The following is a 57671-nucleotide window of genomic DNA, read 5'->3' on the forward strand; positions in this document are numbered from 1 at the left end:
GTAAATGGCTTGAAAGTGGCATCATGCATCTAAAATCGGGAATTCTTGTGCTAGGCTTATAATTTCTTAGGCACATAGATCACGGAGTAGATCATGGAAGCAATTATTGTATTCCCACTTTTACTTGCGGCACTTGGCATCATCTTTGGTATCTGCTTAAGGTTATCAATTGCAATAGGACAGCTGAAAGCCTATCAATACCTTAAACCACTGACAAAATTTGGTCGCTATACCTGTTACATACTTGCATCTGCTATCTGTACAGCTTTCTATCTCAACGCGCCATTGATTTTTGTTAAGTCCAACAGTTTTGTACTTCCCGACAGCTATCTTGGTTTGTCGCTGGAGATTAGTATCTGTCTGTGCTTGTGCGTGTCCTCATTTCTCGGACTTAAAGTTGCAGACAAAATACTCACCGCACAAGACTACGTTTAGCCCATCCTTTTTTAAAAATAGAACAAATTAAGCACAATATTTTTTAATGGTGATATCCTTGCGCTCATGTATTTGATCCCTTCTAACCTAAGAGGCAACTGATGAGCATTTTATTAGACAAACGCGAACTGAAAAAAGCAGCTAAAGAACTTTCAGTAACAAAGATCAACGAAGTGATTAGCATTTTGAATGAAGTTCTGACAGATAGACAACGCGAAATTGAAACAATTGAGAAACTAAAGACGTTTGCTAAAGAACAAGGTTTTACTTTAGAACAGTTAGGTTACAAACTGTCGAATGACGCAATCATTTCTACTGAAACAGTTGAAACTGAGTCCAAACCTTCTGGTCGTCCGACGAAACCTAAATTCAAAACAATTAATGTAGAAAGTCAGTTTTTCTATGTTGAGGATGGCAAGTTATCTCTGCTTAAAACTCACACTATGAAGAAAGGTTTAATAGATCGCGGTATTGATGTATTCCCGTTTTCAAAAGTGGATAAGAAATTCTCAGCCCAGGTACAGCCGTTACTCGATTCAGCTACTGCACAGGCTACTGAAAGCTTTAATGCTAAAGTTGATGTTTGGAATGAGTGGGCTAAAGTTCACGGTGAAGAAATTCTTTCCAAGAAGTAAATATAGGTATTGTATTAGTGCTAATTGCTCATATCTGATCCGATCTGATGGTCAGTTATGAGCAATTGTAGGAACTTAACGCCTCAAAATACTTGGGCCACACACTCACTAAGCACTTGTTTGCCAGCTGTTTAGTGTCCATTTGAGTTGTTAGGCACGACTGCAAGCACCCATTATACTTAACCAATTAGGGATAAACGTCTTGCTCATTTGCCCCAATCCATAGGCGTTTACCTTCGATTGTTCATCGCTTACTTTCAAAACTTCAACAAATATAAAGTAGCCATCAGTTGTTTTTACAGTTATTTCTGCGATCCCTAAGTCTGAATATATATTTAGATAAGTAGCATTTGAAAAATCAATACTCGGCTTTTCTGCTTTTTCATCCCAACATTTTGCAATAGCTTGATAATTAGAATTGAAAACCAAATTCTCTTCCTTTACTTCTGAAGCATAACGTAAGGCATCTTTAGAATTTCTAGGAACAATTCCATTTAAGCTACAACCACTAAGAAAAATTGAAAATAAAATAAGCATTTTTAACATTTTATACCCGACTCCTAATTGAAGGCAAAACTAATGTCTAACCATCTGTTTTAAGCGGCGCGTAAACCGAGTTGCGGACATTAACGCTGCATGTCGGTGTGAGCACCGCGACCATGAAACCTAACTATACCATCGTAAACACAAAACCCTATGATGGAATGAAAAATGCCAAGCTGTGGGAATCGCTCCTAAATGCTCTGTTAGCTTTGATCCCAAATTCTGTCCACTGTTAAATTAGAGCACTCTTCAGTAGTGGCATTGTATTCAAAAGCTGCTGTTATGCCTAAACTACGGATTATAAATGATAAATTCACATAATCACCGTCGATAGCAAGATTATATAAGGTCTTAATAGCTTCAATTTCATCTACATGCTGTTTGAACTCAACAAGTTCTATTGTTACAACAAGATCTACATGGCGCATTTCATAGTTACAAGTTATATATACGCTTGGTGATGTTAGTTCACTTACGTAATCTACCTCAGGGTCCTCGAGACCTTCAAATATTGATGATTTAATATCAATTATTTCTGTCAGCTTGTCAGAGAAAACTCTAGTCATCAACAATTCACTAAGTGCAGAGTTATTCATAGCGTTTAAATAACTTTCTGTTTCTTGTATTAAGAAGTCTTCCTGATCATCAAGTATTTCTTGTCGATCAACAGCATTAGAAATTTGATCGACGTTATCTTTGACAAAGTCGAAAACATTTAGATAGGGCTTTATTTCCGTATTAATGCCTAGCATGCTAATGTCGTTAAGCAAATCTCTATTAAAGACTAACTCAGAGCCTTTCTTTTCAAAAAAATCATTTTTATTGGCTGTGATAAATGCAACTGGGCTGGTAATTCGGTTATCTTGCAAGTATTTCAAGAAGGACAGCCATATCAATGTGTCCCTATACCCTTTTTCACCATCGGTGAACGGTTTGACAACATTCAAAGCTCTGCTTACAACGTCTGCATGAGACACGTCTTCATATGAAATACCTTCTATAGAATGAACTTTTGTTGATAAGATTTGTTGTATATCGTAATCAGATATCTTCACATCATCGATAGAAACTCCAATATCAGCTCGGTTAACCTTCTTTAAACGATTAAAAAGGCGATTTATTTCGACTTTTGACTCCCCAACTTCTTTATTTCTAAGATTATTTACTTCCTGTACAACCAAATTAGATAGCAACAAATCTAACTGTTCGTTGTTTAAATAGTGAAATAGTAGTTTAAAATGTGCATTCCCAACAAACCAATTATTATAAAATGCATTTGTATCGATAAAAACTTTCATACTTATCTCTCTGAAACCTGATGCGGAACTAAAAAAACTAACAGACGTTATTGAACCAGATACGACTTTTAAAACTAAATTCTTCGGAATCACGAAATCCTGAGCTATTCCTGGCATAAGGGGATCGAATCCTGTGCAATCGACTGTTATGCGTTTGTTACGAACACCCACTCAGTCTTTAACACCATCCAGCCTTGATTTAGCAACTGCTCATAAGCTGAAAATAAATCATTATCTGCCTCTTTGCGTTTTGAGAGATCCATTACTGTCTCATTGGACAGAGCATGACTAGTTTTGCTGCCCTAGCAGAAATTAGGGGCAAAAAAAGTACCGCAATGATTGCGACACGCAGTGAACGTAAAGAAATCCAATCCTTCATTTCTAAAATTTCTTATATGCATAACGCCGCATTTTGCGGAGATTTGGAGCGTAAACGAGCAAATTTTCTGTAGCAGCGCTTTATTATGTATTTAGCGCGGAAGCTCCATGAGGAACTTATCTACTTTTTCAAACAACAGCTCATTTGGATCATCACCAGAAATTTTACTATTTATTAAGTCTATCAGCATATTCTCATCAACATTCAGGATCAGTTTTCCATGTTCACGCATTGCCCCCTGACAAGCAATTACAGCATTTTCTGACGGCCCCTTTCTAGAAATAAGAAAACAAACTTTACGTTTAGCCTTTTCATAAAGATATTTTTCTGTGGAGTACACCTGGGATTGTCCAATCTCATCTTTGTAGTTCTTAAATTCAAATAGAACATACCTAGAATCTAGATTTAGAGAAATAAACTTCCAAACAGTAGAATTGTCTATGACTCGGCAAATTAAGTCATAACGGTGCAGATCATCTGTAGTCCTTTTTTGTTGATGCCAGCCGGTTAGGTCGCCATCAAAAAGATACTTTAAAATATCGCTCACAGTATCTTCGAATTTATAGCAACCATCTTTGCCAAGAGGAATACCTCGAAGAGCGTCAATAAAATTAATTCCGACTTTTTCGTTTTCTTGTGTCGAGCTTGTATCTGATGGTTTTTTGATTCTTATAGGCTTAATTATACTTGTAATATTACCATCGAGGTTCCGCTCTGAAAGATCAATTTCGCACAAGTTGACAAGCTTACCCAAAAGCTCTAAGTCTATACTTGCTAGAGACAGTAAGTCATCTAAGTTTAGAAGTTGTATTTGATATTGATCTTCAACTCGCTCTTTAATTTTTGGCATTATATCTGCCGCAACAATAAGTACAGCTTTATTAATACGCGCAGCGCTAGCGCTTTCAACAAGCCTCTCCGAAGATATTCTTAGAGCAGAAGTTGGATATATGGGGTTTCGTGTATATTTAATTTCAAATGCGATGCGCTCATTTCTTGTTGGCTCCGTAGCAATGATGTCGATTCCAGTATCAGGAAATGAACCTACCGATTCCACTTGCCAACCATTAGCAACTAAAATCTCTCTACAAAGGATTTCTAGCGAAAACCCTAGCATTGAACTTACAGCAGCTCCTATTCTTATGCTCAATGCAGATCCTTTTTAATTAGACTATCTCTTTTGATTGTATGTAACTCGGACACATAAAAATCCGTTTTCAAAGGCAGCCTGCCTGCAAGTCGAACATTCTTGCGCCTTCTTTCCTGAATTTAACTCGTTTAAACTAACGCTAATGTGCCTCTATTTCAATATTTTTATCTTTTATCGGTAAATTTATATCAGACAAGATCTATACAGTCGATACGCCAGTAGTTCTGTATATTCGTCCACATATACAACCAATGTCAGCATCTGGTACAAAATGGTAACAATTCGTATTGACAGAATTGAACTTCACTCCATACTAATATCTTCAGTAAGGATAGGAATAATACGTGTCAAATTCCCGTCTGATTCTCAGCATCGCTTAGAGTTTGATCTACGTGCTTGCTCAGAACAATTGCTGCCGTGTCATCTAACTTTTCGCAAAGCAAAATATCGCTGACAGCAAAGTTAAGTTCTCGACAACGATCGTCAGAAAGAGCTATTTCATTGTTACTGTTGAGTTCAACTTGATATTTCATGATCACTCCTTAAACGTAGACTACTTAAATAAGTAATACTTAACTAGACCACAACATTCATTCGCCGCTCTATTTTCAACAAATTACATTAAATACAATAGGTTACAATTACAATAAACCATATAACAAACTTTTGTGTAAGACCATTTTTCACCTGAACAGCTGTGCAAAAGCAAATCGATATTTGTTTCAAACATGTGCATAATCGTAGACTTCGCACATGTTTGAAGCTGCTATTGGAGCAAATAATGCACTTCGATCTGAGCCACATGCTGCTAACTCAAGCTACATCAGACATTAAGAACATAGAATTGACGTACAAGGATTGCTGTCGAGGCTTTCTCTGGTTCGTGTGACTATGTGAACTTGATTCCAACATAACTTCAATCAACATACTTCCAGCTATCAAGTCAAAAGCGATAATGCAGAAACCGAAATCCAGGCTCAAAATTTCGAACTATTAAGACAAGTGTTCAGCCCAGGTCAGATCAACCACTTCAAATCTGCAAGAAACAATCATTTAAATTAAGCCTGCTCTTGGCACTGAACTGATCAGCGATTTGAGCGATAAGCAGCTATTTCAATTAGCCATTTGACTAGTGCATATTTACAGATTTTCTGTATAGTCAAAAATATGAACCATGGGGTCGTTTTTATCTTAATACGAAAATAAAACTCTCAAGTAAAGTGTTTTAATAGTAATTACTTAGGATGCGTGGTAAAGATAAAAGAAGTATGAAAACGAAATATTTTAGGTTAGAGGTCAAGCGAAAGCGATCACCGCTCGGTAATAAAGACTGTTGTACCCTTGCTACTCGCGAGTGGTGACCAATCTCTATAGTTTGATATTTGATATTTGATATTTGATATTTGATATTTGATAAGGAAATTTTATGTCATTAATGAGAATGAATCATGTGCAAAATGAATTAAAAAAGCTCGCAGGTGTGATTAATAAATTAATCGAAAATTATGATTTAAACTTCAGAGAGTATGATCAAACATACAGTAGTGTTGAAAGTTCTTTTAAGGATAGAAAAATTTTAGCGGAAAAAAACAAAGATTTTGATCTTCTGCATGAAATACATATAGAAGAGAATAATTATACCGCCACTCAGAAAAATCTAAACTCTCTTGCCCAGTTTCAAAACGAGCTTATGCTTGTAAAACATGTAGCACTAATAGAAAATATGATAGTAAGTTTGTTTTGGTGCCTAACTAGAATGTTTCAACATTCAGAATATGAAAAAAAATACTTTTCTGAGGGTATCAATTTCTCCGATAGTCTTGAAGCTGCAAGTAAGATCTGTGAAATGACAAATAGAGTGATAAATTTAAAAAAACATAAGTTCTGGTACTTTCATGAAACGATGAAATCAATCCGAAATGTTATTGCTCATGGTGACCCTCTCTTTGTGATGAGCTATAGAAGAGTGAACAAATTCAATGAAAAAATAGACCTTATTCAATTTAATTCTGAAAAGAATGAATGTGTATACACGAATAGAATGCATCCAAGTAAGATTCACCCTACCTTCGACAGTAAGTCGAATTGGTATTGTAACTTGAAAAATGATTTAAATGGACTAGTTAAATTAAACGAAATTTGCCTTGAGTTTGTAGAAGAAGTGAAGGCTTCATATATGAAATATGGCGAAAGCAATGGAATTTCTATTCATAACCTTTATGGATGCCTTCCTATTCATCAAAAATAAATATGGAGGAAAGTTTCACATGCTTCCAGTATATGATGTGGACTTTACAGAAAGCCTGCTGTGGGCGCAAAATTGCGATTTCACCATGCACGTTAAAAGTGATTAACGTGCATCAAAAATTCACCAAGAGCGAGAAGTAGGCATGTGACACTTGCCCACCCTTAAATCTAAATCAGCAGTGCAGCGAGTGATTTCTCCGAGTGCTGCAACTTGTTGTTATACGCTACTCTCTTTTAGATCAAACAGTCCCGAATATTCAAAATCGACTTTTTCAAATTCATTGCTTTTAAGTAATGAATGCTCTTCATCTAAATATATTGTTTTTGCCTTAGACTTTAGAAGCTCTAACTTACTAGAATCCATTCCACAAACAAATAGTTGTGAGTGCTCAGGCAATTCATCAATTAGCAACGAAACAATACTCTCATAATGCTTTGCAGCTTGTTCATGTTGATTTGGAGTGTCAATAACAAGTGGACTTAGAACATGATTTCCATACTTATAAATGAGGTTGTACACGCTAATATAATAGGCAAGCATTGCTCTTGTTGATTCTGCTGCACCACCACTTTCTGCAACTTTTGTATAATTTTCTGGGGACTTAATTGAGTTTGCGTTAACACCAAATGCCTTTAGCTTCCATAAATATCGTGGGAAGCACTCCTGAAAAGCCTCATTAACCAGCCTTCTGCTATCCTTCGATAAAGCTGTTCGATCTTTAACTAATAGCTTTTCATCTTGATTTTGCTTATGTAACGATTCGATTTTTAGACTACGGTTAGCTTCAACCTTCTTTCTTACCGATTTGGATGATATTGCATCAAGAACTGAAGACAATGATCGAGTACTATGTTGATCTGAAGAGTACTTCTTATCTAATTCGTTTATTTTCTCTCTTACCGATTTAAAAGCGGAGTCCTTTGTTAATATATCATGCTCTAAACGTACTAAATAGTTTTGAAATCGTTCAATAATCTCTTTAGCCTGGTTTCCATCTTGAAATAAAGAAAATCTGTTCACTATAGAATTATCATGTACAACTCCGCATGTAGGGCATTCGATATCCTCATCAAGGCGTTCGGCAAACTCAAAATCTGCAACTGCATCCTCAAACGACTGTCTCGCAATAACAATTTGTGATTCTATATGAGCCTTTTCAGCCCGTAGGTTTGCAAGCTCTTCAAAAAGAATTTCTTGTTGGAAGTGCAAATCCATAATGTTGATGCTTAGCTCTTCCTCTATTTCATCTAACTCAACTTCATCTATAATAATGCTGTTATTTGCTGAGAACTCGCTTATTACTGAAATTGCCGTGTCAAAACGGTCTATTTCTTTAGTAGTTTCGGCCATCTCAATTTTTTTTGAGCATATTTGTTTTGTTTTGTCGAAGTAATCCTTTCCTATCATTCCCGTATGATAAGGAATAATGGTCTTCTTCCAGCTTGCGAACTGAGCAAGATTATTGAAGCTGGACCATGCATTCGCCCAACTCTGCTTTTGGTCTATATAAAATGGTAGAAAATAGTAGGCTGGTGGAGGTGTAACTACTTCATCTTTATCTCGCACGGCGAGCAAAGCGTCAAACTCAAACAAGGCCATAATCTCTGCTGAGAAATCACCACCTGTTCCAGTGAACACTTTATGCTTTCCTTCTTGGTCCTTAAGAATAAAGCGGTTTCCATGTCTTGCAATTTGATACGATTTGCCTTTCACGTCAAAATCCAAGATCACTCGACAGTCTAGCGATTTCCAGTTGTCATCTAACTGAGGCTCACAACCAAAGCACCAGAATATGTTTTTAACTAGCGAAGACTTACCTACGCTATTTTTTTGTTTTGATAGTATCAAGTTGTAACTTCTTGAGAAGTCGAACTGAGCTGCTTTCTTGGCTTTCTTGCTTAATATTGTTAGTCGATTGAAGTGCATTACTTTCATCAAGACTTTCCCTTAGACTTCTAATTAATTTTTTATAGTCAAATTTAGCGTCACTCATATTTTGACACCCTCCAACAACTCATATAGGAAAGCACCTGTTATATCTTCTTGGGTTTGAAAATATGATAGTGTTTTTTCGCTTAATTCTAATTTGACGGCTGCTTCTAGAACGCTTGCATTTGAATGACTTTTTGCAAGATTTTCGATGCACCTTACAAGATCGTTTGAGACTTCTTTTACGACTAATTCTCTACTTGAAATTTTTTTCGTATAATATCGATTGAATCCACTTACAATTTTTCTTCTATTTATAGAGTTCAAAGAATATTCATCATTAAGTATTTGAATCATTTCAGAAAATATATTTTCATCTGGCTTTCGACTGACATACTGCGCGATAACATCTGACAATTGTTCACTTGTAACAGCCTTTCTTTTAAGTGCATCGTTCCAGTTCTTATAGTCAAAGCTATTCTCTCCTTTTCTATTGAGATCTCGTATTACACACTCATATATAGAATTAGCATCGTATTTTAATCCAGGTGCAATTTTGCTTATTAGTGAGCTAATCTTACCTTCAACAACAAGATCAAAACCTTTTTCAGGTAAATATGGTATAACAAAAGCTAACTTTGGGAGAAAATCTTCAGCTCCAGAAATCTTCGATACAGCATTTTTTACTTTTATAACTTCCTCATTATTCAGCTCGCCAGAATTAATTACTTCAAAACTATATCCTTTTTTATGGGCATTAAAGCTGTAACCTCCAGTTGAAACAAAATTAACCCTAGATATTTTTTGAGAATATGATTTATCACAACAACTTTTGGCTAGCTTCTCAATTAATGATTGCGATTCACCTTTGGTCACGCTAGTCAGGCTATGAATTGTATGTGTTTTTGATGTTTCTTTGACTTGATTCAGTTCAAATGTTGTTTTAGTAACGTCAAGTGAGTTGGCGATAGTAACATCCTCGTGCTCTTCAATAAAAAGCGCAAACTCATTGCCACACTCATGTTCATCCAAGATTCGGCAGAATGCCCAATGATATTGATAATTATACTTCCGGAAAGTATCACTCCCTGACTTTTCCCTTTTAGGCTCTAGACCCAGAGGATTAGCTTGCTTCGAGTTATCAACATCCATTTCAAATCCTTTCTTCGATAGTCATTAAAGCCGAACTAGCCTATAACTTTGTCATAAATGTCAAACAACTTGTTGCGAATCCAGCGCTAAAAGCGCGATTTTTAGTGGATTTGTTATAGCCATTTCACCAGCTCAATGGCAGGCGTACCACCAGTTACAACCTTCACAAATATAGCAAATTGATACCCTAACTGAGCCTTGAATGCATTCAGCTTTTCTAAATCATAGTCATCAGTCTCTTGGCTGCTGGTCTTTTTCATCTCTATGACAACAAAGTTATCATCAGTGCCTCGACGATGAATGATAATGTCAGGAAACACCGTCGTAGCCTGAGCATCATCAGACTGAATACTTCGTCTTCTGATATTCAACCTCTTAGGATCATCGTGATTTCGATTGTATTCACAATCTACATTCCAGTCAGGAAAATGCGGTTCAAGATAAGATGCTAACCTGTGAGAGATTGATCTTTCATTTACATCCATAGCGAGAATAAAGCTATCCAATAGCAGTAATTGATCTAATGCGTCTTTCAAGGCTGATTCTACTAACTCTCTCAATGAAAAAATCCCTTTTAGGTATAACAATCCATTTTCGAAGGAAGCATGCCCACGAGTCGAACATTTTTCCGCCTTCTTTCATTATTTTTATTCATACCAAATTAACTCTGATGTACCTCTATTTCAACAAATTTTTCTGAAAGTATTAAATCTGAGACTGGTAAAATTTATGCAGGCAGTGTGTAAGTTGTTCTAAATCTAACTCAAAATGGATATTTGGGCATTTATCCAGTGGTTTTGGATAATGATGAAAGTGATGATTAGGCATTTACCTGAGCAGTTGTCCGTTTTGGCACAAAGCCATTCTGGGGGAGTGGGACTTCATAGTTTATTAAGACTTTCTAGGCTCGCTTCGATGAATTTCAAGTATCTGATGAGGCATCGTGAAATGAATAGAATAAGCTAAGACTTTAAAGATTTTAATTGCTGAGAGGGCCGAAAATCGTCATGTAACGGACTTTTAGACCAGAATTTATGCACTTTTCTTTATATTTCTGGAAGTCCTGAAACTATCGACTATTCTCAGTTGCTGAATTTGAAATGGAGTTCATATGAAAAATCTTAAAGCGGCGATTTCCTGTGCGCTCATCACGGTGCTTTCAGCTTGTGAATCAACCATGGAAAAGCCTGAGGCACTTCCAATTGCCACCAATAGCGATAAAGAAGGGATTATTGCCTTTCCTGCCGAAGTGCGGTCAGTTTACGTAAGAAACGCAGTAGAGACTAACACATCAGGAAATCAATACCTTCCCAAATATGACGACAATGGGAAGCTAGTCGGATTTGACGTAAAGAGCGTTACATTTATTAAGCCGAAATCAATTCTGTGCGCCGAACCAGCTCCTGATACGTCAGTGTCATCCAGTGCTGCTTTCGCGGCAAGTGCAAATTTACAAATGACAGAAACGCTTTCGACAGTGTCCTCAGCTGTAAATACACTTGCGCAAACTGTGTCGACTCAAGCATCAAGAATAAATTCGGTTGGAAGTGACTCTAGTAACCGCAGTAACACTGACTCAGGTTCTGTAACAAGAGGTAGCGAAAGTGATTCGAACGTTCAAAGTGGTGGTACTTCAAATGATTTGCTTTCCGCTTCAGGGAATGTCTCAAGAACGGCCAATGAACTAGCTGGTAGGGACAATGTGGTATTACTCACAAGAGAGACGTATTTCAGACTATGTGAAGCTTTTGCCAATGGTGCTATTTCAAGGGATGACTACGGTCGCTTACACCAAGAAACAATGCATCAAATAACATCAATGCTGGATACAAAAAAAGCAATAGCCAAAGCAGCCGAAGCAGAAGCCGAAACTAAAAAGGCTGAAGCAGAAGTTAAGTTAGCAGAAGCCAAGAGAAAACTTTTAGATGCTCAGGGGAATTCACTCAGCGTAATGAAACAGGCAGCTCTTCAATCATGCGGCACTAATTTAGTAAGCTGCACAACCAAAGCAGATGCTGATCCCAAAGCGGTTTCTGCATGCAATGCTATACATCAACAGTGCATCAAAGATGCTGGGGGGTTATGAAGATGGAAAGCGATTTTCTTAAAATGTTGGTAGATTTGAAAACCCAGGGAAAGGAATTTGCCATTCTACTTGGCAATCAGCCAATGAGAACAAAGATACAATTTATGTCGGGAGACTACGTGATGCTAAAAATGCCGGACTTAGAGGGGGTGCCTACTGTGACGATGCATTGGACAAATGTTGTGTTAATTGGCGTATGAAAACACTAGTTTTCAATTAATCCCGTCCAGCTAACACACTAGTGTGCTTCCTTGGTTAAGGTTAGTCTTTTTGACTTTATCTAAATTCACTGGGCTTTGCCAAGACTACGTCTAATTTTAATCATTGAATCGCCTACAGAGAGAACCTCCATAAAGGCTGTTTCTATGACGAAAGTCAATTTGAGGGGGATTACCCAACTACATACAGAGTAGTTTAGATACACCGCGTTTTCAGCAACTACTTAATTCAACTTAATGTACGATGATATCAAAAACTCGTCCTTTGTCATCGATATACACTCCAGCGACACCAATTCTAGTCGCAGTAACTTCGCATCTGAGCAAACGTCCGTTAGCTAATGAGAAAATGCCATTATTGGTTCTTGTCTCAAAATTGGTGGCAACGACACTACCGGCGGATTTTGACGAGGCATGCTGGTAGTGTATCAGGTCCGCTTTGCCTTATTTGCGGACATTCGATTTTTTTGGGGGCTTACAAGCGTATTGATCACTGTAATGGACGAATCCACCTGTTTCTAAAGTCTAACGTTCAGAAAACAACGTGTGCTTCAGTGCAAAGATAGCATCTACTGTGCTTAAATTTTCAGCTATGTAACATTAACCTGAAAAATACAAATCAATTAAAACCTCTCTTCAACTTTCAACTGAATTTCCCACGAGTTCACATCTTTTGCACCGCCTACAGGTTTTGACAGGTCAACATGAATGACATGATTATTGCTCGAGCGTGAGGAATAAAAACGAGCACCAATGCCTACAGAACCAATCCACTGTTCTGTGTAGTTTTCCGCCAGTAAATCCGCCTTAGAGCGGAGGCCATTCAGCTCTGCATTTTGTTCTATATCGCCACCACTAGCTCGCCCTGCATCTGCGAACGCCACAAATCCCATATCGAGTAGTTGGTAGATATTGATCTGTGGATACCAGCGAAGCTCTGCTGTACTTAACCAGCGCTGGGTGCCTTGCTGGTATTGCACAGGATAGCCACGCAACCCTGTTTCACCACCCAAATCAAGAGGTTGATCCAGGTAGTTGCGGCTGCGCTGATCGTATTGAAGTTTAGTGTAAAAGGTAAACTCTTTACTCAGACGATAAAAGTCCTCGGCTTTTGCTGAGGCGATGATTTGATCACCGCCGTGTATACCTAACATGGCATCCAATTGCAGGGCAAGTAATGTTAAGTGCTCTGAGTCGCCAAAGCCTTTTTCAGAGAGCCAATGTGCTTGATAGCCAAGTGTCTCATCGTTTGCCAAATCAGATGTTTGGACACCAATCCTTGCCTGATGGTGCCAGCCTAAATTGATATCCTCACTGTGATTAATCAGATACACATCAGACAGCACCTGATATTTATGTTCTTTGTAGTCGAGACCTATCCAGGGGTACTGGTAACTCCTGTCCTCTGGTAAAGCCAACGAAGGTTGAAACGGGTCGTCTGTAAACTGCCATTGCTGCGAACTATAACCTGCCAATAGCCTTAAACTGGTACGCTCCCGATAATCCAGAAGCCAACCCGTTTGAAGATCAATCTCTTTTTGCAGGGTAATGAATCGGTTCTCAAGTTCACCATTGTGATAAATTTGGTCTAGTCTTTCATCGCTGAGCCAGCCTGCTTTATACATCCGCTCTGTACTATCTTGATAAAAGGGCTTTTCAAGCTGGAACTGAGTTCGACGGCCATCGTTATTCTCTGTCCATTCAAGATCGACATAGCTGTGATCAAGTTCAGGATACCCAAGCAAAGACAACGGACTTGATACTTTAAATTCATAGCCCTGGCGTAAATAATCGGATTGATATTTTACAGACGTACGTACGCCATACCCCAAAAAATTATCTTCTTTAAAGCCAAAAGAGTACTTATTTTTACCACTGGTGCGGCCCAGTCCAAGGTTTGGTAGCAAGCTCCAGTTATCCCAGGTTTCTACTTTCACGCTTTTACTGCCATCAGGATGACAAGGCTCAACCACACTAACTCGCGCATCACGTACATAGGATTTCTCACGCAGTAGACGCTCCGCTTCTGCTAAATCATCCGTCGTGACTTGTTCACCAGGTTTAATACTTAACTCTTTTCGCAGTGCAGATTCTTTACTATTGATATGTAACCAGTTGGCAAAGTGGTGCACCCAAATCGTATCGGGTGCGTTTTCGTCAAAAATAGGATTGGAGACAATTTCAATCGAATGCACCTGAAAAGGTGGTCCAGCAAGTTCCGCCGCTCCGGTCTTCTCATCCGCAGACTTTTCCGCTCCGGAGTCTTTTTTAACAAACTCACATAAGTGTTCAAAGGTGACTTCCTGAGCCTGTGCTGCGCTACCGGCTAACGCGGCCAGTAAAGCGAGACAAAGCCGACTTAAATTATGCATACCAACTCCACTGGCACCAGGCCTGTAATGGACACCTAGGGATTAGCAAGAACGGAACATATCTTTGCTTGCTTGATACAAACTGGTTTTGATTTGAAACATCCCGAGTAAGCTATGAAATACGTTGTCGTGACTGAAGCTATCTTGCCGTTTTGATGCGACACACTCTGGAGTGAGCTTCGCAGAGGATGCATAAGGCTCAGACATCCACCAAAGCAGCGGAACTTGAGTTTGTGCTTTAGGTGCCATCCAATAAGGTAAGCCGTGCAAGTAGATGCCATTTTCACCTAAAGATTCACCATGGTCAGAGACGTAAAACATGGCGGTCTGGTAGTTCTTTTGGCTGTTAAGGCGCGCAATCACGGCGGCTAACAAATGGTCTGTCGCGACGATACTGTTGTCATAGGCATTGACGATGTCTGAAGGGGCACAGAGCTGAAGTTGCTTATCAGTGCATTCCGGTAAAAAGGCTTTGTCTTTAGCGCTGCTGCGTTTGAAATACTCAGGACCGTGACTTCCCAACTGATGTAATACAATCAGCTTATCGGACGATTGCGGTGTTTTCAGTTGCTGCTCCAATGCATCCAACAGCACTTGATCCAGACATTGTCCTTGATGGCACAATGGATTTTTTTGCTGCTCAAACACAAACTGAGTTGGCACCCGATCACATACCCCTTTACAGCCCGAGTTATTGTCCAGCCAGCTCACGTCAATACCAGCGTATTGCAGAATATCCAGCACATTGCTGCTGTTTTTAGCCTGTGACTCTTTATAGAGATCTCTGCCCATATTGGAAAACATACAAGGCACAGAATGTGCTGTAGCAGTGCCGCATGAACTCACGTTAGTAAAACTGTAGACAGGTAAATGACTGAGTTGCGGATTGGTTGAGCGAGTGTAGCCGTTGAGCTGAAAGTGATCGGCCCTGGCTGTTTCTCCCAATACCATCACGATAAGACGTGGCTTCTCTGTTCTCACGGACAAAGGCTGCATTGCATCCTGCCCCAACTGCATAAATTGAGTCGGGAATTGTTTTTTGACCAAATCGGATGACAAAGATACGGCTGCGGCCACAGGACTGACAGGTAAAGCAAAATGCTTTATCTCTCTGTAGTTACGAAAGAAAGGCGCGAGTTCGGAGTAGCCAGAAGCGACCAGGCTAAACAGGCTCAGCGTCACTAAAACCAGCGCAAGCAGCCAATGCCGGAAAAATTGTTTCAGAGGCAATGCACGAACCTTCATAAGACCAATGCAAAGCAAAGGGAACAGCATGACGCCAATCACTTGCCATACCATGCCAATGGTTAATACTCCGGCAGCTTCAGCAGCGTCAGTTTCTACGGCGTTTTGTAGCATGGATTTATCTACAACAATGCCAAAACTATCGATGAAGTAATAACTAAAAGCACCGATGGCAAACAGTGCCACCACAACAGGCTTTTGTAGACGATGAAAACTAAAAATCACCAGAAGCAGCAGGTTTAGTAAAAACAATATCGCCATTAAGTTCAGCTGCAAACCATATTGTCCTGGAACTTTGGCCTGAACCGCAGCCAAAAAAGGACCATTGAGCAGTAATGTCATGCCAAGAGCAGAGATCAAAGCAAACCATAGCGGATGCCATACCCGTTCCTGCCCTGAATTTAAAGCCGCAGAGGTTGCTTTTGATTGCGATAAAATAGCCTCAAACATCAGGGGACTCCATAGAAGTAGCAAAGAGTACGGGTTTGGATGGTTCCAACGGCAGGTCCGCAGAGGTAGTCCGTTTAGAAGTGAAAGCTGGCTCTGATTTGAATGACAGTTCAGAGGCGCGAGCATGCTGAAATAAACCATACAGCACAGTAGACACAGTCCAGCACACCGCCGCTGTGGCGATATCGTGTGAAATAAAATGAGCACCACGCAGTTGCTGCACAAAGCCCAGTAACAGGCCTAGTGTTAACCCAATTACTATGCCTCGCAGCGCTAGATGTGGTTTCAGCTCTCGCCAATAGTAATAGAGTGCTAGCCACGCAAACCCTATGCTGGCATGTCCGGCTGGGAAACATTGGTTGGGAGACATCGTCTCAGGGCGAGTATCAAACAATCCCCAAAATTCGCTGTGGCCACCAAATTGCAGCAAATCCCATGGACATTCCATAGGTAGCAACCGTTTAAGCACGGCTACAGATGCAAAGCTCATCATCAAACTAAGTAACAACACACCTAAAGCACGTTGGTTCTTGCTCCGTTCGCGTATAGCAACATGCCGCCATGCCCAGTACCCGAGTAAACCCAAGACAAGGATTTCATTGATGGCTCTGACTAAGTGATGTAGTACAGTTTCTGTCAGCCAGTGATGCTGTAAAGCCCAGGTTCCGCCTTGCCAATCAAACAGCAAGGAGGCCAAACCAAAATCGAATGAAGTGCCATAAGCCAGAATAAAAAGCACAGATGCCCCAGCAACTGGCGCTATCAGATGGGTGTATAGGCTGGGTCGTATTGGTTCCGCCACTGCAAACCTGCTTTCAATACAATTGGGTAAGTATGGCTAGACTAACGGGTGAAACTTAAGAGAGACTTAAGTCTGAAAATAATTTATCAATTCATTCAGAAGTAAATTAAGCCTTTGTATTGATTTGTTATTTTTAGTCAATCAAGGTATGAATAGCCACGTAATTATGCAGGAGACGTCGGTTGATATATGCAGAGTTACTCTTTTTTTGGGGCACTGGATACAAGAGTAGAGTGCTCCAAAATCGAGTTCAGAGATGTTTTTCAAACCTTCATTATTCCAGCTACGGCAGGCAAGCAACCTGACTGGAGTTTTTTCTTTCTCTGTACAAATACGATGGGAGTTGCACCTGAGCTAAGGCTTTTTTGTATTGGACTGCTGAGGCTTGACGATCCAACAGCTCAAGTCGTTTGGTAGGTTCATTATAGTGCGCAATTACAGTCTCTTCATTGGGTTTCAAAATCGTTAATGAGTCCGGTTGCATCAGCGCGAAGTAGTTTTCAAACTGTAGCAAGGCTCTGCCAGGACTTGTTTTGTCCAAAGTTAAATCACGGCCTGTCATGGTATGGCAGGAAGACACACCCGCCAGGCTCAGCAAAGTGGGAGCTAAATCAATCTGACTACTCAGCGTTTCGAGGACTTCAGGTGTGATATCGGCTCCTAAGATTAGTCCAGGAATACGAAACTTCTCTACAGGGATGAGGTTATTGCCATAAACACGGTTGTCATGATCCGCAACAATTAAAAATACCGTGTCTTGCCAGTAGTCGCTTTGTTTTGCTTTTTCGAAAAACTTTCCCATGGCCCAATCTGCATACTTTACTGCATTGTTTGCCGTATTTTTGGGTTGTTCATGCAGAGTGATCCGATCATCTGGAAACTCAAATGGCTCATGATTGCTTGATGTAAAGATAAGACTGAAAAATGGCTTTCCCTCTTGATGTAAAGCGTTCAGCTTTTGGTGTGCTGTATTAAATAAGTCTTCGTCACTGGCTCCCCAACTGCCTACAAAAGCTGGGTTTTTAATTTGGCTGATATCGACTATGTCATCAATGCCGTTGCCGGTAAAAAAGCTTCTCATATTGTCAAAATGTGCTTCGCCACCATAAATAAACTGGGTGTGGTATCCATTGGATTTTAATACAGAGGCAAGTGTTGTGAAGTTTTGCTGGCTATTCGAAAGCTTCACCACGCTTTGTGCGGGGGTTGGTGAAAAGCCTGCAACCACTGCTTCGATACCACGCACTGAGCGTGTACCAGTGGCATAGAGATTCTGAAACCACATGCCTTGAGTTTTTAACTGCTCAAGCTGCGGCGTAACTGGCTCGCCTCCAAGGGATTGAACAAAGGTTGCCCCCAGACTTTCCTGCAAAACAATAACAACGTTTAAGGGTTTCTCTCGTTTTTTTGTAGCCGTTTGAAAATGCAACGTCGGATAGTCTGGATCGGTAAACCTGTAAGTTTTTAACCAGGGCCAATCCAGGCCATATTTCAACATATCCTCAGTCGATAACTTGCCGTACATTTCCGTCGAACGCGCTTCGTGCTTCATGCTATACAGGGCATAAAGCACGGAATAGCCTGAGCTTATCACCAAAGAATTCACCATAGAATCTCCGGTGATCGCAAACAGGGCTGGATTAGCGGGTCTGTGATCTGTGGTTGAGCGGACGCCAGCAAATACCAGAAATACAGCCAGAGGCCATAACACAATGGTGTGCTTGACTGACCAAACTCGAAGTTTTACGAAGGGAAGCTTAAGCAATAGAGCAAGTGCAAACCCAAACAGCGCGGTAAACAAAAAACCAGCTAAAAAAGGCAGACGAAAGCCATGCCATAAGGTAGAAAAAACTTCTTTGGGGTACTTCAGATACTCGATAAATAAGCGGTTAGGCCTGACGTCGTATTGCAGTATAAATGCCGGAGACGCAAGCTCCATAAAGAGCAATCCAATTAAACCAGCAAGACTCCACAGGTAGGTGAATTTAAACCAACTGTGTTGTAAAAAACGGTTTGCAAACAGTGGCGCCAAAAGAACGGGAATCGATGCCCACAGGCACAAGACAATGAGGTCAGCACGAATACCTTGCAACAAAATCTCTGACATTTTTCCGGTCGCCAGCACCCGCTCATAATGCCACAGCACTAAACCAAGGCGACTCAGACTCAGCAATACGATGCCAAGCAGCAGCATCCTAAATAAATGGGTGTAGGGACCACAGACAATAGATGGAAAAAAAGAAGGTCGTTTCTTATTAGTATTGGTCATTACTTCGCCTTGTCATCCTAAAACGCAATGCAGAATAACGAGCGAAACTTAAGAGTCTCTTAAGAAAATAAAGTTATTGTGAGTTTCTTTATACCGACATTGACGGACCCTGACATGAAATCGAAAGCCACTGGATTCAACCGACTTTATTTTGCGACGCTGTACTCATGGCAAGGGCTTCGCAGCAGCTGGGCCTCTGAAGCAGCCATCAGGCAGGAAGTTATTGCTTTAGCACTGCTGCTTCCCATTTCCTTGCTGGTTGAGGTATCCGCTGCCGAGCGAGCTTTATTGGTATTGAGTCTGTTTCTGGTCTTTATTGTGGAGCTGTTGAACACTGGCATCGAAGCTGTTGTGGACAGAATTGGCAGTGAGTACCACGAACTTAGCGGTAAAGCGAAAGATATCGGCTCTGCGGCAGTCCTTGCCAGCCTTATCACAACCGCTCTCGTCTGGTTTATTATTCTGTACTAAGTACCAACAGGTGTTGCCATGCGAATTTTACTGGTAGAAGACGACCTATTACTGGCTCAGGGACTGAGTACGGCGCTGACACGAATGAACTACCGCGTGGAGCTATGCACGACCGGAAAACAAGCGATCCAGGCGGCCAGTGAAAGTCAGTTTGAACTGATGATTTTGGATTTAGGTTTGCCAGATGGTCTGGCACTCAATGTGATTAAATCGTTGCGGAATTTAAAGCACGGCATCCCAATACTGATCCTGACTGCCTGGGATCATTTAGAAACAAAAATAGAAGCATTAAACGCGGGTGCTGACGATTACGTGCTAAAGCCCTGCGATAGCAGGGAAATTGAAGCAAGGTTGCGTGTGCTCGTAAGGCGTCATCAACAGCGCCAATTGGATCAGTTGCAATGCGCGGACTTAACGATGGATTTAACCGTGCATGAATGCCGCTACCAAGACCGTTTAATATACCTAACCACCCGCGAATTTCTGTTGCTAAAAGAGTTTATGTTGCATCAGGGTAAAATTCTATCCCGCCAGCATCTGGAAGAGCTGAGCAACGGCTGGACCGGAGAGACAGAGAGTAATTCGATAGAGGTGCATATTCACAACCTGCGAAAAAAAACTAAGCCTGAGTGTATTAAAACGATACGGGGTATTGGTTACATGATGGTAAATCAGTATGAGGATTAACAGCATACGCCGAATGATTTTACTCGGTGTAAACAGCGTTGTTTTACTTCTGATGGTGATTACCGGGTTCATTACGTACTCCAGCACTCACCACGAATTGGATGAGCTTTTTGATGCCCAACTGACTCAATACGCACGTCTTTTAGACCAACTGCTGATACAAAACTCGCTCTCTCTTGACCACACAGATCCCCTGATTGTTTATGTCCCTCAGATTGCCGAAGATGGTATTGAGCGAACTTCCGCAGAGGAGCGCAGGCCAGAGGGGCACAAATACGAAAACAAAGTGGCGTTTCAGGTGTGGTCAACAGATGGGAAACTGCTGATGAAGTCAGCGAACGCCAGTGATCGGGAGCTGGCTCCCAGAACATCAGGCTATCACGAAGTGTTTCATGATAACCGGCGCTGGATTTGTTATAGCACCTACAACAGAGAGCATGGCTATTGGATATTCACAGGACAGAGAGAAGATGTTCGTGGAGAACTTAGTTTTTATCTGGCGTTAGATCAGTTGATCCCGCTGAGTATCGCGCTGCTCCCTATTACCATCCTGATTTGGATAGCTGTTTACTGGGGCATTAAACCCATTCGGGATTTATCGAAGGAACTGGCCACAACTAAACCGTCTATGCTGACTCCCATAGATATAACCTTACCTGTCGAATTAAGGCCCTTTCAAATCGCGATTAATCAGCTTTTGAAGGACTTAAAAAGCTATTTAGTCAAAGAGAAACGCTTTATAGCCGATGCCTCGCATGAACTCAGAACACCGCTCAGTATTTTGTTGGTTCATGCAGACAATATTAAAAAATCGACGTCCAAAGAAGAAACCGACGCCGCTGCTAATGCCATTCTTATCAGCACAAAACGTCTGTCACATCTGGTCAGCCAATTGATGGAAACGGAAAAGCTGGAACACTCAGGGCAGCTGAAACTTACCAGTCTTAAACTGATTTCACTTATTGAAGAGAGCCTTGCTCTGGTTGACGTTGGCTTATTGGACAAAGTGGAATGGGACCTTGATATAGACCCCTCACTTGAGCTTCGCGCTGAACCTAGTTTGTTGGTAGCAGCCCTTCGGAATCTGTTGGATAACGCTGCAAAGTACGCGAAAGTACAAAGTCATGTCAGGATCACTGCTCACGTAGTTGAAAACAAACTTGTATTAACGATATGCAACGAACTACCTGAAGGCATAGACGTTGATTTAGAACGAATGGGAGAACGTTTTTATCGCCATCAGAGCAATCAACACATCAGTGGCGCAGGTCTTGGTATCTCCATTACCACAAAAATACTGGAGTTGCATAACGCTGAGCTGTCTTATTCGCTTGAGTCCAGATTAGTTATCACCACTGTGATATTTAGTGCTTAAGTTTAGATGTTTCTGAAGTCTCACAGAAGTATTGTGTTGGTTCAGATTTTGTTTGAAGTGCTTCGAAATGGACTATGAGTACGTCAAGCCGATTGTCTGCTTTCAGTGAGTTCCAGGTGTTCGGACGATCTAAATTGAGAGCGTAGGCAATCTCATTTGCCTTAATCACGGACATTCGTTTTTTCGAAAATCCAGAGTGTTATAACAAATCTTATTCGGTGGCTAAATTCAGTCTAGCCTAGACTTCTGAATTATAGAGCAACTCAGTCATCAGTTGCATAGCGATGCAGAGAAGTCATTTATCTGATGCGTACAAATCAACTCTTACATTGCCCTAAAGTCTTAAAAAGACTCTAGGCATCCCAGTCAACTTCTGTTGACATTTGTTTGGGCAATAAAAAATACTCGTTAATACACTCTTTCTGAGTAATTTACAAGAGGACGGTTCTGACTTAAGACTAGAAGGTTATCTGAGAATTTCGAGGTGCTAAAAAAGCGAAAAAGCTCCAAATAGGAGCTTTCTAGTCAGTTTTGAGTACGAGCTTTTGCAACAAAAGCAGACAGACCTTTTTCTACCAGCTTCTGCGCGGCTTCACGAGCCTTCTTGTGTATGAGAAGCTTCTCTGCAACTGTCAGATTTTTTTTCTGAATCATTTTTCTGCTCCTTTACTTGCTCTTCTAATATCTTACCAACAGTCGCTCTCTCAAGCAAGATCGTTGCATAAACGTTCAGCATTCTCGATAGCGAGATAATTATAGGTCTCGTGATGTGGAAAAACTGCTGAGCTTTCTTCGAATTACTTAGCATACCTTTCTCATCTCGAATGATGTTTAGAGCAGCGATCATCTTGGAAGGTTCCAGATGGTCTTTATTATAACGAGATGTCGATAGTGGTATTGAGATTAGGGATTTTGCCTTGGCATTCTTTACAAAGTAGTCCCTAGCCTCATCAGCTAACTCCTGTACTCCCCCGTCAGCTCGCCATAGTTCGACCTCTTTGACGGTATCCTCAATATACTGGGGTTGTCCCGTTCTAATACTTTCTGGCGCACCGAACAAATTGTAGTTTGTAAGCGCAGATGGAGCACCACTTTTACCGGCGTTGAGTTTACTATGGTCAGACACAAAGACAGGCAGTACACAGTCCCGCTGATCCTTATCAGAATCAAAAATCCTAACTTTCTTTACCTTGTCCTTGTCCTTGTCCTTGTCCTTGTCCTTGTCCTGAACTTCATACTCCAATAAACTAGGCCAGTCATCGATCAGAACAACAGAAAGAATGTTATTCATTTCTAAATAAAAATCTGGAGTCACTTTAATAGACGGAAAATACCTGTGTTGGCCCGATAAATTTCCTAAAGCGTCAGTTTTATATTTCATCATCAGGTTCACTCGGTATCTAACATCTGCATTCTGCGAGACGGTAGCTTGGTCAAATGATGCAGCCAAACGCCCCATAGCATATAGTGCTGCCCGAATATAGTTCTCTTGCAGGACAATAGTTTCCAATATTTTCCGTTCTAGCTGTTCTGCTTTTATTTCATTTGATTCAAAACTGAACTTTTCTTCAGTCACCTCTTCTCTTTGTTGTGAAAAAACTTCGAAGCTAAAGTCTTCTATTACGTCGATGTAATTTCCGAGTAGCTCATGAAAGTCTGAAGCTGGGGCAAGCTCAATTAAAGTAGAGATCGTCTTACTTCGCTCACTCTCTATAATTTCCTTGGCATGCTCCTTTCTTTTAGCATCTCGCTGATTCACATACATGCCAGCGAAGCTCAGAAACAAAGCCCACACAAAAAATCTCGTGCCATTGGGAATTGAATTAGAAGGGGAATCCATACGACTGATCGTTGTGACTAAACTGGTGTAATCCTTATTTGCTTCGATTGCCTTGGATAATTCGAAATGACTTATGTTTTTTTGTGTATTTCCTTCGATCCATGCCAAAATTGCAGCACTGTTCACGCTTGCCCATATACCAACAACCAGTGTTATCAAATTGAACATCGGCATAGACATTGGTCTAGAACAAAGCCAACTGACGCACGAATGTGGGTCTTTTACGAAATTTAACCATTCAAGTATCTTGATGGTCATCTCAACAAAAAAAATTATCCCAATGACGGCTATAAATTTAAGACTGAATATTCCTTCAAAAAAATAATGCAAAAAGCTGCCATTAATCGTCGTTGGAGTTATAACGCTAGCTAACAACCAAAGAGCATAGAGTGCTAAAGCTCCATCACAGAGAGCAATCACCCTAACAAAATTAGTAAAAGATTTAGATGGTTCTGCTTTGAATCTTTTAGTTTTAAATTCACGAAATAGAGAAATTAAATAACCACTCTTATCACTCATACACATCTTCCTGAAATTTGTTCGAAAATCAATCTACTAAAAACAAATGGACATAATGGATTTGACTCAAGCTTATGTCGATTAGAACCAATAAATGTAAAACGCTTGCGTCGATTACTGTAGTGGTAAACTAATTTTGGCCACATCATCATAGCCTGATAAATGGTACTTGCAGAAACAAGACATGCATAATGCAAGTTTTTATAACGTTTTGACAATGCATTGAAGTCTCAATATTTTCGAGATCCGTGTTTTCTTTGGTATCTGTAAAGTTCGCTTTCAGTGAGAAGCGGCGATTCAGTTTGAGAAATTTTGGTCAACCGCTTTTAGCACTAAACAAATTTAATTATTAGCTACCTAGCTTTGGGCAGAGAATTCCAGCTAGTGGTAAACGCAGGTGATAACAGCTCTCGCTTCATCCCCCAGACTTGATTAGTGCCTTTGCTGGCAAAGTATAGAGAGTTTGGCATTTGCTCGTTAATTTGGTCCATCAGCCCCATTAATGCAGAGTTACCCCGAACTGTGTCACTAGTGGCGAATAAGTCTTGCTGACAAACGCCATCGGCGTAGAAGTCAGATAACATGACACCAGCCTTGGCATACCGAAAACCCTCTTTCCAAATACTATCCAGTAGCTTACTGGCTACATGCAAAAAATCGCGTGTATCGTCCGATGGGTAGCTTAGTTCTGCGTTTCTGCTATTTGAGTAGTAAGGATCTAGTTGATGATCACTAAAAGGGCTAGTTCTTAAAAAGACACTGATGCGTTTCGCCTGGCATCGCTCTCGCCTTAGTTTTTTACAGGCTCTGTGCACGTATTCAGCTATGGCCTCGTGCATTGCAGCCAGCTCTGTGACTCGCTCGCCAAAGGCTCTTGAGCTGACAATCTCTTTTTTAGTAGGCGGTATGTCTTCAAGCTCAATACAGGATTCACCGTTTAGCTCCATCACTGTACGCTCGACCACCACTGAAAATTGCTGGCGTATCAGCTTAGTGGGTGCATCGGCTAAATCCAGCACCGTATGAATACCCATTTCTTCCAGCCGCTTAGTAAGCCTGCCACCAATACCCCACACCTCATTCACAGGCAGTAAAGCCATCAGCTTGCGTTGACGCTCCTTACTGATTAAATCCACCACACCACCAGTTTTGAGCCATGACTTAGCGCCATAGTTGGCCAACTTTGCCAAGGTCTTAGTTGGCGCTATTCCCACACAAACTGTAATACCTACCCACTGTTGAACACGTTGGCGAATTTGATGGCCAAATTCTGTTAAGTTCACTGCACTGGCCACTCCAGACAAATCGATAAAAGCCTCGTCGATGCTATATACCTCAACTGCCGGTGCCATTTCTTCTAAAGTACGCATCACTCGAGCGGACATATCTGCATAAAGCGCATAGTTGGACGAAAAAGCCACTACGTTGTTTTTCTCTAACAGCTCCCTTATCTGAAAAACCGGAACTCCCATTTTGATGCCCATAGCCTTGGCCTCTTTTGACCGGGCCACTACACAACCATCGTTATTCGACAGCACCACCACAGCGCGATTGGTTAAATCAGGGCGGAACAGCTTTTCGCATGAAGCATAGAAGTTATTGCAGTCCACCAAAGCAAATACACGACTCATACTACTGCGCTCGTTTTGAGCGGATCATCTGCCTGACTATATTGGTGACTACGCCAAATAGCACTAACTCAGCATCATCAGTAAAGGTTATGGGTGGGTAGGCTTTATTGCGTGGGATCAACTGCACCTCAGGCATTAAAGCCAGCTCTTTCACTGTAAACTCACCATTGACCTGAGCAATAACTATATCACCGTGCTGCGGTGTTACTGAGCGGTCTATTACCAAAATATCGTCAGGATGAATACCAGCTTCAATCATCGAATCTCCCTCGACCCGGACAAAATAAGTGGCGGCTGGCCGCTTGATACAAAGCTCGTTTAAATCAAGTGTTTGTTCCACATAGTCCTGTGCTGGCGAAGGGAATCCGGCAGGGATTTTGCTCTGGTATAAAGGAATGTTGAAGTGGGTAGTAGGTTCTGCGAACCCGATAAACTGAATTGTCATAGCACCATGATACTGTATATAAACACAGCTAATGATCGCTGATTTTTACGGAATGTCAATGGGAGTTACCAAGCTTTAGAAAAAGCGAAGGCCGTCAACATTCACTCTGTCACTTCCTGCCAGAAGACAAAGGCTAACGCTGTCGGCCCACACTCATTGATATTATTCAGATATTTCTTAACTAATCAACGGCTCTTTTTCAACACTCATTAATCCGGCTGTAGGTAAAATTCATCGCCTAGAGGGTCAGGCTGGCTTGGTTTTTTTACTTTATATCCTGTAAGGCCAACACACAAATGAGGTTCTAGCAGAGGTCTAAATTCAGCGATATCTGCGCTTGGTGACAGCCAGGCGTCGTAATAGTCTTCTGATAATATCAGTGGAGATGCTTTTGTATGGTAGGCCATTAACTTTGGATGGGGTGGCAATGTTATGACGGAACAGCTGTACACTATCTCCCCTGTAACCTGATGCACCCACTCCCGATACAAGCCACCTAAAGCCAAACCATCTTCAGCTGTAAAATCATGGTATACGGGCTTACCATTCACCTGCTCAGTTTCACCAAAGCCCTTTGCCGGGATAATACAACGCTGATGCCGAAAGCTCTGATATCCCGCAGAACGGATAACATCAAGCTTGTCATATCGCGTATTAAAGCTGGTATAAGAAGAAGGCTTAAATCCGGTTTCAGTTTGCTCTAACAGTAACCACCAGACTGCATCCTGTATTTCCCGCCTATTCTGTTTTTCTATGACAACAGAAATGGTGCTGGCAGCACGAATAAAACGACCAGTCCTAGGCTTATTATCTTCGAAAGTGATCCCCAACTGACCACAGAGATCGATCACTTCGGGGCAGTCAATGACATTCAAACGTCCGCACATTGTCAACAACCAGTATTCTTACTTTTGTTATACTCTAGCGAGAGAAAGAGACTTTACAAGTCAGACCTCAGGGTAAACAAACTAATAGTCTAATCAAAATATCGATTTATTGATTAGTTTAAGAGGCTTATTCTCATCATTTTTATATTACGATAAATTTTAAGGGTATCGTTAGAAGCTCAGAGACTCCCAATTACCGGCCAAAGCCTCACATAAAGAGCTGTTTGTCACGATCACACAAGTCCCTTCTTACTTTTTAATCATTGAGCTTCAAGAAAGTTATCAGCCAACGCAATCGCAGGATTTTTATAAAGTGCATACTCAGCATCCGTACAAGATCGTATATATGCTTCATAATGTTTCCCGTCGATCATTACATACTCTTTTGTCGCGTCTTCGAACAGCTGTAAACTGAACGACAGCGTTTGATAGTAGTGTTCCGCATCACCGATAAAATCGCCATCGGCATTGACTTCAAACAGTTCTAGAGCAAGGATATTATCACCGAGACATAGCAAACATTTTCCATTTCGAATATCACCACATGACAGATAAAAGTCGGAACATTGTTTCGACGCTGTTTGAGCAAATATCGGAAAACCTACTGCAAAGTATGTTTCTCGCCCAAAGTTGCAGTATCGGATATTTGTACCAGCGAACTCTTGTGATAACGCTATCATTGCTTCGTAAAGCGTATCTTGAAATACTTTTTGATGTATTGTCTTCGGTAAAACGAGTCTGTCGAAAAATGAATCCCGAGCTGTACCTCGACGTCTTATTGCTCCAAAATATGCTTCTATCTCATTTTCCCAACTCAGCCGAGTACTCCACATTATCGGCGCAAATTTGTATCTTGAAAGTTCATGTTTCAATGCTAAAAGCTCATTTAGACTGCTATCAGCAAACATATATGCAGTCACTATTTTTGCAGCTAACACTTTGAATGCAATATTATTTATTCTGATATCACAATAAATGACACTATCTACGTCTTTCGAAACAGGGCTGTAAGGCTTCCAGTCATCTAACAGAATAGACGGTAAGATTTGTTCCAAACTGACCTGGTTTTGAAATCCAAATATTTTCCAAACTAAATCCAACAACGGCATCTGAGTTAAAGGTGCTGTCAAATATCTAGAAAAGCGCTCAGCCAGAAGTTGAATGTTGTTTTGGACATGGCTTTTAGATTCAGCTGACTTTGGGTGTAGCTTGCAGTATTGATATACAGAGGCTTTCAAACCATTATTTTTTAGTTTGCTGCTCAAGTCTCGAAAATCATGACATTCATAGATTGATCGAGCGATCAGATCTTTAGCTTTGGTCAACGGGACATCAAGAATTTTAGAGGTCCGTTTGGCTTGAAGAAAAATATTTTTAAGTAAATTATTATCAGACATACTCACGTTTCTCTCATATAGAAAGTACATAAAACGAACACCCGCCAAGGCTCGCTCTATTAACGTAAATACGAATTTTCTGAATGAATCCACTTCGCCCTGAGATAAATGGCAGGTGCAGGCTGTTCAGTCAACCGACCATTATCATAGTGACGAAGCAATTAAAATGGAAGTCTTTGCGTCAACCCTCGAACTTTTCTTCGGATAGACAAAATGTCTTCATCAATAAATCTCTTGCTGAACCAGGATATAACGCAGCAATAGGACTATTGCCTACAGACAATAATAAGTCACCAAATGCACTAAGAAAATGGGTATTCATATCATCACTTTCTGGATCGACGGACGCTAAAAAAATTCTCTCAGTGACTTTACCCGCTCTTATTTTGGCTTTGATATCTTTAAATGAGTTTTCTTTATAGATGTGTTTTGCGAGCAAAAATTGAGCGTCGTTCAAAGGGATATCGAGAAGATCAGCAAATCGCTTTCCCTGCCGTTTCACATTCTCAAGTAGTTTTTGCTTATTAACAGACATACTGATCCCAAAAACAGTATGTAGCCCACCGCGCTGCAACTGCCTGAGTTCACAGATAAGTTATTGAATTGACGAGTGAATCCACTTTGTATTAGATGGTTACAAGCAGCTCGTCGCTACTCTTGCCGTTATTATATAGGCTTAACACCGGATTTCTATGAGTTAGTATCAAAATGCAACTAAATTGCGCAAAAATTACGATAGCGCTATGATTAACCCATGTGAATTAACGAGACAGATGAAATGTATATTGATGACAATATTGGACCCTAGTTTGCAGTGTGACTTTGGTGCTAACTCACCGCGTTTAGTGCGACCTTACCAAGCGTGAACAGGCTAGGATAAGTCGTTTGTGATGTATGCAAGCACATCCTGAGTATTGATGTGTTTATTATCAGTGTGAGAGAGCTTAAGTTCCCGATTCATATTTCAAAATTCTTTCCCTCCTATGTCAAAGATTCTTCATGTTTGTGTAAGGATATGTTCCTAGCTGAGCGCCCCGCATAATCGCAGACTTCGATAGGCAGATGCTTTGTTCAACTCGATTGAAGGGTGCTATATACCATCAAACTAATAATTTAGAAGTGCGCCAGTCATAATTGGTAACACCATAGCATGACTCGATGCTACTGCATGATTTTACAGTTATTGCATTTGCTTCCTGACAGTTATGTAACCTTAAACTAATACACTCACTGCAAAGTGTATGTGAAAAGCGTTACATACACAGCTGACTTACCGAAGTTTACTGCTAAATTGCATTAAAAGTACCACTGTATCGAATAGTAGCTTCGTGCCAAAAGCAGCCAAATGCGTTGTTGTATATCTTTGCTAACAAATTCTTTCGTTAGCCTAAACCACAAATTAAACTTCCAGATGTCGAGCTTGAGTAAATTCAATAATAACTAGCTTGTTGCCTATATTAATTTTGTTGGACAAAAATTTTGTTATTCCATAAAAACCAGTTGAAATAGAGGTATATCAGCGCTAGTTTGGTATGACTAAAATCATAAACGCTGGCAGAAAAACGTCTGATTAGCAGACGTCCCGCTTTTGATCTCAGATTATTAGCTTCCACAATACAGGGAGAACCACTTGTCAAAACAGCTATCGCCTGCTGGAATCATAGCCCTTAAAGAGGCTCTATGCTCTGTCTACTGGTACAAATCCGAGCTTCGCGGTTTTCTGCAACTCTGCTTATCCAAGCCTGGGCTTCTGAACAACTTCAACTGGGAAAATTACAAACGTCAGATTGCATCCGACGTCGTTGATTACCTCGTTGCAAACTCAACTGCTCACCTAGGTGACTTAACCAAAATTTGCTACGAACTTTGCAAGCTTACCGACTTCTCGCACCTGAAGCCTTTGGACGACGGACCGCAAAAGATGGATAAAGCGCGCAATGCCGTCAACCAACTCAAGCAACTTGTTGAACCTCATCAGGACATCAAGAAGGAACAAGACGACATAAAGCGGCGGCAGGAACTTGCCGCAAAGAAACTTAGGGAAAACGCCGCCGTCCGTCAGAAGCTGGAAACGATTAAAGCCCGATATATGGCTTTGGTCAGCTCTGACAACGCGCAAAGCAGAGGCTTCGAGCTTGAGCGCGTGATGTATGAACTGTTTGAGCTGTTTGACCTTGACCCTAAAGCATCCTTCAAGAATCTCGGTGAACAGATTGACGGTGCTTTTTCTCTAGAAGGCACTGAGTACTTGTTTGAGGCAAAGTGGCAAAAGGAAATGGTCATTAAAGCCGACTTGGCGGTGTTCACCGATAAGGTCAGAACAAAACTCGAAAATACTCTCGGCATATTTCTGTCAATTAATGGCTTTTCGGCAGACGGTGTTGCCGCACATCAAGCTGGCGGTGCGTCAATACTTCTTGTAGATGGCGGTGATCTTATGGCTGTCTTTGAAGAGCGAATTGATTTCACAAGTCTCCTACTCAGGAAGAAGCGCCATGCAGCCCAGACGGGCCAAATTTATCTAAGCTACTACCAGATGATTGCATCAGGTGGTGGCTAACCCATCATTACACTGGAACTCGCGCATAACGCGACGTATGGTCGGTGAATTCAAACTTCAACGTCTATTATTCGCTCTAAGCTTTAATTCGTTATCAGTCAAAAGCGGACTTTTTACTGGCTAGCTGCATTCCAATGGTTACAAACCGATACGACATCTATTTAACAAAAATCAGTTGATGATTGTATTTTTAATCGATAAAAGTGTGTTACTTTTTTAAGGAGGCAATGTGAGTAGACTTGCAATAAGCTTGTTGATTGACGCAGGTCTGATTACAGCATCAGGAAAACCCTATGATCTTTCCTGTCTACCTGACAATGAAATTTCAGCTCGGATTTCTCAATATATAAACGCTAGAATTCAAACCTATAATGATGAATTGGATACTTCTAGGTCTGTTAGCGGCCTTAACGCACTATTTAGTTCCGAATCTACGGAAGCAAAAAAATCAAAAATTTTACCATCATCACTAATTTATCAATCGATCATAATTGATGACCCTTTAGTCTCTGCAAATTCGACCATTAGTTTATCCACAATTGAAGAAGGCATCGGACTATTTTGTACGTATTTCCATCTCATCAAAGCGGAAATCGTTAAGATAATACCACTTTCTCTTTTCAATAGACCAAGCGATGAAATTCCCCTATTACACTCCGACGATGCTTTCAGGTCTAGCATTCCAGAGAAATTGCATGATTTTATACATAGCCGTGCTCGTCTTAAGTCAGTAGTGCAAGGTGGCGAAGGCAGTATGCTCGTATTGAATGAAGATGCATCCAAAAATCGTAGACCTGCTTTAAATGTCGGTTTCAGTGGAGATTTCTGGAGAAAAGGAGTCTCGCTGTATCTTTTCCAAACAATCGAAGAAGTTAGCAAGATCGATACAGGGATAAGATTTAAACAGGTATGGGAACCTGACAAATTCTTGAGTAAAGACCAGTTCGCTCGGTGGTCCTACCAAACGATCAATCAGGCAATGAGAGTTCGGCTTAGAAATATATACAATGAAACTATGTTAGCCGGAAGACTTGGGCATACTTACGTCACAGAATCTGAGTTTGAATCCGAGCTGCTTAGTCGATCAGGCACAGAAAATGTGGCTTCGTCCAATAGAGCTTGCAATTTTTTTCATGCAAATAAAACTTTCATTAATATAGATAGGCCTGAGACTATCATTGAATTACGAGAAAAATATCCTGCTGCTATCGAACGGTTTAATTTATCTGTTCTACACGCCGTAGAGCACTTGAGAGATGTTGGACCAGAAAATTTTGAGAGCAAAGCTCAACAATACTTTACCAATGAAATCCTACCCCAAATAGATGAGTTGAGAAAAAACACTAGATCTATCAGTCGGTCAGTGGCAAAAGGTTCATTAGTCTCTTTATGCGGAATGGCATCTGCAATCCTTTCAGGGTCAGCTCTTCCATTAGTTCCATCTCTTATAGTTGCAGCTGCGGGTGGCGCATCTGAAGCTCTTCATTCAGTTGGGCAACATCAAGATTTCAAAAAAATGCCGGTTTATATATGGCATCGACTAACTAAAAAATAACTGATGACTATTGTCGGCTGATAAGGAAAGCCGACATTCGTTTTTTCGTGAGCGCCTGATCTGAACAGCTGCAACTCGCTCATAACTAGCTGTTAGGTTAGATTGGTGCCTTTGGGCTAAACTGATGGCGGATTAAACGCTTTCTAACAATTCGGTCAACTTAGTATCAAAACACAACCAAATTGTGCTGTTTTCACGTATGAGTTAGCATTGTTAATGTCTCTATGGGCTTGGCCCAACTTGGCACTCCTGAAACCAATAAATTTTGCCAACAGCATATGAAAGTTTTATTTTTGTGTACGGCAAATCAACATCGTTCAAGAACTGCTGAAGATTTCTATCGAATTAAATGCCCGAATTATAAATTCAAGTCGGCAGGTCTTAGTCGAAAATTCTGCGAAAAGTTTGGCACTACATTATGCTCTGAGGATATGCTGGTATGGGCAGACCTAATTTTTGTCATGGAAAAAAGGCACAAAGATAGGATTACCGAGCACACCGGAGATATACACCTGTTCAAGATCTCGATCTTGAACATCGATGACATTTATAAGTACATGCAACCGGAGCTTATAGAAATACTCCAGTCACACGAACAGCTTAGTTTTTTGAACTATTGATTCGCGGTAATCATCTTCTTGTGGCAGGTCACGGAGTAGTTTTCTTAAAGTATCGACAGAATTAGTTTTATCTTCAAATCTCCTTAATTCAGATTGAAGTAAATTTTGCTTCAAAACCGCGACTAGGTAACAGGATGAGTTCTTGTTTACTAACATTACACAATGACAGTTGAAGCCTGACTCGCTCAAACTCGCTTTCTTGATAACATACTATTGTCCATTTAGCCGTTGGAGCACATTCAGATACTTTCTTAAAATATGGTAGATCTATGTCGTTAAGTGAGTGACCGATCACCAAGATTTCTGTTACATCAACCAATGAAGCAAAGTAACTAACATGGTTGTGAATGATCACATCCACAGGCTTTTTTAGAGCGTGCAATGGGGTCTTTGCTGCGCCTTGAGAGTCAGAAAATGGAGTTCTAAGGCTGTTACCTTCCTCGTCAATCTCAGGCTCATTGACGATCTCTGCACCATGTCCAAAGACTAAATCCTCGTAATATCCTTCGCGGCCATGTATGTGAAACACTCGATCATCGGAGATTCGGTAAACTAGTTGTAGTGTGGAGGTGTAATTGAAGTTTAAGAATCGGTCACTGTCATTGAACGTAATTTGGGACGCACAATCAGCGACAACAATTGAACTTATCCATTCACAAAAAAGGTCTCGAATACTCTCTACAAGAATATCAGCCTCTTCAGCCAACTCATCCTCAAGACCATACAACATGCTAGGTTTGAAAGTGTCATCTTCGAAATCTATTTCGTTATAATTGTGAAAAAATGACTCCCAGTCAAAAGAACTAAGATTATTTTCAAAGTCTGACCAAGGTATTGCTTTTCCATCTACACCAATGAAAAACATATCCAGTTGATCGAGGGAATTCTTGTGATACTTATAGAAATCAAGATAGTTTGTAGGTAAACCATGCCAAAGATCGAAACCATTACCGATAATGACTAGTCGAGACATCCTGATATCAACCAGAGCAAATCAACAATTGTACTTAGTTAGTAATTCTTCTACCACCTTCAGAGCTTCTTGCTCGACATATTCCTTAGACTTGCTGGCATCAACAATTCGGAACCGAGTCGGCTCTTGTTCAGCTTGTTTCAAATAACCCATTCGGGCCTTTTCAAGAAACGCCACTTTTTCCTTTTCTAACCGATCAAGCTTTTCACCTCGCTGATGAACTCGTTCAAGACCAAGTTCAGGGTCGATATCAAGGATCAGATTCATAGCAGGTTTAAAGTCACCGACGGCTGAACCATTGATCTTATTAATAAGATCAATATCAATACCTCTCGCATAGTGCTGAAAGCTGATCGTAGCAGTGTCAAAACGGTCAGATACAACCACCTTTCCATGTTCTAAAGCAGGTAAGATTTTCTCATGGAGATGCTGTGCACGAGCTGCTGCAAACAGAAAAAGCTCAGTTTTATCGCATATCTCTGGTGTATCTGGATCAAGAATCAGCTGGCGTATTTTTTCACCGATAGGAGTCCCGCCCGGCTCTCGGGTAACGACAACCTCAACACCCTTTCCTTCCAGATAGCTCTTGATCGTCGCTATAACAGTCGTCTTGCCAGCACCGTTGCCTCCATCGACAACTAACATAAAACCTTTTTTCATTCTGATCCCGAGTCCATTAACTTTTGGCAACTAGCCAATTTTTTTAACTGTAAACATTTTAACAAAAATACTACTCCATCAGAGACTAAATCTAATCACCATGAGGATTTGGTTAGTAAACCCTACTTTCCTGTATCTGGATCCGGCATGGAATCGATGAACGCTGAATAGGCAACCTCGACTCAGCTCTTGGAACTTTAGAAGAGTTTACATTGGGTCTAGAGTCATTACAAAAGTTTGATTTATTTACAAAATTAAAAATAAAAGCTAAATATCTTGATATAAAACAGTGGTTAAGATAAGATGATAAGAGTTTACACTAGCCGTGAACGAGAGATAACGCAAGATCATGGCGATCACCCAGTACCCAACAGCCTTGCTGCAAAGCGGGCTGGATCACAGTTTTGACCAGTTGCACCCGAGATGCGTACATCAATAAGAGTTCGGTTTCAGGTGCTACTTTTTCATCCTGTACTTGTTTGACTATAGTGCGTATTTGTTCAGCTAAAGGCGTACCACCTGGCTCACGGGTGCTGATAAATTTAATCTGCTGTTCGTTCAGCCATTGCTGGATAGTGCGGATAGCACTGGTTTTACCGGCGCCTTCCAGTCCTTCCACTACAATAAAACGACCTGAAGTTGTCATGGTTTTTTCTTTTCCAAAATTCTCTTACCTAAAATTCACTTTCTTAAAATATACTGCCGCACTGCAGCATTATGCTCAGCAAGAGTGCGGGAAAACTGATGTGTACCATCGCCTTTGGAGACAAAATACAGCCAGTCACTTTGCGCAGGCTGAGCAGCAGCAATAATAGAACTGCCACTTGGCGCAGCTATTGGACCTGGAGGTAAGCCAAAATGCTGATAGGTATTATAGAGATGTGGATTGCGCAAATCAGCTCTGGTGATGTCTCCATTAAAACTATCGCCTAAACCGTAAATAACAGTTGGGTCTGTTTGTAATCTCATTCCAAGCGCCAGTCGATTCACAAAAACCGAGCTGACAAGAGGTTTCTCGGGTTCATGGCCACTTTCTTTTTCGATAATAGAAGCCATGATCAGCAATTCATAAGGTGTTTTGTAGGGCAGTTGAGGCTGTCGACTATCCCAGGCCTGCTGTAAACGTTGGATCAATAACTGATTAGCGCGTTTTAATAATTCAGTACTGGTGCTGTTGGCGGTGTAATTATAGGTTTCAGCAAAAAACAAAGCCTCAGCATTGCTTGGTTTGTCACCCCAATTGTCTGGCCATTGGGCTAAAGCCACCATATCTGTATCTTCGGCCAGATCGTGTTTTAAGTATTGTGCTTCAGCCATACGTTTTAAGCTTTGGCTTAAAGTTTCCCCTTCTTTGATGCTAAAAGAGAATTGCGCCACTTTGCCACTGGCGAATAAATGCAACATTTGCAATAAACGGGTTGGCTTTTGATCTGTGGGTACTTTGTATACGCCCTGATGCAATTTTGCTAATTCAGGATGCATACGCAAATAAATAGATAACCAACGGCATTGGGCGTTACTCAGCAGTTGTTGTTGCTGCCAACTGCGACACAGCTTCATCGCGCTGTCGCCCGCTTTAATTTCGATGTAAGGCTCAGTCAGCGCTAAAGTACTCTGGCTGTACTGCTGCCATACATGACTTAACCCCAGATAACTAAGCAGTGCAACTAACAGGACCACAAATAAAGTTCGGATCAAAGCTCAACTCCGCTGACAAACTGACGTACCAGTTCGATATTTTTAGTTTGCCCGGCAAATTCCTTCACCGGCACTACACCCATCAGGGCATTACAAATCAATAGGGCATCGGCTTGCTGCAGATCAACAAGGCCAAAGTTGCCTTCGGTGACCAGCAGATGAGCCATCAGATGTTGGCGCATAACCCCACAGACACCTGCCTGATCCAGCGCAGCAGTAAACCACTGGCCTTCTTTACAAAACATCAGATTGGCGGCTGACACTTCAATCACAGCGCCACTTTGATCCTGCACCACAACTTCATCAAAACCGCTTTGAGCTAATTCAGCTTTGATCAGCACCTGCTCCAGCCTGTTGTTGTGTTTTAAACCAGCCAAAGCAGGTTGCTGTGCCAGTTTCAATTGTGCCACCCCCAGGCGAATGCCCTGTTGCTGCCAATCACTGTAATCTGGTAAAGCTGCAGTGCTGATATAACAGCAAGGCGATTCAATACCTTGTGGGCTATAGCCTCTGCCTGCCTGCCCACGGCTGATCAGTACTTTAATTACTTGGTCAGGTGCTGAAATACTTTGCTGCACTTTTCTGGTCAGTTCATTGGTATCAAATTCATTGATCAGTAAACGTCTGGCCCCTAAAACTAAACGTTCAAGATGCAAATCCCATAGCATGGCTTTGCCGTCTTTTACCCGCACCGTGGTAAAAAGTCCGTCACCATACTGAAAACTGCGATCTGTGCTGTTGGGAGCCTGCAGGTAAAGCATCAATGCCAGTCCACATCATTTGAAAAAATCTGGCCGAAAGTATGCCTGAAATCAGTGACTTTGGGAATCTAGGGGCCGAGTCTTGTCTCAGACTCAAAATCGATATAACCGAGGAAGTTTGGAGCAAAAAATCGATATTGGGGTCAGAGCTAAAGCTCTGACCCCAAAGTTTTAGATTTTCTTAAACAGAATAGAACCGTTAGTACCACCAAAACCAAAGGAATTACATAAAGCGTATTCCATTTTGGCATCGCGGGCCGTGTGCGGTACGTAGTCTAAGTCACAACCTTCATCCGGGTTATCCAGGTTGATGGTTGGAGAGACTTTCTGGTCGATCAGCGACAAAATCGTGATGATAGATTCAACAGAACCCGCAGCACCCAATAAGTGCCCCATCATCGACTTGCTGGAACTGACCATTAATCCTTCTGGTTTAGCACCAAAAATAGATTTAATCGCCATAGTTTCAGCGATATCACCTGCTGGCGTGGACGTGCCGTGCGCATTGATATACTGCACCTGTTCGGCGTTTACACCGGCATCACGTAAGGCATTTTTCATTGCCAAAGCAGCGCCACGACCGTTTTCCGGTGGTGAAGTCATATGATAGGCATCGCCACTCATACCAAAACCTACCAGTTCAGCGTAAATCTTAGCGCCACGAGCTTTGGCATGTTCGTACTCTTCCAATACGACAACACCAGCTCCGTCGCCTAATACAAAACCGTCACGGTCTTTGTCCCATGGACGACTTGCTTGTTGTGGCGCGTCGTTACGGGTTGATAAAGCACGGGCTGCACCGAAGCCACCCATACCTAAAGTTGTAGAAGCTTTTTCTGCACCACCAGCAATCATCGCGTCCGCATCACCGTACGCAATCATACGGGCGGCCTGACCAATGTTATGCACACCTGTAGTACAGGCAGTCACTATACTGATATTTGGACCTTGCAGACCTAACATGATGGATAAATGACCTGAAATCATGTTGATAATGGTAGAAGGCACAAAAAACGGCGACAAACGACGTGGGCCGCTGTTCAGTAATTTGGTGTGGTTTTCTTCAATTAAACCTAAACCACCAATACCTGAACCTACAGCAACACCAATACGCTCGGCGTTTTCTTCGTTAATTTCCAGTCCGGAATCTTTAAAAGCCTGCACACCGGCAGCTACACCGTACTGGATAAATAAATCCATTTTTTTGGCTTCTTTGGCCGGGAAAAACTGTTCGACGTCAAAATTTTTAACTAAACCTGCAAATTTGGTGGTGTAAGCCTCTGGATCAATATGATCAAACAGCGCTATTCCACTTTGACCTTGTAATAAAGCCTGCCAGGTCGACGTTACATCGTTCCCCAGGGGCGTTAGCATACCTAAGCCCGTCACAACCACTCGACGTTTTGCCACAGAATCCTCCGCAGTCTAATTTATTCTTTATTGCTGATCTGCTCCTGCATTGAGTACGTAGCAGACAGCTTCAGAAACAAAAACGGGTAGCAGAGGCTACCCGTTTTGTCAGCTCAACGCTTACTCAGCGTGGGCCTTGATATAGTCGATAGCAGACTGTACCGTTGTAATTTTTTCAGCTTCTTCGTCTGGGATCTCTGTATCGAATTCTTCTTCCAGAGCCATAACTAATTCTACTGTGTCCAGAGAGTCAGCGCCTAAATCGTCAACGAAAGAAGATTCGTGCTTCACTTCTTCTTCTTTAACGCCTAACTGCTCGATGATAATTTTTTTAACGCGTTCTTCGATGTTGCTCATCTTTTCTTCCTTTTTCTCATGTAAATCGCAACAATTGGTGCAATTTTGTGTGGCGGCTAGTTTATGCGTAAGCCTGATTTGTTGCAAGTAACGACTAAGTCTTTTCCTGCTGGTCAAACCATTTGCCTTAGTTCCTGAAACCGCAGTTTTATTGACTGCTACTTCAGGCACACTGGCAAAAGCTTACACCATATACATACCACCGTTGATATGGATGGTTTCACCCGTAATATAGGCTGCCGGACCTGAAGCCAAAAAGGCTACAGCGGCTGCTATTTCTTCCGGCTGGCCCAGACGATTCGCTGGGACCTGGCTGAAAATTGCTTCTTTTTGCTCTTCTGACAATTCTTTGGTCATATCGGTGTCGATAAAACCAGGTGCAACAGCGTTCACCGTGATACCACGGGAGGCAACTTCTCTGGCTAATGACTTGGTGAAACCTAACACGCCCGCTTTCGCTGCAGCATAGTTGGTCTGACCCGCATTGCCCATAGAACCAACCACTGAACCTATGCTGATGATCCGGCCGTGACGCTTTTTCATCATGCTACGCAGCACAGCTTTACTTAAACGGTACACTGATGTCAAATTGGTTTGCATGATGTCGAACCATTCTTCTTCTTTCATGCGCATCAACAGGTTATCGCGGGTAATACCAGCGTTGTTCACCAGAATATCAATATCACCAAACTGAGTTTTAATCGTCTCTAAACACTGCTCAATAGAAGCTGTATCGCCGACATTTAACACCAGGCCTAAACCTTTGTCACCTAAATAAGCGGAAATAGCTGCTGCACCTGATTCAGTTGTTGCAGTTCCAACCACTTTAGCGCCTAAAGCGGCTAATTGTTCAGCAATAGCGCGACCAATACCACGGCTTGCGCCTGTGACTAAAGCCACCTGACCTTCTAACGAAATAAATGGAGTCGTCATTCTATGTAAGCCTTTTATTCTGCAGCTAAAGCGTCTTTTAACGACGCTACATCTGTCACTGAAGCAGTGTTCAGCTCTTTATTAATACGTTTAATTAAGCCACTTAATACCTTGCCTGCACCCAGTTCAATTACTGTGTCCACGCCTTGTGCAGCTAAAAATTCGATACTTTCTGTCCAGCGCACCGGACTATACAACTGACGAACCAATGCATCTTTGATTGCAGCGGCATCAGCTGCCGCAACAACGTCCACATTGTTCACTACAGGTATGACAGCTGTATGAAACGAAATACTGTTTAAATCATCTGCCAGTTTATCTGCTGCAGGCTTCATTAAAGCGCAGTGTGACGGCACAGATACAGGTAAAGGCAGTGCACGTTTGGCACCAGCGGCTTTACAAAGTTCATTGGCACGTTCAACAGCAGCTTTATTACCGGCAATCACCACCTGACCAGGTGAGTTAAAATTGACAGGAGACACCACTTGACCTTGCGCTGCTTCTTCGCAGGCTTTGGCAATCAGTGCATCGTCCAGACCAATAATGGCTGACATAGCGCCAGTACCGGCAGGCACAGCCAGTTGCATATACTGACCACGTTTTTCCACCAGCTTGACGGCGTCAGACAAGGTCAATACGCCAGCACAAACTAAAGCGGAGTATTCACCTAAAGAGTGACCCGCTAAATAAGCAGGTGTTGCACCGCCCTGCTCCAGCCATACACGATATACAGCAACAGAAGTTGTTAATAAAGCTGGCTGAGTGCGGTGCGTTTCGTTTAATGCGGTATCAGGACCATTGGCGACTAATGCCCATAAGTCATAACCTAAAGCTGCTGAGGCTTCAGCGAAGGTGTCACGCACTGTAGCGAATTCAGCATGAAGTTCGGCTAACATACCAACGCTTTGTGAACCCTGTCCTGGAAATACCAATGCAAGTTTGTTGTTCATCATTTTTCTCGCAATATTCTCGTACTATCGTTAATAACGTATTAAAGCAGAAGCCCAGGCAAAACCGCTGCCAAATGCTTCGAGCAATATAGTTTGTCCACGCTGAATACGGCCATCACGCACAGCTTCATCTAAGGCTGTAGGCACTGTCGCTGCTGAGGTATTGCCGTATCTGTCGAGGTTGATCACCACCTGATCCATCGACATATCCAGTTTACGTGCCACAGCAGAGATAATGCGCAGGTTGGCCTGATGTGGCACTAACCAGTCAATTTGTGATTTATCCATGTTGTTGGCAGCAAGGGTTTGCTCGACCACTTCAGATAAACGAGTGACTGCAACTTTAAATACTTCGTTGCCTTTCATCGCGCCCCACGAACTGTGCACTGATGCTTCAACACCACGGATAGGGTTGTCGACATACAATAATTCGGAATGTTTACCGTCAGCATGAATATGAGTAGATAAAATACCCGGCTGTTCAGAGGCTTCTAAAATAACAGCGCCTGCAGCGTCACCAAATAAAATCACCATGCTGCGATCTTCAGGGCTCATTAAACGCGATAAACAATCTGCACCAATCACCAACACTCGTTTTGCCATACCACTTTTTACATACTGGTCAGCAATACTTAAGGCGTAGCAGAAGCCTGCACAGGCTGCTGCAACATCAAAAGCCGGAATGCCCGGAATATCCAGTTCACGCTGCACTTCGCAGGCTGCGCTTGGTAAAGCACGGGAAGCACTGGTGGTGGCCAGTACTATCATATCGATGGAATTTTTTTCGATGCCTGCTGCTTCAATAGCTTTGAGTGCAGCCTGAGCACCCATAGTAGCAACAGTTTCATTGTCGCCTATAATGCGGCGTTCTTTGATACCAGTACGTTCGATGATCCACTCGTCTGTGGTTTCAACCATGGTTTCGAGATCAGCATTGGTTCTGACCTGAGACGGAAAGTAACTTCCGGTTCCAATAATGCGTGAATACATTGGGCCCTACGCTTTGTCAATTAATACGTGTTCCAGCCTGTCTTTGATCTTCACCGGCACCTGGCGTTCAACCTCGCGCACGGCCTGACGGATGGCACTAAGAAATGCTTCTTTTGTCGCATTTCCATGACTCTTCACTACAATTCCGCGCAATCCTATCAGACTTGCCCCGTTATACTGGTCGGGGTTCACGCCTAAAGCCATACTTTTCAGGAAAGGTTTGATTAACCAGCCGAAAAGTTGAGCAGACATGGAGTTTTTCAGTGCAGTTTCTAAGCGTTTTAAGATGAGTTTCGCTACACCTTCACAGGTTTTCAGCGCCACATTGCCAACAAAGCCATCACAAACTATGACGTCAGCTTTGCCGGAAAAAATGTCATTGCCTTCGATATAGCCAATGTAATTGATATCCGCACATTCGGATAAGAGTAAGGAGGTTCGCTTGATTTGATCCGAACCTTTGATTTCTTCTTCGCCCATGTTCAGCAAAGCCACTTTGGGTTTGACTATGCCTTCCACCTCTTCGGCCATTACAGCGCCCATCACGGCAAACTGGAACAAGGTGTCTGAATCGCAATTCACCGTAGCGCCTAAATCCAGCATAAAGACTGGGCTGCCAACAGTAGAAGGCAGGCTACTTATTAAAGCAGGACGTTCAACGCCGTTCAGCATCTTTAAAACAAAATGTGCCATAGCAATCAAAGCCCCGGTATTACCGGCACTGACACAAGCAGCCACTTTGTTTTGTTCGACTAAATCCAGAGCAATACGCATCGACGACTGGCGCTTGTTGCGCAAAGCCACAGAAGGTTTGTCGGTCATCAGAACAGTTTGGGAAGCATGCTGAACAGAAAGCTGAGGATGGTTTAAATAACCAGCTTGTTCCAATTCATGGGTAAGTATTTCAGAATCGCCGCAGAGGACTAGATCTACATGGGGAAATTCGCACAGCGCTTCTATTGCTGCAGGAATAGTTGATTGGGGGCCATGGTCGCCCCCCATCATGTCTAAAGCTATTTTAAGTCGTAGTGGTTGCAACGAGTGCATCCAACCTTACTTAATTACTTTACGACCTTTGTAGTAACCATCTTCAGTGATGTGGTGACGACGGTGCGTCTCACCTGAAGTTGCGTCTACAGACAGCGTTGGCCCAGTCAACGCATCATGAGAACGACGCATGTCACGTCTTGCACGAGATTTTTTGTTTTGCTGTACAGCCATTGCCTTTCTCCTAAAAAAACTATTTTTTCTTCAATTCTTGCAATATTGCAAATGGGTTCGGTTTTTCTGGTTCTGGTTCTATTACTCCCCAGCTCATCTGCACTTTGGCTGGATCACAAGATCCTTCATCGTGCATCGGAAACAAGGGTAAAGCCAGAATTAATTCGTCCTCAACCAATTGCCTCAAGTTAACTTCGCCGTGTTCGTTTTTTTCGACCACTTCGTAGCGCTCTGGAATATCGTCATGAGCCGAATCTTTGTCACTCCTTATCGGAGTGTATGCAAAACTGGTGTTCAGTTCCATGCTCATGTGTTCGCTACAGCGTTCACACTTCACTTGTACCTGACAACGAGCCTGAGCTTCAATGAAGACCAAACCCTGTTCATCAGTTCCGCAATTTACTACTACGTCTACATCACCCTCAGAACTTACTAACGAGTCAGTTAATCTGGTTAAAGTAACCAGAGGAACTATACCATCAAAGGTTGCACGTTTCTGCGCAGCTCGGGTTGGATCAAGGGTAATTGGAATTTTTACCTTTTGCATAAGGCGCGCATCATATAGATCGAGGCTAAAGCTGTCAAAGGATTCCTGCCTCTTTTTTGTTAATTATTCCCGCCTAAACCGCTGTTCTGACGGCTGTTCTGGCGTTATAGTGCGGCGCATTGTCCCAAGGGAGTTGTTTTATGTCAACTAAAGTACTGGTTTTAGCCTCTACCTCAGTGTATCGCAAGGCTTTATTGGAAAAACTTACACCGAACTTTTCTACCGCAAAACCCGAAGTGGATGAAACTGCTCTGCCAGCAGAAACACCGGAACAACTGGTCAGCCGCTTAGCCGTATTAAAAGCACAAGCTGTGGCCAATAGTCTGACTGAAGGCTTAGTCATAGGTTCTGATCAGGTGGCTGTGTTTAACGGTCAAATCCTCGGTAAACCTCATACCGCTGAAAATGCCTATAAACAGTTAAAAAGCTTCAGCGGCCATTGTGTCACCTTTTTAACAGGCCTGGCTCTGGTCAACGCCCAAACAAAACAACATCAGCTTTGTGTTGAGCCTTTTAAAGTGCATTTTCGTGAATTAACAGACGCCGAAATTCTTAGCTATATAGAGAGAGAGCAACCGCTGAACTGTGCCGGTAGTTTTAAGAGTGAAGGTTTGGGCATTAGTTTGTTTGAAAAGCTTGAAGGCGACGACCCTAACAGCTTAATTGGCCTGCCGCTTATTCGTTTGCTTGAGATGCTGAGGAATGAAGGCAGGGATTTGCTGACCCAACCTTGATTTGAGTCCGCGGTATCAATAGACGGGCGGGTACAAGACCCGCCCCTACAATTTGCTATAAACAGAAATCAGAGCGCTGTTAATAACTCTGGCAGCGAATCAATAATAGCTTTGGGCTGATAACGGCTTAGCTCTTCCCTGCCGTGCACACCATGAGTAACTCCTATTCGTGGCATCTCAATAGCTTGCGCCATAGCCATGTCGTGAATAGTGTCCCCCACCATAATAGCGCGGTGAGCGGGTAACTTAAGTTCGGCCAGAATTTGCTTCAGCATATCAGGGCTGGGTTTGGATTCGGCTTCATCGGCGCAGCGACTGGTGGTGAAGTATGGCTCTAATCCGGTTTCTTCAAACATCCGCTTTAAGCCTTTACGTGCTTTGCCTGTCGCCACCGCCAATAAAACACCTTGTTGTTTCAGCTCCTGCATCACCTGCTCAGCACCTTCGAATAAAGGGGTCGGCGGATGCTCATGCGATAAATACTGGTCTCGGTAATGTTCAAACACAGTCTGACGCTGTGTGCCATTGATACCAGGGAATAAAATATCAAACACAGGGTCCAGGCTCAGACCAATAATTTGTTTCACCTGATGTTCAGTTGGCACCACTAAACCAGACAGCTCTGCAGCAGAGCGCATCGAGGAAACAATGCGGCCCACTGAGTCCATCACAGTGCCATCCCAATCAAATACGACTAAAGCGATATCCGAACTCATTATTTTCTCTTCAGCTTTTCCAGCACGCTGCTTAATGCTTTATCCAAAGGCGCTTCACAAGTTAAGGTCTCACCTGTGCCCGGGTGGGTAAAAGACAAAGTTTTGGCATGTAAATACAAACGGTTTAAACCCAGTTTCTGCATTTGTGAGGTAAATTCGTTATCACCGTATTTATCATCACAGGCAATGGCATGACCTTTACAAGCGGTATGCACCCGAATTTGGTGAGTACGACCAGTCACAGGGAAAGCTTCCACTAAGGTGCCTTCTTCGTAACGCTGCAGAATTTTAAAGCGGGTTTCTGAAGGCTTACCTAAAGCTTCGTCCACTCTCACCACACGCTCACCACTTTGTAAGGTGTTTTTGCGCAGCGGATCTGTGACTTTTTTGATTTTGCTGTCCCACTGCCCCGCCACTAAAGCCCAGTATTTTTTCTCTACTGTTTTTAAGCGCAGCTGTTCATGCAGATTGGTCAGCACAGAGCGTTTTTTCGCGATCAGTAAACAACCCGAAGTATCACGATCTAAACGATGCACCAATTCCAGATGACGAGCCGTTGGGCGTAAAGCGCGTAATGCTTCAATCACACCAAAAGATAATCCGCTGCCACCATGCACAGCCATACCTGTAGGTTTGTTTAAAACTATTAAGTCGTTGTCTTCAAAAATAATATGGCTTTCGAGGTTTTTCACCATAGCAAGACCAATCGACACCGGCTCTTTTTCCGGCTCGTCATGAACCACAAGTGGCGGCACCCGCACCTGATCACCGGCTTGCAGTTTGTATTCAGGTTTTATTCTTTTTTTATTAACCCGCACTTCACCTTTGCGCAAAACCCTGTAAATCACACTCTTTGGTACGCTCTTCAGCCGTGCCATTAAGAAGTTATCTATGCGTTGACCGGAATAATCTTCTTCTACATCAATATATTGCACCGGAGTTTTGATATTTTCAGTCATGCGTTTCAGTTACTCTGCTAAGCTTAAATTAAGTTGCTATTGTTCGCTAATTAGTGGGATAATTACCGAGCTAATTATGCCAAAAATGGCAATTAGGGCGCTCAAAGTGACGTAAGAGAAAATGTGAGGCACCGTTCGGGAGGCAGATCATACCGAATTCGTTGGGAAAACCAACGTATTTATACTCTGCGGGCGAGAATAACGCTATTTGTCTGAGGTAATGCTGCGTAATTTATTACTGACAGAGACAAAACACAGCTTCCAGTCACTTAGGCAAAAAAAAATTGCGACAACGCAGCGCGGTATCGCGCGATCTCTGTGTCAGATCACAGCAAAAAACATTTAAGTGCGGCCCTGACAAGGCGGCACCAAATATACCCGAACAGCTTTAAGTTAGAGTAAGGCGATAAGCACGCGAGCCATGACGGACTAAGATCCCTCAGATAAAGGCAGAGCAAATGCAGCCAGCCCGAAGTAGCTTCAAACTGCAAAGGTATAAAATGAGTTAGCTCAAGCATTCCCAGTCGAGAGACTGCAGCATTGATATGTTTGACCATCTGAAACGCGGACGCAGGATGTCGTTGCGTTGTGGCCTATGTAATAGAGTCACAAAACAATGAAAAGAATGTTAATTAATGCCACGCAGGAAGAAGAAATCCGCGTAGCTCTAGTCGATGGACAAAAATTATACGACCTGGATATCGAAAGCCCAGGACACGAACAGAAAAAAGCGAATATCTACAAAGGAAAAATCACCCGGGTTGAACCCAGTCTGGAAGCTGCTTTTGTTGATTATGGCTCTGAACGCCATGGCTTTTTACCTCTGAAAGAAATCTCCCGCGAATATTTCCCTGCCGGTTATACCTTTGACGGTCGCCCAAACATTAAAGAAGTGGTCAAAGAAGGTCAGGAAGTTATTATCCAGATTGATAAAGAAGAACGTGGCCAAAAAGGCGCAGCCTTAACCACATTCATCTCTTTAGCTGGTTCTTATTTAGTACTGATGCCTAACAATCCTCGTGCCGGTGGTATTTCCCGTCGTATTGAAGGTGACGAGCGTCAGGACTTAAAAGACTCGCTGGATCAATTACAACTGCCAGACGGCATGGGTTTAATAGTTCGTACAGCTGGTGTAGGTAAATCTCACGAAGAGCTGGATTACGACTTAAAAGCCTTGTTAAAGCACTGGTCTGCTATTACTCACGAAGCCCAAAACCGCCCTGCTCCATTTCTGATCCATCAGGAAAGCAATGTGGTATTCCGTGCTATTCGTGATTACCTGCGCCGTGATGTCGGTGAAATACTGATCGACAACCCACGTATTTTCGAAGAAGCCAAAGTCTATATTCAACAGTTCCGTCCTGATTTTGCCCACCGCGTCAAAATGTATCAGGGCGAAGTGCCGCTGTTTATGCACTTCCAGATTGAAACTCAGATTGAATCCGCTTTCCGTCGTGAAGTGCGTTTACCTTCTGGTGGCTCTATCGTCATCGATAGCACTGAAGCCTTAACTGCCATTGACATCAACTCGTCAAAAGCAACGAAAGGCGGTGACATCGAAGAAACAGCCTTTAATACCAACTTAGAAGCCGCAGATGAAATTGCCCGTCAGTTACGTTTACGTGACTTAGGTGGTTTGATTGTGATCGACTTCATCGATATGACGCCAGTGCGCCATCAACGTGAAGTAGAAAACCGCTTAAAAGACGCCGTAAAACAAGACCGTGCCCGCGTGCAGATTGGCCGCATTTCACGTTTTGGTTTACTGGAAATGTCACGTCAGCGTTTACGTCCATCACTGGGCGAATCTGCAACTCACGTTTGTCCACGTTGTCATGGCCGCGGCACTATTCGCAGCACTGAGTCTTCCGCTCTGTCGATTTTACGTTTAATCGAAGAAGAAGCGATTAAAGACAACACCAGTCAAATTCACGCTCAGGTGCCGGTCTCTGTTGCCACTTACCTGATGAATGAAAAACGTGATTCAGTACGCCGTATTGAAAGCCGTCACGGTATCCGGATTTACATCATTCCTAACGAACATATGGAAACGCCAAACTATGAAGTGACGCGCATCCGTATCGACGAAGAGATTGAAGAGTCCAGCTACAACATGGTGAAAGCTCCTGCTATCGGCAGTGCTGTCTATCACCCTATCGGCGAAAACGTCAAAGAAAAGCCTGCCGTATCGGCCATTAATATGGCTGAAGCTTCTGCCTCTGCTGCTGCCGCACCTGCTGCTGCAGCTCGTAAAGTTGAAGTGACTGAAGTGAAAGATGCTGGCCCAGGCTTGGTTGATTCTGTCGTAGGTTGGTTTAAATCTTTATTCGCTGCAGCACCTGCTCCAGAGAAAAAAGTAGAAGAAGCGCCACGCCGCACGAATAACCGTGATAACAACAGACGTCGTAACAACAAAAATCGCCGCCGTCAGGAAGGGGATGAAAAAGTTGCAAAAGACGACAACGCTACTCCAGCGAAAGCTGAGCGCACTACTGAACGTAATACGGAACAACGAGCGCCAAGACAGGATAAACCTCGTCAGGAACGTGGTGAACGCCCGGAACGTGGAGAGCGCACAGAACGAACTGAGCGACCAGAGCGCGCCGAAAGACCAGAACGTACTGAACGTCCGGAGCAGAAAAAACCTGTATCAGAACGTCCAGCTCCGGTTAAAGCCGTAGAAAACGATGAAGAGCACAGCACTAAAATTGTTGAGCGCCGTCAACGCCGTCAGATGCGCAAGTCTGTGCGTCATGAAAAAGAAGGCGTTGCAGCAGTTGCAGCAACAACTGTAGTTGAAGCAGCAGTAGTCGCCTCTCCTGTGGTTGAAACCCCAGTAGTTGCACCTGTTGCCATCGACACAGCTGTGGCAGAAATTGCCGTAGCAGCGCCAGTAAAAGAAGCTGTTGCAGAAACTCAAGTCGCTGTTCCGGCCGATGTTATTGAAACTGAATCAGCTGAAACTGTAACTGCAGACACAACAGATGCAGAAAGCACTGATGCGGAAAAAGAAGCTGCGGAAGGTCGCAGCCGCAGCCGCCGTTCTCCTCGTCATTTACGTGCTGCTGGTCAGAAACGTAAAAAAGAGCAACAGGACCAGGAAGCTGAAGAAGCTTTAGCTGCCCGTTACCCTGAAGATCAGGACGCTACAGTAAGCACTGAACAACAATTGGATCTGCCAATTACTGAAACAGTAACAGAAACTGCTGTTGTTGAAGCTGCACCAGTTGCTGCTGAACCAGCTCCGGTCGTTGAAGCTGCACCAGTTGCTGCTGAACCAGCTCCGGTCGTTGAAGTTGCACCAGTTGCTGTTGAACCAACACCAGTGGTTGAAGTTGCACCAGTTGCTGTTGAACCAACACCAGTGGTTGAAGCTGCACCAGTTGCTGCTGAACCAGCGCCAGTAGTTGAAGCTGCTCCAGTTGCTGCTGAACCAGCACCAGTGGTTGAAGCTGCGCCAGTTGCTGTTGAACCAGCTCCGGTCGTTGAAGCCGCGCCAGTTGCTGCTGAAACTGTGACGGAAGAAGCACCAAAAGCCAAAACACGCAAAGCGCCTGTGAAAAAGGTCGTAGCTGAAGTGAAGGCTCCTGTTGTTGCTGGTAACAGATACGCCAAAATGGTGACTGCAGATATGACTAAACCAGTAGTAGAAGCTGAAGCTCCGGCTACAGTTCAGGCTACGGCTCAAACCGCTGGTATGGATAACAGTGAACGACCTCTGGTCATCAGCTCAGAACGTCCTGGTGGTTCAGCCTCTGCCCGTCAGATGAGTGTTGCTCCTATGACAAAACCTGGTTCAGCTGAATAAGCTGGTTTAAAACCAAAAAAGAGGCCACCGCAAGGTGGCCTTTTTGTTTGCTTTATCCTGAGCCTATAAACGTTTTTACTCTGATGCAAAATGCACTAGCACCTTGTCCAGCACCTGCTGGCGAATTGCATCTTGCTCAAACAAGAGTTCGTGTTTAGCGCCTTTAATCACTTGCAAACCACCGACACAACCTGAATCTGGGTTTTCCGCCAATGCAGTGCAAAACTCTTGTTGTGCATGTGCTGACACCAGGCTGTCGAGTTCTGCCTGCATCACCAGTACTGGAATTTTGATCTTATTGGCTTGCTGCTGCATTAGAGGTAACACCGAGCAGGCCTGATCCAACCAACCCCAGGTGGCACCACCTAACTGCAGTTGTGGATTATCCTGATACAAGCTTTGCATCCACTGATAACGCTGTTTTGAGCCTGTCAGTTCATTGCCCTCAAAAGAGCCTGCGACATAAGGCTTGTCAGCAAAACCGGCGTAACCTTCAGTGGAAAACAATGTCACTGTTGATGCCAGACGACAGGCATCCCATTCGTCATAAGCCAGTTTGCCATTAATACCATGCATAGGTGCCGACAAAGCCGCTTTTTGAAACACTTGCGGGTGCTGCTGCAAATACAAAGTGCTGATAGCGCCCCCCATGGAGTGGCCTATCAGATACATAGGTAGCTTTTGATCAGCTTGCGCTTTATCCGCCAACACAACGCGGCTAATGAGCTGATGCATATCATCAATATAGTGCTGAAAATCATCGACATGACCTTTGTATGGATTGTCGGTTAAACGAGTCGACAGACCCTGTCCTCTGTGATCAAACATCAGCACCTGATAACCATGTTCAGTCAGGTTATAAGCCAGTTCCTGATACTTCAGATAAGATTCAGTACGGCCATTCACTACAACCACAGTAGCTTTCACCTGTTCCGGTCTAATCAATACATAATGCAAGCCAGTGCCATCAGACAACTTCAGCTGTTGTGGTGTTACAGTCTGCCAAAAGGGTTGGACTTGCTGCTGATACAGTGTGGCAAAATTATCCACGGCTTGTACGTCAGCTGTCATTGCTCCGCATACCAGCGCTGTGGCGATCAATGAATAATAAAATTTCATCCCTTTTCCTTAGTGACTCTGGCTCAGTATCTGAATGACTGAAGACCTTAACTTGTCATGATAATAAGCAGCTCTGTCGAAATCTGCCGGATCCAGCGATTGATTTTCCACGACCACCAAGCTCAGTTGATGTTGGGGAAAATAGTTAAATACCGAGACATAACCCGGAATATAGCCACCGTGGCTCCATTCAACACCTGCTGCAGTTTGTGTGATTTGCACCCCATAACCGTAATACACCTCACCCCAACGATGCTGACGCAACAACTGAGGTGTTGTCATTTGCTGCAGACTGGTTTTTGTCAGCTGTTGTTGCATACACAAAGGTAACATTGCAACATCAGCGGCAGATGCTATCAGGCCACCGCTAGGCTCTGCAGCAACCGGCATAGAAGCTGTAATGGCTTTTAGTTGGCCCTGATCTTCATGCCAGCCCTGACTTACCTTATCAGCCTTGTCAGCAAAACCAGACCTGTGCATCTGGCATTGCTGCAGTAATTCTGTTGCCAGCTCAGCATAAGGGCGCTTTGTGACAGCCGTCAGAATTTGCCCCAACAGCTGAAAATTTAAATTGTTATAACGGAACTCGCCATAGTTGCTCTGGGTATTGAGATCTATCAGACCAGAACTGTGATTCAACAAATCAGCAACGCGCACTGACGCAGCCCATGGTTGCTTCAGTTCAGGCAAGTAGCGTTTTACCGGCGCCTGCAAATCCAGAGTCCCCTTCTGTGCCTGCTGCATTACCAACACTGCAGCCAAAGTTTTGCTGATAGAGCCAACAAAAAATACGCTGTGTTGATCAAAAGACTGACCTTGCACAAGCTGTTGTGCATGTTGTTGAGTAAAGCGCCCCTGCTGATACTGCCACAGCACTTCGTTGCCACGCATTAACAAAGCGGTCCCCTGAAAAGCAGGTCGGCCTGCAACTTTCTGCTGGATTTGAGCGGATAAAATACCAAAATCTATGTCAGACGACGTCGATTCAGTGGCCGCTGTATAGCCTGAAAAAACTAAAAAAGGCAAATAGCAAAATTTGAACATAAGTGACTGAACCCATTAAAAAACCAGTCTTAAAATAAGGCCCAAGTCTAACCTCTGCTGCTATCTTTGTAACCAGCAGCATATCGTTATTTACTTTTTACTGTGACATACCAACAGTCATCTGAGCTGTTTCTTTGATTTAAAGTGGGTTTGATGGCCGAAAGTCATAGCAAATACAACAGCTAAAGCCATTTTTATGATAAAAAGCTTAGCCTTAGCCAAAGCTTCTTTCCGGACTTTTTCTGATATGCCTGAACAACACACCCATCAGCGATTTTTGATTGGTCAACTGACCTTTGACCCCAACGGCCGTGAGCTAAGCTCGGCGACAGAAACTTTGTATCTGGAGCCTCAAGCCTATCAGCTGTTGTCGCTTTTTATTGCTGCAGACCAAGGCCAACTGAGCCGCGATCAAATGATTGAACAGCTGTGGGCTGGTCGTGTGGTCAGCGAAAGCGCCATTAATAAGTCAGTGTCTTTATTACGCAAGGCTTTTGCTCAGCTGGACCCTGCAACGACTTACATTGAAACTCAGCCTAAAGTTGGCTATCGGCTTTGTCAGCCTCTGACGGTCGAAACACCACAACAGCAGGATGTCGAATTCGTTGCAGAACCCGCCATCACAACTCAAACAACAGCACCTGAAGTCGTTGCAGTGAAAAGCTCCGGCTTAAAAACCAAATTGGGATTAGGCTTACTTTGGGCATCCCCTTTGCTATTTTTTGTCTGGTGGTTTTTTATTACGTTAGCGCCTACGCCAGAACAACTGACAACACCTTACATGACTGCCCCTGTGCCCGTCAGTCATGGCCAAGGTGTTGAGTATGATCTCAGCCTTAGCGCTGATGGCGCTGTGCTGTTGTATTTATCTTCACAAGTAGAAAAAAAACAGCTGCTGTTACAACAGAATAAAGACCAACTACAACTGTTGTCTGAAGACAATGACATTAGCACGGCAGCAATAAGCCCTGATGCTTTGCAAATTTTATGGGTAAAACAAAATCCGCAAGGCTGTGTTGTCGAATGGTTTTTACTAGCCAAGCCAGAGCAGAAAAAAACAGTGGCTCAATGCGCTACAGATGCAGCGGTAAAACTTAGTTGGCAAAACGACAGCAAAGGCTTTTACCTGCGTGACAGAACAGACAAAACCCAACCTTATGCCTTGAGCCGTTATCGTTTGGATACCAAAGCCAAACAGCAGATCACCAATCCGCTCAGTTCAGAAAGCCCTACCGGAGAATTAGCTTTTGCTGAGTCCGATGATGGCAAAAAGCTAGCAGTATTACGTTATCTGGAAAATCAGCAGACGCTGCTGCTGATCCTCGACAGCAGTAGTTTTGTGGTGTTACAGCAAAAAACTCTGCCGCTGCAAGCCACGCAGATAGACTGGTTAGGCAATCAGTTGTTACTGAGTAAAGGTGCTGAATTACTGCAATACAGTTTCGACACAGACCAGCTGGAGTTTTTGTTTTATACAGGCCGTACTGTGCAGTCTCTGGCTGTGGTGCAACGACAAATCTACTACGCTGACTACGAACTAGACGCGGATATATGGCAACATGATGTGAGCAACAATAAAGCCAGGATCCGTATAGGCAGCAGTAAAATTGACCGCATGCCTCGGGTGAATCACAAAGGCGACTTAGCCTTTTTAAGCCAGCGCCATGGCAAAGATCAGATCTGGTTGCAGCCTGTTGGCCAAAACGAATACCTGTTGGCGGATTTACCTGGCGTCCCGGCTTTTGTGCGCCTGCAGTGGTCACCGGATGGCGAGTCGTTAATCTTCAGCAAAGACGGCGCCTTATGGCAACTTATTGTAGCTTCAGGCCAGCAGCGGGTGCTGGTCGCGCCCGAACATCAGGTGGAAGTAGCCAATTGGATGGCGGATGGTTCAGGCATTATTTACAGCAGTCAACAAGGTGGTGACTGGCAATTATGGCAACTGGATTTAAACACCGCAGCCACCACTCAACTGACAACTCAGGGTGGTTACAGCGGTTATCTGCTGCAGGGACAGCTGTATTTCAGCAAGTTTCATCAGGACGGCTTATTTCAGCTGGATTTAACCACTGGAGAAGAACAGTTACTGATCGCTGATTTTAATAAAATCAACTGGCTAAACTGGAGCTTGTCCGAAGGGCAGATTTATTATTATCAGCCAGATCAGGGCATACGGCAGTACCAGCTACAGAGCAAGGAAAACAGCCTGCTGCTGGCCACGCCAGAGCGGTTTGTCCATCATTACGCCATTGAAAACCAGCAGCTGTTTTATGTCAAAGCAGGCTTGCCCAAAGGCGATATTTATAAGCTGGTACCTGATGGTGGTAAAAAGTAAAAACTCTAAGGCAGGCTTATCTTAACCCTGCCTTTCTTCTAACCGCCTTGTTAACTCAAGGTATCTATAGTCAGTTTTTAACTCTGGCGCTTTACTCTCGATTAATTCAAGAATTCGCGCTAGATCGTAGGTTGTATAATAACTATCAAATGACAGGACTTTATAAAGCAGAGACAACAACTTCTCAGGTACAGAGAATATAACTTCTCCACCTTTTAATTCATATAAGCGGATATGCGTCACTGTTGCTTTAACTACATGAGGTAAAACCAAATTAAGCAGTTCGACAATATTTTCGTCTTTACTTTTAAACACTAACGAGCAAAGCTCCGCTGTGACGGCAGGAGATTTCACAATCTTATGCCGTGGCCAGACATTTTCTAACATATAAAAAAACAGACAAGTCCTATTACTGTTTAGTGCAACTAAATTTCGAAAACGCATTAATACTTGAACTCGGAAAGTGTCATCGGATAAAACAATACAGGCTCGAAACTTCTCATCTGAGAGCATCTTCCGTTTTGTAAATACAGAACTAGCCCAACTGACAACCAAAAGCCTTGATAATACCTCCTGATGTTGTTTTGAAAGATAACGTTTCGACTGAATAGCTTTCACCAGCCGGGGTTTTAGGTATTCAAGCAACTTAGCTGGTAGCTTTGTGCTTACATTTTGCTCCAGAAAACCATGCCAAAACAGATCAACCTGAAAAAGCTCTACCGAGTTTAAACATTGCAATACATGAAGCTTTAGCCACTTTGGGTCAGACAAAAATAACTTATTAGTTTTGCTGCTAAGTATGCACCTGACAAAATCGGCCTGAACGCCCGGCAACTGCAGTAACGACTCCGAATATTCCAGGAAATGTGAAGAAAGGCTTCGGCGTTGTGCTTTATCCTCCATATCCAATAAAATCAAGGTCAATTGACCGCCTCGCGATTTATATGCATCTGCAAAAGTGTATGTTGGTCTTGATCCCTGAGTATCGTCCATGGAACACTCAGACACTAACTCGATCAAACTAATCATAAGGTTATGAAATTTATCAGGATAATATTTTAGAAGCTGGTTACTGACTTTTCTTAACCAATACAAAATCGGATCTAGGAATCCAATCAGAATCTCATTTGAATATCTGACTAAAACCTCAGCAATAAATCCGACAAACCTATATTTATCTCTTTCTCTGGCTTCGCTGCCTAAAAAAGTATTCCAAGCTTCCAATGGGTAGGTATTTCGTTTTGCAGCATTTCTTAACGCCGAAAAAGCTCTTGCTGGACGTTCATTAGACAAGCCAACAAAAGGTCTCATTATTTTTGAAAAATCCTCAGACCACGTAGGACTTTCTAGTGCTGTTTTTATGATCTCAGAAACGGGAATATTCAGTAAGGTTTTATGCCTATGGTCTGTTTCAACGCTACGAATTCCTGATTGTTGAGGGACTGCAATTTTTAAAGCATATTCCTCGCGCCAATGAACTGCCTTATTTTTAAGGACCTGCAACGTATTTTCAGTATCAGGTAACAGTGCGCAAACACGGCTGTTCAGCCAATGCAAGCGATTCAAAATATCCTCTGCGGATATTTGAGCAAAATGCTCATCGGCCTCGCCCTCTCTTTGATTAGGTCCTTTTAGAATACGCCCTTCAATATAAGCCCGCACTTCCGCTGAAAAATGCAGCCATCGGTTCGCTAAACTGAGCATCAAATCAGGACATAAATACCGTTCAAACAAATCTTCCTGACTAATACCTCCTAATAAGCGAATAACCTCATGATCTTCAACCAATTCGGTAAAACGTAGTGCCCAAACTTTTATTAAATAGAAGGCACAATTATCAGGCCACATCGACATTTCGTATTTGGCGCTCCGGGAATCACCGCCGCAAAGCCTTTGAAAATATTCAGCATATTTCAGGACAAAACTTTTGAAATCAAATCCATATCTATCATTGGGTGAATGCTCCCTGATAGATGGAGGCAAGCTATAGGTATTAAACGGGCAATCGACTTCGATTTCTAATTTAAATGAAAACTCGATCAGCAAACGTAGTTCAGCTAAAAACTCAGGTAATAGCTCAGGTTGTACATCAGGCCAATCCATAGTATCAGCGGGATACTCGACCTTAACTTTCACAACATCATTGAACTCAGTATTTGGATTTTTGTGTAATTTGTTTAATGTAGATGCAGTTGTTGATACTTTTATTTGGGGTTTTAAAAGATCAAAAAACTTACGTAAAGTCCGTTGGTTTAATCGATTTTTCTTCAACTCTTCGCTAAAGCTAAATCGCTCATGCTCGGTTCTACCAACATTGTTATTCCAAGATTCAATTAGATAATGCCAGTGGTCCCTTACAGAAACCTTAACATCATGTTTTATCTGGAGTCTTTGTTTTATTAAACCAACAATATAGGGGTGAAGACACTTTTGTTCCACAGCCCACCAAAACGCCATGGGTTGCTCAGAAACCTTAGCAAACCATTTGGCTATATACCTAAATCGCTCTAACAATTCAAAACGAGTATCGGCTTGCTCTCTAAAATATAGCGACACTTCCCGATCAGCTAGATAGGCTTCTTCAGGTGTTGCTTTGAACAGATCCCATACTGCATTTGGCACATGACTAACAGCAAAAGGCGAAGGATTACATGGTCTTATTGGTGCAGTTTCTGAATCCAAACCATACAAATCAAAGTAGTCAAAAGACTCAAGGTCTCCCCTGAAAGGATTAAAATAAACATCTTTAAACCTTACTGCAGGGTCAAAAACATATAACCAACTTGCTGGTAACGGCGGTATTAGCTCTGACAGTAATTTAGCCCCTTGAACAGAAGAAGCTATATGAGCAACCTGTCCTCTCTGGAAAGGCCTTAAAGCTGCTGGGCCTTGCTTGGCTTGCTCTAAAACAGCTTTACACCACAAGTCATAATTTTCTGTCCTCTCGGCCCAGGCAGCTAAAGTGTCCCAGAGCCGTGAGTGGTTATCTTCAATAGAATAGTGAATTGCATTTACATTTTGATGCTGCCATTTTGCTCGAGCGTCATCTTCGGTCCCTGCATGAAAGGCATACAATCCTTTTGACCTATTATCGCTGCGACTCAGTGCCTCCAATAAATATTTAATAGGAGGGTCATCTGCCGAATAGCCAATGAAAACAACAACATAATGTTCAATGATTTTCTGAACAAAACGAGTAGCCCAAGCTTCAGCCAGATAGGCTAAACCGAACTCCGCACTGGACAACACGAAAGTATT

At 42.7% G+C, this 57671-nt stretch carries 49 protein-coding genes (1 of these 49 running past the window's edge); 14 read left to right on the top strand and 35 right to left on the bottom strand.

All coding sequences use genetic code 11. The features are described 5' to 3' along the window. Nucleotides 1–93 precede the first annotated feature (93 nt). Nucleotides 94–435, top strand: coding sequence for a hypothetical protein (locus tag LSG37_RS12725; RefSeq protein WP_233080235.1), 342 nt, complete (start codon nucleotides 94–96; stop codon nucleotides 433–435). 101 nt (nucleotides 436–536) lie between these two features. Continuing rightward, nucleotides 537–1070, top strand: coding sequence for an H-NS family histone-like protein (locus LSG37_RS12730; RefSeq protein ID WP_233080236.1), 534 nt, complete (start codon nucleotides 537–539; stop codon nucleotides 1068–1070). Between the two features lie 150 nt (nucleotides 1071–1220). Here the strand turns inward: LSG37_RS12730 and LSG37_RS12735 are convergent, their stop codons facing one another. Beyond that, nucleotides 1221–1616, bottom strand: a complete 396-nt coding sequence (locus tag LSG37_RS12735; RefSeq protein WP_233080237.1) for a hypothetical protein — start codon at nucleotides 1614–1616, stop codon at nucleotides 1221–1223. A 200-nt stretch (nucleotides 1617–1816) separates the two neighbouring features. Beyond that, complete coding sequence (locus LSG37_RS12740) at nucleotides 1817–3028, bottom strand: PIN domain-containing protein (RefSeq protein WP_233080238.1); 1212 nt, start codon at nucleotides 3026–3028, stop codon at nucleotides 1817–1819. Between the two features lie 167 nt (nucleotides 3029–3195). On the opposite strand from LSG37_RS12740, the gene LSG37_RS12745 reads away from it, so the two are divergent. Further along, nucleotides 3196–3363 carry a hypothetical protein gene (locus LSG37_RS12745; RefSeq protein WP_233080239.1) on the top strand — a complete coding sequence of 56 codons (168 nt, stop codon included), beginning with the start codon at nucleotides 3196–3198 and terminating at the stop codon, nucleotides 3361–3363. Between the two features lie 18 nt (nucleotides 3364–3381). Here LSG37_RS12745 and LSG37_RS12750 read toward each other — a convergent pair whose 3' ends face one another. Further along, nucleotides 3382–4440 (bottom strand): restriction endonuclease, encoded by a 1059-nt coding sequence (locus LSG37_RS12750; protein WP_233080240.1) that lies wholly within the window; start codon nucleotides 4438–4440, stop codon nucleotides 3382–3384. Nucleotides 4441–4787: 347 nt separating this feature from the next. After that, nucleotides 4788–4973, bottom strand: coding sequence for a hypothetical protein (locus LSG37_RS12755; protein WP_233080241.1), 186 nt, complete (start codon nucleotides 4971–4973; stop codon nucleotides 4788–4790). A gap of 893 nt (nucleotides 4974–5866) precedes the next feature. On the opposite strand from LSG37_RS12755, the gene LSG37_RS12760 reads away from it, so the two are divergent. Then, the gene (locus LSG37_RS12760; protein ID WP_233080242.1) at nucleotides 5867–6688 is read left to right on the top strand and encodes a hypothetical protein; all 822 of its coding nucleotides are present in this window, start codon (nucleotides 5867–5869) and stop codon (nucleotides 6686–6688) included. Nucleotides 6689–6904: 216 nt separating this feature from the next. Here LSG37_RS12760 and LSG37_RS12765 read toward each other — a convergent pair whose 3' ends face one another. The 3 genes from LSG37_RS12765 to LSG37_RS12775 all read right to left on the bottom strand — a co-directional run bounded on the left by LSG37_RS12765 (nucleotide 6905) and on the right by LSG37_RS12775 (nucleotide 10329). Further along, nucleotides 6905–8623, bottom strand: coding sequence for a hypothetical protein (locus LSG37_RS12765; RefSeq protein WP_233080243.1), 1719 nt, complete (start codon nucleotides 8621–8623; stop codon nucleotides 6905–6907). Between the two features lie 54 nt (nucleotides 8624–8677). Further along, nucleotides 8678–9769: a DUF4297 domain-containing protein gene (locus LSG37_RS12770; protein WP_233080244.1), complete on the bottom strand. Its 1092-nt coding sequence runs from the start codon at nucleotides 9767–9769 to the stop codon at nucleotides 8678–8680. Nucleotides 9770–9882: 113 nt separating this feature from the next. Then, nucleotides 9883–10329: a hypothetical protein gene (locus LSG37_RS12775; RefSeq protein WP_233080245.1), complete on the bottom strand. Its 447-nt coding sequence runs from the start codon at nucleotides 10327–10329 to the stop codon at nucleotides 9883–9885. Between the two features lie 551 nt (nucleotides 10330–10880). Between LSG37_RS12775 and LSG37_RS12780 the strand changes: the two genes are divergently transcribed. Beyond that, nucleotides 10881–11855, top strand: coding sequence for a hypothetical protein (locus tag LSG37_RS12780; protein WP_233080246.1), 975 nt, complete (start codon nucleotides 10881–10883; stop codon nucleotides 11853–11855). Then, the gene (locus tag LSG37_RS12785; protein WP_233080247.1) at nucleotides 11852–12055 is read left to right on the top strand and encodes a hypothetical protein; all 204 of its coding nucleotides are present in this window, start codon (nucleotides 11852–11854) and stop codon (nucleotides 12053–12055) included. Before LSG37_RS12780 ends, LSG37_RS12785 begins: the two co-directional genes overlap by 4 nt. Before the next feature lie 641 nt (nucleotides 12056–12696). On the opposite strand, the gene LSG37_RS12790 is transcribed toward LSG37_RS12785, so the two are convergent. From LSG37_RS12790 to LSG37_RS12805, 4 genes are all read right to left on the bottom strand, one after another. Beyond that, on the bottom strand, nucleotides 12697–14445 hold the full coding sequence (locus tag LSG37_RS12790) for a BamA/TamA family outer membrane protein (protein ID WP_147904807.1): 1749 nt from the start codon (nucleotides 14443–14445) through the stop codon (nucleotides 12697–12699). A 42-nt stretch (nucleotides 14446–14487) separates the two neighbouring features. Next, nucleotides 14488–16140, bottom strand: a complete 1653-nt coding sequence (locus LSG37_RS12795; RefSeq protein ID WP_233080248.1) for a phosphoethanolamine transferase — start codon at nucleotides 16138–16140, stop codon at nucleotides 14488–14490. Beyond that, the gene (locus LSG37_RS21420) at nucleotides 16133–16942 is read right to left on the bottom strand and encodes a phosphatase PAP2 family protein (RefSeq protein WP_233080249.1); all 810 of its coding nucleotides are present in this window, start codon (nucleotides 16940–16942) and stop codon (nucleotides 16133–16135) included. Before LSG37_RS21420 ends, LSG37_RS12795 begins: the two co-directional genes overlap by 8 nt. 283 nt (nucleotides 16943–17225) lie before the next feature. Next, complete coding sequence (locus LSG37_RS12805; protein ID WP_233080250.1) at nucleotides 17226–19049, bottom strand: LTA synthase family protein; 1824 nt, start codon at nucleotides 19047–19049, stop codon at nucleotides 17226–17228. A gap of 276 nt (nucleotides 19050–19325) precedes the next feature. On the opposite strand from LSG37_RS12805, the gene LSG37_RS12810 reads away from it, so the two are divergent. The 3 genes from LSG37_RS12810 to LSG37_RS12820 are packed head-to-tail and all read left to right on the top strand — an operon-like array spanning nucleotide 19326 to nucleotide 21744. Further along, nucleotides 19326–19682, top strand: coding sequence for a diacylglycerol kinase (locus LSG37_RS12810; RefSeq protein ID WP_127019319.1), 357 nt, complete (start codon nucleotides 19326–19328; stop codon nucleotides 19680–19682). Between the two features lie 18 nt (nucleotides 19683–19700). Further along, entirely contained in the window at nucleotides 19701–20369 is a 669-nt protein-coding gene (locus tag LSG37_RS12815) for a response regulator (protein ID WP_233010363.1), read from the top strand. 13 nt (nucleotides 20370–20382) lie between these two features. After that, nucleotides 20383–21744, top strand: coding sequence for an ATP-binding protein (locus tag LSG37_RS12820; protein WP_233080251.1), 1362 nt, complete (start codon nucleotides 20383–20385; stop codon nucleotides 21742–21744). Nucleotides 21745–22336: 592 nt separating this feature from the next. Here the strand turns inward: LSG37_RS12820 and LSG37_RS12825 are convergent. The 6 genes from LSG37_RS12825 to LSG37_RS12850 form a co-directional block, all read right to left on the bottom strand. Then, a complete protein-coding gene (locus LSG37_RS12825) occupies nucleotides 22337–24103 on the bottom strand; it encodes a hypothetical protein (protein WP_233080252.1) in 1767 nt (588 codons plus the stop codon). A gap of 353 nt (nucleotides 24104–24456) precedes the next feature. Beyond that, nucleotides 24457–25734 (bottom strand): translesion error-prone DNA polymerase V subunit UmuC, encoded by a 1278-nt coding sequence (gene umuC / locus LSG37_RS12830; protein ID WP_233080253.1) that lies wholly within the window; start codon nucleotides 25732–25734, stop codon nucleotides 24457–24459. 1 nt (nucleotide 25735) lies between these two features. Next, the gene (umuD, locus tag LSG37_RS12835) at nucleotides 25736–26179 is read right to left on the bottom strand and encodes a translesion error-prone DNA polymerase V autoproteolytic subunit (RefSeq protein ID WP_233080254.1); all 444 of its coding nucleotides are present in this window, start codon (nucleotides 26177–26179) and stop codon (nucleotides 25736–25738) included. Between the two features lie 209 nt (nucleotides 26180–26388). Further along, entirely contained in the window at nucleotides 26389–27066 is a 678-nt protein-coding gene (locus LSG37_RS12840) for an SOS response-associated peptidase family protein (RefSeq protein ID WP_233080255.1), read from the bottom strand. A 260-nt stretch (nucleotides 27067–27326) separates the two neighbouring features. Continuing rightward, entirely contained in the window at nucleotides 27327–28463 is a 1137-nt protein-coding gene (locus LSG37_RS12845) for a hypothetical protein (protein ID WP_233080256.1), read from the bottom strand. A gap of 181 nt (nucleotides 28464–28644) precedes the next feature. Further along, nucleotides 28645–28998 carry a hypothetical protein gene (locus LSG37_RS12850; protein WP_233080257.1) on the bottom strand — a complete coding sequence of 118 codons (354 nt, stop codon included), beginning with the start codon at nucleotides 28996–28998 and terminating at the stop codon, nucleotides 28645–28647. Between the two features lie 1095 nt (nucleotides 28999–30093). Here LSG37_RS12850 and LSG37_RS12855 point away from each other — a divergent pair. Further along, nucleotides 30094–31023 carry a hypothetical protein gene (locus tag LSG37_RS12855; protein WP_233080258.1) on the top strand — a complete coding sequence of 310 codons (930 nt, stop codon included), beginning with the start codon at nucleotides 30094–30096 and terminating at the stop codon, nucleotides 31021–31023. Between the two features lie 229 nt (nucleotides 31024–31252). Then, nucleotides 31253–32578 carry a hypothetical protein gene (locus tag LSG37_RS12860; protein WP_233080259.1) on the top strand — a complete coding sequence of 442 codons (1326 nt, stop codon included), beginning with the start codon at nucleotides 31253–31255 and terminating at the stop codon, nucleotides 32576–32578. Nucleotides 32579–33286: 708 nt separating this feature from the next. On the opposite strand, the gene LSG37_RS12865 is transcribed toward LSG37_RS12860, so the two are convergent. The 13 genes from LSG37_RS12865 to yceD form a co-directional block, all read right to left on the bottom strand. Beyond that, nucleotides 33287–34171, bottom strand: a complete 885-nt coding sequence (locus tag LSG37_RS12865; protein WP_233080260.1) for a bacteriophage abortive infection AbiH family protein — start codon at nucleotides 34169–34171, stop codon at nucleotides 33287–33289. Nucleotides 34172–34192: 21 nt separating this feature from the next. Continuing rightward, complete coding sequence (gene tmk, locus LSG37_RS12870) at nucleotides 34193–34831, bottom strand: dTMP kinase (RefSeq protein WP_233080261.1); 639 nt, start codon at nucleotides 34829–34831, stop codon at nucleotides 34193–34195. 319 nt (nucleotides 34832–35150) lie between these two features. Further along, a complete protein-coding gene (gene tmk, locus LSG37_RS12875) occupies nucleotides 35151–35477 on the bottom strand; it encodes a dTMP kinase (RefSeq protein WP_233080262.1) in 327 nt (108 codons plus the stop codon). A gap of 35 nt (nucleotides 35478–35512) precedes the next feature. Continuing rightward, nucleotides 35513–36529, bottom strand: a complete 1017-nt coding sequence (gene mltG / locus LSG37_RS12880) for an endolytic transglycosylase MltG (protein ID WP_233080263.1) — start codon at nucleotides 36527–36529, stop codon at nucleotides 35513–35515. Next, on the bottom strand, nucleotides 36526–37290 hold the full coding sequence (gene pabC, locus LSG37_RS12885; protein ID WP_233080264.1) for an aminodeoxychorismate lyase: 765 nt from the start codon (nucleotides 37288–37290) through the stop codon (nucleotides 36526–36528). Before pabC ends, mltG begins: the two co-directional genes overlap by 4 nt. Nucleotides 37291–37461: 171 nt before the next feature. Further along, the gene (fabF, locus tag LSG37_RS12890) at nucleotides 37462–38700 is read right to left on the bottom strand and encodes a beta-ketoacyl-ACP synthase II (RefSeq protein WP_233080265.1); all 1239 of its coding nucleotides are present in this window, start codon (nucleotides 38698–38700) and stop codon (nucleotides 37462–37464) included. Between the two features lie 120 nt (nucleotides 38701–38820). Next, the gene (gene acpP / locus LSG37_RS12895; RefSeq protein WP_008898948.1) at nucleotides 38821–39057 is read right to left on the bottom strand and encodes an acyl carrier protein; all 237 of its coding nucleotides are present in this window, start codon (nucleotides 39055–39057) and stop codon (nucleotides 38821–38823) included. A 183-nt stretch (nucleotides 39058–39240) separates the two neighbouring features. Continuing rightward, a complete protein-coding gene (gene fabG / locus LSG37_RS12900) occupies nucleotides 39241–39990 on the bottom strand; it encodes a 3-oxoacyl-ACP reductase FabG (protein ID WP_233080266.1) in 750 nt (249 codons plus the stop codon). A gap of 14 nt (nucleotides 39991–40004) precedes the next feature. After that, nucleotides 40005–40940 (bottom strand): ACP S-malonyltransferase, encoded by a 936-nt coding sequence (gene fabD / locus LSG37_RS12905; RefSeq protein WP_233080267.1) that lies wholly within the window; start codon nucleotides 40938–40940, stop codon nucleotides 40005–40007. 30 nt (nucleotides 40941–40970) lie between these two features. Beyond that, nucleotides 40971–41930 carry a beta-ketoacyl-ACP synthase III gene (locus LSG37_RS12910; RefSeq protein ID WP_233080268.1) on the bottom strand — a complete coding sequence of 320 codons (960 nt, stop codon included), beginning with the start codon at nucleotides 41928–41930 and terminating at the stop codon, nucleotides 40971–40973. A gap of 6 nt (nucleotides 41931–41936) precedes the next feature. Beyond that, nucleotides 41937–42977 carry a phosphate acyltransferase PlsX gene (plsX, locus tag LSG37_RS12915; protein WP_233080269.1) on the bottom strand — a complete coding sequence of 347 codons (1041 nt, stop codon included), beginning with the start codon at nucleotides 42975–42977 and terminating at the stop codon, nucleotides 41937–41939. Nucleotides 42978–42983: 6 nt separating this feature from the next. Beyond that, a complete protein-coding gene (rpmF, locus tag LSG37_RS12920; RefSeq protein ID WP_008898943.1) occupies nucleotides 42984–43151 on the bottom strand; it encodes a 50S ribosomal protein L32 in 168 nt (55 codons plus the stop codon). A 19-nt stretch (nucleotides 43152–43170) separates the two neighbouring features. Next, nucleotides 43171–43698, bottom strand: a complete 528-nt coding sequence (yceD, locus tag LSG37_RS12925) for a 23S rRNA accumulation protein YceD (RefSeq protein WP_233080270.1) — start codon at nucleotides 43696–43698, stop codon at nucleotides 43171–43173. Nucleotides 43699–43838: 140 nt separating this feature from the next. Between yceD and LSG37_RS12930 the strand changes: the two genes are divergently transcribed. Further along, nucleotides 43839–44432, top strand: coding sequence for a Maf family protein (locus tag LSG37_RS12930; protein ID WP_233080271.1), 594 nt, complete (start codon nucleotides 43839–43841; stop codon nucleotides 44430–44432). Nucleotides 44433–44500: 68 nt separating this feature from the next. Here LSG37_RS12930 and LSG37_RS12935 read toward each other — a convergent pair whose 3' ends face one another. Continuing rightward, complete coding sequence (locus tag LSG37_RS12935) at nucleotides 44501–45148, bottom strand: HAD family hydrolase (RefSeq protein WP_233080272.1); 648 nt, start codon at nucleotides 45146–45148, stop codon at nucleotides 44501–44503. Beyond that, nucleotides 45148–46107, bottom strand: a complete 960-nt coding sequence (gene rluC, locus LSG37_RS12940; protein ID WP_233080273.1) for a 23S rRNA pseudouridine(955/2504/2580) synthase RluC — start codon at nucleotides 46105–46107, stop codon at nucleotides 45148–45150. The genes LSG37_RS12935 and rluC overlap by 1 nt, the downstream gene beginning before the upstream one ends. A 616-nt stretch (nucleotides 46108–46723) precedes the next feature. Here rluC and rne point away from each other — a divergent pair. After that, nucleotides 46724–49915 carry a ribonuclease E gene (gene rne, locus LSG37_RS12945; protein ID WP_233080274.1) on the top strand — a complete coding sequence of 1064 codons (3192 nt, stop codon included), beginning with the start codon at nucleotides 46724–46726 and terminating at the stop codon, nucleotides 49913–49915. Between the two features lie 75 nt (nucleotides 49916–49990). Here rne and LSG37_RS12950 read toward each other — a convergent pair whose 3' ends face one another. Together LSG37_RS12950 and LSG37_RS12955 are read right to left on the bottom strand one after the other, a co-directional pair. Further along, on the bottom strand, nucleotides 49991–51034 hold the full coding sequence (locus LSG37_RS12950; protein ID WP_233080275.1) for an alpha/beta fold hydrolase: 1044 nt from the start codon (nucleotides 51032–51034) through the stop codon (nucleotides 49991–49993). 9 nt (nucleotides 51035–51043) lie between these two features. Further along, complete coding sequence (locus LSG37_RS12955) at nucleotides 51044–52078, bottom strand: serine hydrolase domain-containing protein (protein WP_233080276.1); 1035 nt, start codon at nucleotides 52076–52078, stop codon at nucleotides 51044–51046. Between the two features lie 196 nt (nucleotides 52079–52274). On the opposite strand from LSG37_RS12955, the gene LSG37_RS12960 reads away from it, so the two are divergent. Then, nucleotides 52275–54413, top strand: coding sequence for a winged helix-turn-helix domain-containing protein (locus tag LSG37_RS12960; protein WP_233080277.1), 2139 nt, complete (start codon nucleotides 52275–52277; stop codon nucleotides 54411–54413). A 21-nt stretch (nucleotides 54414–54434) separates the two neighbouring features. Here the strand turns inward: LSG37_RS12960 and LSG37_RS12965 are convergent, their stop codons facing one another. Continuing rightward, nucleotides 54435–57671: the 3' portion of an SIR2 family protein gene (locus LSG37_RS12965; RefSeq protein ID WP_233080278.1), read on the bottom strand. 576 nt of this gene lie beyond the right edge of the window; 3237 of the gene's 3813 nt are visible here — the last part of the coding sequence; its start codon lies beyond the right edge, outside the window — the gene reads right to left on this strand; it ends in the stop codon at nucleotides 54435–54437.

It is taken from the genome of Rheinheimera soli, from assembly GCF_021290985.1.
In the GTDB taxonomy this organism is placed as follows: Bacteria; Pseudomonadota; Gammaproteobacteria; order Enterobacterales; family Alteromonadaceae; genus Pararheinheimera; species Pararheinheimera soli.

Excerpts from the sequence above, each read along its gene's own strand:
- rluC (WP_233080273.1), bottom strand. The coding sequence starts at position 46,107 with ATGACTGAAAATATCAAAACTCCGGTGCAATATATTGATGTAGAAGAA.
- LSG37_RS12960 (WP_233080277.1), top strand. The coding sequence starts at position 52,275 with ATGATAAAAAGCTTAGCCTTAGCCAAAGCTTCTTTCCGGACTTTTTCT.
- fabG (WP_233080266.1), bottom strand. The coding sequence starts at position 39,990 with ATGACGACTCCATTTATTTCGTTAGAAGGTCAGGTGGCTTTAGTCACA.
- LSG37_RS12910 (WP_233080268.1), bottom strand. The coding sequence starts at position 41,930 with ATGTATTCACGCATTATTGGAACCGGAAGTTACTTTCCGTCTCAGGTC.
- tmk (WP_233080262.1), bottom strand. The coding sequence starts at position 35,477 with ATGACAACTTCAGGTCGTTTTATTGTAGTGGAAGGACTGGAAGGCGCC.
- LSG37_RS12865 (WP_233080260.1), bottom strand. The coding sequence starts at position 34,171 with ATGTCTCGACTAGTCATTATCGGTAATGGTTTCGATCTTTGGCATGGT.
- LSG37_RS12825 (WP_233080252.1), bottom strand. The coding sequence starts at position 24,103 with ATGAGTGATAAGAGTGGTTATTTAATTTCTCTATTTCGTGAATTTAAA.
- umuD (WP_233080254.1), bottom strand. The coding sequence starts at position 26,179 with ATGACAATTCAGTTTATCGGGTTCGCAGAACCTACTACCCACTTCAAC.
- tmk (WP_233080261.1), bottom strand. The coding sequence starts at position 34,831 with ATGAAAAAAGGTTTTATGTTAGTTGTCGATGGAGGCAACGGTGCTGGC.
- LSG37_RS12730 (WP_233080236.1), top strand. The coding sequence starts at position 537 with ATGAGCATTTTATTAGACAAACGCGAACTGAAAAAAGCAGCTAAAGAA.
- LSG37_RS12935 (WP_233080272.1), bottom strand. The coding sequence starts at position 45,148 with ATGAGTTCGGATATCGCTTTAGTCGTATTTGATTGGGATGGCACTGTG.
- pabC (WP_233080264.1), bottom strand. The coding sequence starts at position 37,290 with ATGCTTTACCTGCAGGCTCCCAACAGCACAGATCGCAGTTTTCAGTAT.
- plsX (WP_233080269.1), bottom strand. The coding sequence starts at position 42,977 with ATGCACTCGTTGCAACCACTACGACTTAAAATAGCTTTAGACATGATG.
- LSG37_RS12740 (WP_233080238.1), bottom strand. The coding sequence starts at position 3,028 with ATGCCAGGAATAGCTCAGGATTTCGTGATTCCGAAGAATTTAGTTTTA.
- LSG37_RS12950 (WP_233080275.1), bottom strand. The coding sequence starts at position 51,034 with ATGAAATTTTATTATTCATTGATCGCCACAGCGCTGGTATGCGGAGCA.
- LSG37_RS12845 (WP_233080256.1), bottom strand. The coding sequence starts at position 28,463 with ATGTCTGATAATAATTTACTTAAAAATATTTTTCTTCAAGCCAAACGG.
- LSG37_RS12735 (WP_233080237.1), bottom strand. The coding sequence starts at position 1,616 with ATGTTAAAAATGCTTATTTTATTTTCAATTTTTCTTAGTGGTTGTAGC.
- LSG37_RS12805 (WP_233080250.1), bottom strand. The coding sequence starts at position 19,049 with ATGTCAGAGATTTTGTTGCAAGGTATTCGTGCTGACCTCATTGTCTTG.
- LSG37_RS12785 (WP_233080247.1), top strand. The coding sequence starts at position 11,852 with ATGAAGATGGAAAGCGATTTTCTTAAAATGTTGGTAGATTTGAAAACC.
- LSG37_RS12815 (WP_233010363.1), top strand. The coding sequence starts at position 19,701 with ATGCGAATTTTACTGGTAGAAGACGACCTATTACTGGCTCAGGGACTG.
- LSG37_RS12745 (WP_233080239.1), top strand. The coding sequence starts at position 3,196 with ATGACTAGTTTTGCTGCCCTAGCAGAAATTAGGGGCAAAAAAAGTACC.
- yceD (WP_233080270.1), bottom strand. The coding sequence starts at position 43,698 with ATGCAAAAGGTAAAAATTCCAATTACCCTTGATCCAACCCGAGCTGCG.
- fabD (WP_233080267.1), bottom strand. The coding sequence starts at position 40,940 with ATGAACAACAAACTTGCATTGGTATTTCCAGGACAGGGTTCACAAAGC.
- LSG37_RS12820 (WP_233080251.1), top strand. The coding sequence starts at position 20,383 with ATGATTTTACTCGGTGTAAACAGCGTTGTTTTACTTCTGATGGTGATT.
- LSG37_RS12795 (WP_233080248.1), bottom strand. The coding sequence starts at position 16,140 with ATGTTTGAGGCTATTTTATCGCAATCAAAAGCAACCTCTGCGGCTTTA.
- LSG37_RS12790 (WP_147904807.1), bottom strand. The coding sequence starts at position 14,445 with ATGCATAATTTAAGTCGGCTTTGTCTCGCTTTACTGGCCGCGTTAGCC.
- LSG37_RS12765 (WP_233080243.1), bottom strand. The coding sequence starts at position 8,623 with ATGAAAGTAATGCACTTCAATCGACTAACAATATTAAGCAAGAAAGCC.
- acpP (WP_008898948.1), bottom strand. The coding sequence starts at position 39,057 with ATGAGCAACATCGAAGAACGCGTTAAAAAAATTATCATCGAGCAGTTA.
- LSG37_RS12930 (WP_233080271.1), top strand. The coding sequence starts at position 43,839 with ATGTCAACTAAAGTACTGGTTTTAGCCTCTACCTCAGTGTATCGCAAG.
- LSG37_RS12955 (WP_233080276.1), bottom strand. The coding sequence starts at position 52,078 with ATGTTCAAATTTTGCTATTTGCCTTTTTTAGTTTTTTCAGGCTATACA.
- LSG37_RS12850 (WP_233080257.1), bottom strand. The coding sequence starts at position 28,998 with ATGTCTGTTAATAAGCAAAAACTACTTGAGAATGTGAAACGGCAGGGA.
- LSG37_RS12810 (WP_127019319.1), top strand. The coding sequence starts at position 19,326 with ATGAAATCGAAAGCCACTGGATTCAACCGACTTTATTTTGCGACGCTG.
- LSG37_RS12780 (WP_233080246.1), top strand. The coding sequence starts at position 10,881 with ATGAAAAATCTTAAAGCGGCGATTTCCTGTGCGCTCATCACGGTGCTT.
- rpmF (WP_008898943.1), bottom strand. The coding sequence starts at position 43,151 with ATGGCTGTACAGCAAAACAAAAAATCTCGTGCAAGACGTGACATGCGT.
- LSG37_RS12760 (WP_233080242.1), top strand. The coding sequence starts at position 5,867 with ATGTCATTAATGAGAATGAATCATGTGCAAAATGAATTAAAAAAGCTC.
- LSG37_RS12725 (WP_233080235.1), top strand. The coding sequence starts at position 94 with ATGGAAGCAATTATTGTATTCCCACTTTTACTTGCGGCACTTGGCATC.
- umuC (WP_233080253.1), bottom strand. The coding sequence starts at position 25,734 with ATGAGTCGTGTATTTGCTTTGGTGGACTGCAATAACTTCTATGCTTCA.
- LSG37_RS12840 (WP_233080255.1), bottom strand. The coding sequence starts at position 27,066 with ATGTGCGGACGTTTGAATGTCATTGACTGCCCCGAAGTGATCGATCTC.
- rne (WP_233080274.1), top strand. The coding sequence starts at position 46,724 with ATGAAAAGAATGTTAATTAATGCCACGCAGGAAGAAGAAATCCGCGTA.
- LSG37_RS12770 (WP_233080244.1), bottom strand. The coding sequence starts at position 9,769 with ATGGATGTTGATAACTCGAAGCAAGCTAATCCTCTGGGTCTAGAGCCT.
- LSG37_RS12755 (WP_233080241.1), bottom strand. The coding sequence starts at position 4,973 with ATGAAATATCAAGTTGAACTCAACAGTAACAATGAAATAGCTCTTTCT.